Consider the following 57,051-nt stretch of genomic DNA (forward strand, 5'->3'; position numbering starts at 1 on the left):
CTACCGTGCAGCGCAAATCATTGCGCGCATCGAGCGAGCACGCCAAGGCCTGCGAGGGCGCAGTGCGTTGATCGACTTCCTGTCGTTCGGCTCATTCAACAAAGCCTTCAAGCCCAACCGCACCAAATTCGACTGGCTCAGCCGCGACCCGGTTGAAGTGGATAACTACATCAACGACCCACTCTGTGGCTTTCGTTGCACCAATCAACTGTGGATCGACCTGCTGGGCGGCTTGCAGCAGATCAGCAAAGTCTCCAACCTGGCGCAGATCGATCCTGGCCTGCCGATCCTGGTGATGGGCGGCGATTGTGATCCGGTGAGTGAAGGCAAGCGTCTCAAGGACCTGGCCCACGCCCTGCGTGAGGCCGGTTGCCAGGACGTGCAATTGACGCTCTACCCGCAGGCGCGCCATGAAGTGTTCAACGAAACCAACCGGGATGAAGTCACCGCTGACCTGCTGACCTGGCTCGACCAGGCGCTGGCGTTGCGCAGGCCCACCCGCTGCGAATAGTTTTTGCTTTAAAATCAGCCGATTAATTACCGTTAAGCCACAGGATGCACCTTCAGATGACCCAGGTAACCAACACCCCGTACGAAGCGCTTGAAGTGGGCCAGACTGCCAGCTTCAGCAAAACCGTCGAAGAGCGCGATATCCAGCTGTTCGCCGCCATGTCGGGTGACCACAACCCGGTGCACCTGGACGCCGAATACGCCAAGGCGACCATGTTCAAGGAGCGCATCGCCCATGGCATGTTCAGCGGTGCGCTGATCAGCGCGGCAGTAGCTTGCGAGCTGCCTGGGCCGGGCACGATTTACATCGGCCAGCAGATGACCTTTCAGAAGCCGGTGAAGATCGGCGACACCCTGACCGTGCGCTTGGAAATCCTCGAGAAATTGCCGAAGTTTCGCGTGCGCATTGCCACTCGAGTGTTCAACCAGCGCGATGAGTTGGTGGTAGATGGCGAGGCGGAGATTCTGGCGCCGCGTAAGCAGCAAGTCGTGACCTTGACCGAATTGCCGCCGATCAGCATCGGCTGACATTCACGCAGTACCAATGTGGGAGGGGGCTTGCCCCCGATAGCGCAAGTCAAGTCACAGCTGCAGTGACTGATACTACGCCATCGGGGGCAAGCCCCCTCCCACATTCTTCAGAACATTTCCAACAAAGGGCTTACGACTGAGCGCGAGCCTGGTTACGCAGGGCTTTTACCTGGTCGTGGTTGCGCTGTACACCGTGGTACTGACGCTCAACCAAGTCACGAATGCCCACCAAGTTATGCTTGTTGATCTTCTCGATGGCTTCCTTGTAAGCCTTCAGTGCGTGGTCTTCACCGCGCTCGGCTTCGTTCAATACCGCCTCTTCGTCCTTGCCAGTGACCATCGACTTTACGTCGACCCAGCCACGGTGCAGGGCGCCGGCCATGCTGCCAGAATCTTCAGGATCGCCACCCAAGGCACGCACAGCGGTTTTCAGTTCAGCGGCGGCAGTCGCGCAATCAGCGGAGCGCTTGGCAAACAGTGCCTTGAGTTCTGGATGCTTGATGTCTTCAGCGCATTCCTTGAAACCCTTTTGGCCGTCGATGCTGGTCTCGATCAGGTCGTTCAGTACGGAGATCGATTCTTTGTTGATATCAGTCATTTTTCAATTCCTTGTACGGGTTAGAAGGTTGCCTTGGTTATTGCAGCGCCCGTGCCAGGTTTTCAAAAATTATTTTTATGTTTAATTTCAATACGTTACGAATTATTGAACCATCTGTATCTTGGTTATTTGCATGATCTGTCATTTGGCCTTCATGCAGAATGCCTGTATTTTCGAAAGCCTGGCCTCAACCCTGCGACGCTCATGAATCCCGAAAAACTCGAACTGCTCATCACTCGCCAAATGCCCTTCGGCAAATACAAAGGCCGGATCATTGCCGACCTGCCTGGGCCTTACCTGAATTGGTTCGCCCGTGAAGGGTTCCCCCACGGGGAACTGGGCGGTTTGCTGGCCTTGATGCAGGAAATCGACCACAACGGCCTGTCCGAATTGCTCGAACCGCTGCGCGCCAAACACGGCAGACCCGCCCCCCGCCACTAAAGAGATTCACCATGCCAAGGAATGCTGATAACGAACCGCACTGGCAAGCCATCGCCCAGCGTTACGAGTGCGAGCCCGGCCCGATCAATCTGGAAAACGGCTACTTCGGGCGCATGAGCCGGGCGGTGCAGGCCCGATACCTTGAGCACATCAGCTTTATCAACCGCAGCAACGCGGTGCATGTGCGCCAGCGCTTTGAGCAGGGTGAAAACAACGAGATACGCCGCCAGTTGGCCGAGTTGATGGATGTCGACCCCGAATCGGTCGCTTTCACCCGTAACGCCACCGAAGCCTTGCAGTCGCTGATCCGCAACTACAACCGCCTGCAACCGGGCGACCAGGTGCTGATCAGCGACCTGGAGTACGACACGGTCAAAGGCGCCATGCGCTGGTTGGCAGCGACTCGCGGCGTGGAAGTGATAGAGGTAGCCCACACCCAACCGGCCAGTTTCGACAGCCTGATACAGACTTATCACGATGCGTTCGTGCAGTACCCGCGCCTGAAGTTAATGGCCCTGACCCATGTGACTCATCGCACCGGCCTGGTCATGCCGGTTGCGGCCATTGCCAAGGCCGCACGCGAACGCGCAATCGACGTGATCCTCGACGGCGCCCACGCCTTGGGCCAGATCGAATTCAACCTGGCCGAACTGGGCATTCAGTTCGCAGGCTTCAACCTGCATAAATGGATCGGCGCACCGCTGACCCTGGGTTTTTTGTACATCGCACCGGAGCGCCTGGCCGATATCGACCCGGACATGGGCGAGTCTCACTACCCAGCCACCGATGTGCGAGCGCGTACGTCCTACAGCACACCGAACTTTCCGGCACTGATGACCTTGCCCCTGGTGTTTGAAGAGCATCGGCAATTGGGTGGCGCTGCGGCCAAGGGCGCACGCGTGAATCACCTGCGCAACCTGTGGGTGAACCAGGTGCGGCCGTTAGCGGGGATTGAAGTGCTGACGTCGGATGATCCGCGAGTGTATTGCGGGATCACCGCCTTCAAGTTCATCGGGCGCGATCAGCAGGTGATGGTGGACCGGTTGCTCAAGGAGCATGGCCTGTTCACCACAACGCGCACGGGGGCAGCGTTTGGCACCTGTATTCGGGTCACACCGGGGTTGGTGACGTCAGCGGCGGACATCAATACGCTAGTCCACGCAATCACCCAACTAAACACCGATTAAAATTGTGGGAGCTGGCTTGCCTGCGATAACGGTGTATCAGCCAAAGATGGGCTAACTGATAAATAGCTATCGCAGGCAAGCCAGCTCCCACCTTCAGAACGGGGATGTGTTTGAGGTTTTTTACAGGCAAAAAAAAGCGGCACACCGACCAAGTGCGCCGCAAAAATGCCGTTAAGCACAGCAACAACGATTCTATAAATCAGTCCAGCAGCGCCAGCGCCTGGGCAGTGACTTCCTGGATACGCGCCCAGTCGCCGTTCTTCACCCACTCCGGATCCAGCATCCAGCTCCCGCCCACGCACATCACGTTCTTCAACGCCATGTAGCTCTTGATGTTGGCCGGGCCAACGCCGCCAGTCGGGCAGAATTTCACTTCCCCGAACGGGCCGCCCAGCGCCTTGATGGCCGCAACGCCACCGCTGACTTCAGCCGGGAACAGTTTGAAGCGGCGATAACCCAGGCCGTAGCCTTCCATGATGCCGGAGGCATTGCTGATGCCCGGCAGCAGCGGGATCGGGCTGTGCACCGAAGCTTCCAGCAAGTCACGAGTGATGCCGGGAGTGACGATAAATTGCGAGCCTGCCACTTCTGCCGCTTCGAGCATGTGACGGTCGAGCACGGTACCGGCACCGGTGCACAGCTCAGGACGTTGCTCGCGCAAGACCTGAATGGCTTTAAGGCCGAACTCGGAACGCAGGGTCACTTCCAGCGCGGTCAAACCGCCGGCTGCCAGGGCGTCGGCCAACGGCAGGATGTCCTGCTCACGGGCGATGGTGATCACCGGCAGGATCCGCGCCTTGGCGCAGAGGCTGTCGATCAAGGCAACTTTATCCGCCATGGACACGGTCGGTTGAGGGCTTTTCATAGCGGCTGATCCTTGGCTCATGGGCACCAGTAAATCTCTAGAGTAGGTTGCAAAAACGCGCGAATCGGCATGGCAGCAACATCGTCGCTGGCCAGGGCGGCGCTCAAGGTCGTCAATTTCGAACTGCCGGAAATCGACAGCACGGTGTAGTCGGCCGTGGCCAGCAACGCACGACTCATGGTCAGGCGCTGGTGCGGCACAGTGGGCGCCAGCATCGGCCAGCAACGGCGGGTACCGTCGGCCTTCAGCGCTTCACTCAGGTTGGGGCTGTTGGGGAACAGCGATGCGGTGTGGCCGTCATCGCCCATGCCCAACACCAGCACATCAATGGCTGGCAACTCGCCCAGCAGGCGATCGGCCTGCTCGGCAGCGTCTTCAAGGTTGGCGGCAGGGCTGTACAGGCTCAAGAACTTCGCCTTGGCCGCCGGGCCTTGCAACAAGTGTTGCTTCAACAGGCCGGCATTGCTGTCGGCGTGTTCGACCGGCACCCAGCGCTCATCGGCCAGGGTGATGGTGACCTTGGACCAGTCCAGGCCCTGCTTGGCCAGGTTCTGGAAAAACGCCACGGGGCTGCGGCCACCGGACACCACCAACGTCGCCTCGCCCCGGGCACTGATGGCGCCGCGCAGTTGTTCGGCCACGTCATTGGCCAAACCATCGGCCAGCAGCGCAGGCGTACGGTACTCATGGGCAGTGACGCCCTGAGGCAGTTTCAATTCAGATATCGCCATACCACGACCTCCCATCCCGCGTGATCAGTGCAATGGAGCTCATCGGCCCCCAGGACCCCGCCGCGTACGGCTTGGGCGCATCACCGGATTTTTTCCACCCGGCGATCAACTGGTCACACCACTTCCACGCGGCTTCGATTTCATCTTTGCGAACAAACAGGTTCTGATTGCCGCGCATCACTTCCAGCAACAACCGCTCGTAGGCATCGGGGATGCGCGCGCTGCGATAAGTGTCGGAAAAATTCAGTTGCAGTGGCCCGCTGCGCAGTTGCATGCCTTTGTCCAGGCCCTGCTCCTTGGTCATCACGCGCAAGGAAATACCTTCGTCCGGCTGCAGGCGGATGATCAGCTTGTTGCTGATCTGCAGGCGCTGCTCGGGGGCGAAGATGTAGTGGGACGGTTCCTTGAAGTGGATGACAATCTGCGACAGCTTTTGCGGCATGCGCTTGCCAGTACGCAGGTAGAACGGCACGCCGGCCCAGCGCCAGTTACGAATATCGGCACGCAGGGCAACGAACGTCTCGGTGTCGCTCTGGGTGTTGGAATTGTCTTCTTCCAGGTAACCCGGCACGGCTTTACCGGCGCTGTAGCCGGCGATGTACTGGCCACGGACTACCTGGGTGGTCAGGCCCTCGGGGCTGATCGGCGCCAGGGCCTTGAGCACCTTGACCTTCTCGTCACGGATGCTGTCGGCGGACAGGTCGGCCGGCGGGTCCATGGCAATCAGGCAAAGCAGTTGCAAGAGGTGGTTCTGGATCATGTCGCGCAGCTGGCCGGCCTTGTCGAAGTAACCCCAACGGCCTTCGATGCCAACCTGCTCGGCCACGGTGATTTCCACGTGGGAAATGTAGTTCTGGTTCCACTGGGTTTCGAACAGGCTGTTGGCAAAACGCAAGGCGATCAGGTTCTGCACCGTCTCTTTGCCCAGATAGTGGTCGATGCGGTAGGTGCGGTTTTCCGGGAAAAACTGCGCCACGGCGTCGTTGACCTTGCGCGACGACTCCAGGTCCGAACCGATGGGTTTTTCCAGCACCACGCGGGTATTTTCCGCCAGGCCGACCTTGGACAGGTTTTCGCAGATCGCGCCGTACACCGCCGCGGGGGTGGCGAAGTAGGCGATCAGGCGTTGATCGCTGCCGACTTTTTCGGCCAGGGCAACATAGTCGTCAGCCTTCATGAAGTCGACATGTACATAAGCCAGGCGCGCGAGGAAACGCTGGGCCACGGCTTCGTCGAGTTCCTTGCCGACGTACTTACGCAATTCTTTTTCGATATGGGCCAGGTGTTGCTGCTCGGAGCCGGCTTCACGGGCCAGGGCCAGGATGCGTGTGTCGTCGTGCAGCAACCCGGCGCCATCGAGTTGATAAAGGGCAGGAAATAACTTGCGCAGCGCCAGATCACCCAAGGCGCCAAACAGGGCAAAGGTGCAGGGTTCCACGGTTATCGAAGGCATGATGTTTGTTCTTTTATCAAGTTAAGCTACAAATACCTTTTTTCAAGGCATCACTCAAGGAAAAATGTAGTAATAACCACAACATTTTCCGGAAATACGCATTGCGAGTGGTGGTGTTCAGCTACCCTCAGTAGGATAGGCCACCGCGAAAAGCCACTCATCGATTGGTTACCGCCTTTTTATTTGCATCGTCGCCCGAAGGAAAGACTGAATGGACCGCGTGCGAAATCTTCTGGAACAGATCCGGAACCGCCTCGAAGAATTGAACAAGGCCGAGCGCAAAGTCGCTGAAGTGATCCTGCTCAACCCGCAGCAGGCCACACGCTTCTCGATCGCCGCCCTCGCCCAGGCCGCCTCGGTCAGTGAACCTACGGTCAACCGTTTCTGCCGTTCGTTCGGTGTCAGCGGTTACCCTGAACTCAAATTGCAGTTGGCGCAAAGCCTGGCCAGTGGCGCCGCGTATGTCAGCCGCGCCGTGGAGGCCGATGATAACCCCGAGGCCTACACCCAGAAGATCTTTGGCAGCGCCATTGCCTCTCTGGACAGTGCCTGCCAGGCCCTGGACCCGGCGCTGATCAGCAAGGCCGTGGACTTGTTGATCCAGGCACGGCAGATCCACTTCTTTGGCCTGGGCGCTTCAGCCCCCGTGGCTATGGATGCGCTGCACAAGTTCTTCCGCTTCAACCTGGCAGTGACCGCCCACGCCGACGTGCTGATGCAACGCATGATCGCCTCGGTGGCGCACACCGGTGAGTTGTTCGTGATCATTTCCTACACCGGCCGTACCCGCGAGTTGGTGGAAGTGGCGCGTATCGCTCGGGAAAACGGTGCGTCAGTGCTGGGCGTCACCGCCGAGAACTCGCCGCTGGCCAAGGCCAGTACGGTGAGCCTGAACATCCCGTTGCCGGAAGACACGGATATCTACATGCCGATGACTTCTCGGATTATCCAATTGACGGTATTGGACGTGTTGGCAACGGGTATGACCCTGCGTCGCGGAGTGGATTTCCAGCCGCATTTGCGCAAGATCAAAGAGAGCTTGAATGACAGCCGGTATCCGGTGGGGGATGAGTTCAACTAGCAGGCGGCTCTACCAGCAGTACCGGCGCTATCGCAGGCAAGCCAGCTCCCACATTTGGAATGCATTCCCCTGTGGGAGCTGGCTTGCCTGCGATAGCGCCATCAGCCACAACGCTAAACCCCTGCCCTGGCCTGCAAACTCAAATGCGCCCTCTCCCCCGGCGCCAGGCTCGCCGCCGCCATCGCCGCCTCCACGCACACAAACCCCGACGCTTCGTTAAAGCTCACGCCCAACAGCGGCCGGCTCCCCGGGTGCCACACCACGGTGTCGGCAGTATCGCCCGTGTCGATGCACAGTTCACGCTGCCAGGCGTGGTCCTTGAGCTGCAGTTCGCCTTCATGCTGGAACACCCGCTGGCACCCACCATCGACCCGCAGTTCACCTTCCTGCTGGCAAACCTGGCGATTGAGCTGGTCGTAACCTTGCGCCCCTTCGAGCCCAGACAGCGCTACCTCATCAACGTGACCGATACGCCAGTAAGCGTGCAATGCATGGCTCAACTGGCATGGCAGCTCGTCATGATGCTCGGTGCTCAGGCGCAGTTCCAGGGTGTCGCCCAGGTGCGCGTGCAAGTCCACCTGCCAGTCGCACAGTTGCAATTGCCAGTGCAGGTGCACGCCGTCGTCATCGGTGCTGCTGTCGAGCAGTTTCCAGTCGATCAAGCGGGCCCAACCGTGGGAAGGCCAGGCGTTTTCGCTGGGATGGCGACCATACCAAGGCCAGCACACCGGCACGCCGCCACGAATGGCGCCGACCTGTGGCCACTTGGCTGCGCACCACAGCCAGGGCTTCTGGCCGGTGGGCTGAAAGTGCAACAGTTGCGCGCCCTGGCGACTGAACACCGCCTGGCACAGCGGGTGGTCGATCACCAACACATCGCGCATCTGAAAGCGCTCCCAGGCGAACACCGGACGCTCGCGCAGGGATTTGAAAAAGCGTTGCAGCGGTTGCTCGTGCATGTGCCCAGGTCCCGAATATCACAGTGCCACGCAAAAAAAAGCGGATAGCCATGGCTACCCGCAAATGCGCACAGAGAGAGGAGCTTATCGCAACAGCGTTAGAACGTAGACTGAATTTTCAGGCCCGCTACCAGCGCGTTGTCGACTTTATCCACGCCGCCAGGCTGGACAACGTACTGCAGGTTCGGACGCACGGTCAGCCAGTTGGTGACGTGGAAACCGTAGTTGAGTTCGACGTTGTACTCAGTCTCACGAATCGGCGTGTACCGCGGATTGTCGTAGTCGCTCACGCCCCTGGCGTCGTTGAGTAGCTCAGAGTTCTTCTTCACATCATTGTTGACATGCAGGCGAGCGACGCCAATGCCGACGTCATCTTTTGGACGCGCGTCGAATGGGCCTTTGTACACCAGCATCAACGACTGGTAGTTGTCGACCAGGTTGGTTTCCTTGTCATGGAACGTCGCGTTGGCAGCGATGTTCAGACCGCGGGAAGCGTCGCCGTTATGGGTGGTGAGTTGCTGTTGCGCAACGAACCAGTAGCCTTTCTTGCTGCTGCGGGTACGGAAGTCGGCGCCGCTGAGGACCGCATCGTTGCCGTTGACGTCTTCACGTACATCCGGAGCATCGGCCGCACTTTTATAGAAGCCCACACGGTATTCGCCCGGCAGGTTATTAACCTTCGGCGACCAGACCAGCTCCACCGGGATCACGGTGCCCTTGGTACCGCTGCCGCTGAGTTTGAAGCCGTTGCCATGCTCCAGCTGCGACGGGTTCTGGTTGTAGGCACCGATTTGCGCATACAGCTCAGGCGTGATGTTGTACTTCACGCGGATAGCGGCCTGGGCGACCGGCCAGTTGTACCAGGTATTGACGTAGTTACCGACCTGGGAGCCGCAGAACGACAGGTTCTGGAAGTCGCAAGGGAAGGTGTTGAAGTCTTCGCCTTCACCGAAGTAACCGAGCTTCACGTCCAACTTGTTGTCGAACATCTGGTGCTGAATCCAGAACTGGGTCAGACGCACCATGTGGCCACGGCCATACACTTCTTGCGAGGAACTCAAGGTGCTGGCACGCGGGTCGCCAATGCGGTCATTGGAGATGTTCTGGCCATTACGGTTGGTCAACTGGATCTTGGCCTGGGTGTTATCCCAGCCCCACAGTTTTTGCAGGTCCAGCGCCACGCCCAGACCGAACTGGTCGGAGTAACGACCGGTCTTGTCGTCGTTGTAGCCGCCGTGGGCGTTGTAGCCCATCTCGCCCACGTAGTCGGCCTTGATATCGATACCTTGCTCGATCAGCTTGGTACGCTCGCCGCCCCAATCGCCGGTCATCCACTTGGAATCGGCGCTGAATGCATCGGCCGCCATCGCATTGGCGGACAATACAAGGGCTGCTGCCGCTGACAGTTGGCAGATCAGCCGGGTGTTGTTGTGTTGCTTTTTCATCCCTACATCCTCGTCTTTATTGTTATTAAACTGTTTTTATCTAACGCGGGTTACATTTTTTATTTAAAACAACAGGTTAAGCATTAATCACAATGCTTCAACGGCCTTTGAACTGGGTCACATTGTCGGCATGCCCCTGTGCCGGCAATGAAGCCGCCGTGCCCAACCGCTCACCGGTCTTGGCGTCAAACAGCAATACCTTGGCCGGGTCGAACTGCAAGGTCAGGGTCTCGCCCACTTGCGGTGCCACGTCCGGCGCCAAACGGCAGCAGACCTTGGTGTCATTGAGCTGCACAAACACCAGGGTGTCCGGGCCGGTTGGCTCGGTTACCTGCACTTCGGCACGAATGCTCGACGAGCCATTACCCTCGCCCGCGGCCAGCACGATCTGCTCCGGGCGCAGGCCCAGGATCACATCGCGGTCTTCCAACCCGGCGTCACTCATGCCCAACGGCAACTCGCAACGGGCCTGGCCGCTGTCGAGCACCGCCACCAGATCACCGTTCTGGCGTTTTAGGCGCATGGGAACGAAGTTCATCGGTGGTGAACCGATAAAGCTTGCCACAAACAGGTTGGCAGGGTCGTTGTAAATTTCCTTCGGCGTGCCGAATTGCTGGATGATCCCGTCCTTCATCACCGCCACTTTGTCGCCCAGGGTCATCGCTTCGATCTGGTCGTGAGTCACGTAGACGGTGGTGGTTTTCAGACGCTGGTGCATCAGCTTCATTTCGGTACGCATCTCGACGCGCAGCTTGGCGTCGAGGTTGGACAGCGGTTCGTCGAACAGGTAGATCTTCGGCCGGCGCGCCAAGGCACGGCCCATGGCCACGCGCTGTTGCTGGCCGCCGGACAACTGGCCCGGCTTGCGGTTGAGCAGGTGTTCGATCTGCAGCAACTTGGCCACGCGCGCCACTTCGGCGTCGATGTCGGCTTGGGGCATCTTGCGGATCTTGAGGCCGAACTCGATGTTCTCGCGCACGCTCATGGTCGGGTACAACGCGTAGGACTGGAACACCATGGCGATGTCACGGTCCTTGGGGCTCATGCCACTCACGTCTTGATCACCGATCATGATCGCGCCGCCGGTGATGGTCTCAAGGCCAGCGATGCAGTTCATCAGCGTGGATTTACCACAACCCGACGGGCCAACCAGAATGAGGAACTCGCCTTCCTTGATCGACAGTTCGATGTTCTTCAAGGTGTCGGGCAGGCCGGCGCCATAGGTCTTGTTTACATTGCGAAGTTCAAGCGTAGCCATGATTACCCCTTGACCGCGCCGGCCGTGAGGCCGCGCACGAAATACTTGCCTGCGATCACATAGACCAGCAGGGTCGGCAGCCCGGCGATCATCGCCGCCGCCATATCCACGTTATATTCCTTGGCCCCGGTGCTGGTGTTGACCAGGTTGTTCAGCGCCACCGTGATGGGCTGGGAGTCGCCGCTGGAGAACACCACACCGAACAGGAAGTCGTTCCAGATCTGGGTGAACTGCCAGATCAGGCAGACCATGATGATCGGCGTCGACATCGGCAGGATGATCCGACGGAAGATGGTGAAGAACCCCGCTCCGTCCAGGCGTGCGGCCTTGATCAACGCATCCGGGATGCTCACGTAGTAGTTACGGAAGAACAGCGTGGTGAACGCCAGGCCGTAGACCACATGGATGAACACCAGGCCGGTGGTGGTGCTGGCCAGGCCCATCTTGCCGAGGGTGAACGACGCGGGCAGCAGCACGGTCTGGAACGGCAAAAAGCAACCGAACAGCAGCAAACCGAAGAACAACTGCGAACCGCGAAAGCGCCAGAACGACAACACGTAGCCGTTCAAGGCGCCGATGGCGGTAGAGATCAGCACAGCAGGAACGGTGATCTTGATCGAGTTCCAGAAGTAGCCATCCACAGTGGCCCAGGCCTTGACCCAGCCGATGCCGCTGACCACGGTGGGCCAGCTCAGCAGGTTACCGGTGCTGATGTCTTCCGGGGTCTTGAAGCTGGTGAGCAACATCACCACCAGCGGCACCAGGTACAGCAGCACCGCCAGGATCAGCACCGCGTAGATCGCGATGCGGCTCAGGCTGATGGCAGGTTTGGCGGCGAGACTAGTCATTGCGCTTGGTCCTCAGCTCGGAATACAGGTACGGCACGATGATCGCGAGGATCGCACCGAGCATCAGGATTGCACTGGCCGAGCCCATGCCCATCTGGCCGCGACTGAAGGTGAACGAGTACATGAACATCGCCGGCAGGTCGGACGAGTAGCCCGGGCCGCCTGCGGTCATTGCCGCCACCAGGTCGAAGCTCTTGATCGCAATGTGCGCCAGGATCATCACCGCACTGAAGAACACCGGACGCAGGCTGGGCAGCACCACGCTCCAGTAGATACGCGGCAGGCTCGCGCCATCGATCTGCGCAGCACGAATGATCGACTGATCAACGCCGCGCAGGCCAGCGAGGAACATCGCCATGATAAAGCCGGAGGCTTGCCACACAGCGGCAATCACCAGGCAATAGACCACGCGGTCCGGGTCGATCAGCCAGTCGAGACGGAAGCCTTCCCAGCCCCAGTCCCGCAGGAGTTTGTCCAGGCCCATGCCCGGGTTGAGCAGCCATTTCCAGGCGGTACCGGTGACGATCATGGAGAGCGCCATCGGGTACAGGTAAATGGTGCGGATAAAGCCTTCGCGGCGGATTTTCTGGTCGAGGAAAATCGCCAGCAGCACACCGATCACCAGGGTGATGCCGATGAACATGCCGCCGAAAACGGCCAGGTTCTTGCTCGCCACCCACCAGCGGTCGTTATCGAACAGCCGCTGATACTGCGCCAGGCCCGCCCATTTGTAGCTGGGCAGGAACGTCGAGGTGGTGAACGACAGCACGAACGTCCACAGGATGTAGCCATAAAAGCCCACCAGCACGATGAACATGCTCGGCGCCAGCACCAGTTTAGGAAGCCAGCGCTGCAGCACATCGAATGGCGAGGCCTTGCTGAACACAGCAACAGAACTCATGGGAAAATCCAGTACAGGGAAAAAGGACTAGCAGCTGAACCGAACCCTGTAGGAGCGAGCTTGCTCGCGAAGGACTTCAACGATAACGCGTGCATACAGGATGAACGCGGTGACCTTGAGTTTTTCGCGAGCAAGCTCGCTCCTACAGATGGCTGTGTTACTTGGCCGACTTGATCGCCGCGCCAAGCTTCTTGGCCGTGTCGGCCGGGTCGGCTTTCGGGTCGTTGATGAAGTTGGTCACGACATCAAAGAACGCACCCTGCACTGCCAGGGTCGTGGCCATGTTGTGGGCCATGCTTGGCTGCAGGCCACCGGTCTTGGCGTCGGCCAAAAAGTCCTTGGCGGCGGTCTGGGCGCAGGAGTCAAAGCCGTAGGACTCCATCTTGGTCAGCATGTCGTTACGCACAGGGATAGAACCCTTGTTGATGCTGAACACCTTCTGGAAGTTTTCACCCAGCACGACTTTGGCGATGTCCTGCTGGCCCGCGGCAGTGCCTTTGTCTTTCTGCTTGAACACCGCCAGGGAGTCGATGTTGTAGGTGAAGGCTTTGTCGGTGCCCGGGAACGCTACGCACTCATAATCCTTGCCGGCGACTTTCTTGGCTGCGGTCCATTCGGACTTGGCCCAGTCACCCATGATCTGCATGCCGGCCTTGCCGTTGATGACCTTGCCAGCTTCCAGGTTCCAGTCCTGGCCCTTGCCGTCGACGTCCATGTAGGTCGCGACTTTCTTCAGCTCGGTGAGGGCCTTGACCATTTCCGGGCCGGTCAATGCGCCGTTATCCAGGTCGACCAGGGCTTTCTTGTAGCCATCGGCGCCCATGACCGAAAGCACCACCGCTTCGAATACGGTGCTGTCCTGCCAAGGCTGGCCGCCGTGGGCGAGCGCAATGAAGCCTGCGGCCTTGAGCTTGTCGCCCGCTGCGTAGAATTCTTCGAGGGTGGTTGGGTTCTTGGTGATGCCGGCTTTCTTGAAGACTTCCGGGTTGATCCACAGCCAGTTCACGCGGTGGATGTTCACCGGCACGGCGACGTAGTCACCGTCGTATTTCACGGTGTCGGAGACTTTCTTGTCGAGCAGCGAGTCCCACTTTTCTTCTTTGGCGACGTCTTTGAGCACGTCGGTGTCGAGCAGGCCAGTCGACGCCCATTCCTGGATGTCGGGGCCTTTGATCTGGGCAACGCCTGGCGGGTTGCCAGCGACCGCGCGGCTTTTGAGCACGGTCATGGCAGTGGCGCCACCGCCGCCTGCTACAGCACCGTCTTTCCAGGTGAAGCCGTCTTTCTCAACTTGGGCCTTCAGGACATCCACAGCCGCTTTTTCACCGCCGGAGGTCCACCAATGCACCACTTCCACCGTACCTTTAGAGTCGGCGGCAAATGCACTGAGGGGGAACAACGAGGCAATGGAAATAGCGACGGCGAGGCGATTAATCGCGTTCATCTGAGTACCTTTTCTTGTTGTTATGCATGCAAGTCTAGAGCTTGCGCTGCACGGAGTTTAAACATGGATTTTCAGGGCGCAGGTAACAAAGGGACGCACAAATGTCACCACTTGGTGACATAGCATCCGCTGCCCAATGCGCTGGCCAAACTGGGTGCCAAGGGCAGTGCAGGCAGCACAACCGCTTGCCAGGCATGGTACAGGTCCGGTTTGCCGCCCCAGATTTTACTGCTGGGTTGGTTGTGCGGGCTGAGTTCGTGGTGCCAACTGCCCTGGAGCCGGTCGATGAAGTGGGTTTCGCAAAATTCCCAGAAGCGTCGGTACCAGGTTTCGTAATGCAACTCGCCGGTACGTTTGAGCAGCGCCTGAGCGGCGGCGCTGGCTTCGGCATGGGTCCAGTGCAGACGCTCGCGTACCACCGGGCGCTGGTTCCAATCCAAAGTGTAGACAAGGCCCGGCGCACCATCCACCGCCCAGGCGTACTCGCAGGCACTGGCGAACAGGCCTTTGGCGTCGCTCACCAGCCAGTCTGGCGTGGCCAGCTTGGCCTTGAGGCGCGCAGCTTCCAGGTGCAGCAGCAACCGCGCCCATTCAAAACCATGGCCGGGTGTAATGCCGTAAGGGCGAAAGCCATCGGCGGGGTTGTCTTGGTTGTAACCGAGCAAGGGCTTCCACTGCGCGTCGAAATGCTCGATCACCATGAACTGGTTGTCGGCGGCATGGGTGTGGATCACTCGCTCGACAATGCGTAGCGCGCGGTCCAGCCAGCGTGTATCGCCGCTGACATCGGCCAGCGCCAGGAAGGCTTCGGTGGCGTGCATGTTGCTGTTGGCGCCACGATAGGCTTCGACGCCGCTCCAGTCCCGGGCAAAAGATTCGAGCATGACGCCCTCCTCTTCGCTCCAGAAGAACTGGTCGATGATATGGATGGCGTCGTTCATTAATGTGTGCGCACCCGGCGCGCCGGCCACTACGGCAGAGCTGGCGGCAAGGGCCACGAAGGCATGCAGGTAGGCGGCCTTGCCGGTGTTGCCATCAACCGCATGGGGCGCGGCGAACCAGCCACCGTGCTCACTGTCGCGCAGCGGGCCGCTGAGCGCCGCCACACCGTGCGCCACCAACTCGGCATAACCCGGCAACCCCATGGCATGGGCCATGGCAAAGCTGTGGGTCATGCGCGCGGTGTTCATGGTCTCGGCGCGGGCGTTGGCCGGAAATTGGCCTTTATCGTCGAGGTTGCCGAAACCGTCCGGCAGGCGCGATGCCTTGGCGAACGCCAGCAGGCGCTGGCCTTCTGCAGCGAGCCAAGCGTGATGGGCAGGTGCATTCAGCCAACTGCTGGCAGGCAGTGGATGGGTGGTCATGGGTGGCCCTTATTGTTTTTTTGGGATGACCGGAGTCTAAACAAGGGCGTGGGATGGGCAAGTAACGAAAGGGATGGTAAATGTCACCAAATGGTGACAATCACCACCCTAATCCTAATGTAGGAGCGAGCTTGCTCGCGAAAAGCCAACAAGCGCCGCGCTTATCCAGGAAACCCGCGTGATCGTTAACGTTTTTCGCGAGCAAGCTCGCTCCTACAGAGAACGCCACGCGGAGCGTGGGAGCGAGCCTGTCCGGCCTACATCATTGGCCCAGCGGTGTAATCGCCGCCGGCGCATTAAGGCGCTGATTCAAGTTCTGCACCTGGCTTTGCAAGGTGGTGATATTGCGCGTGGTCTGGATGCGGAACACGTCGAATTCCTTGTTGGTCGGTGCGTCGACGTTGGCCGGTTGGTTTTCCTGGGCGCTCTTGAGCACCAGCAGGTCCTGCTCGAGACGGGCGATGGCCGCGCTGGGGTTGCCTTGTTTTTTCAAGGCAGCCACATCGGTGGCCAGGCCCTTGACCTCGGCCTGCGCTGCCGTGAGGCTGGCGACCGCATCAGTGAGGGCCTGCACCTGGCCTTGCAGCTTGGTATTGGCCGCTGTCAGTTCGGTGGTGCTGGCACTCATCTGGGCCAGGCGGCTGTCCAGTTCGGTGGCCTGCCCCGCGACACCCAACTGTTGCTTGCCCTGCTCCTGCAACTGGGCTTCCAGCTGCTTGATCTGCAGTTTCAAGGCTTCGCTGCCGTTGTTCACATTGGCTTCGCTGGCCACAACCTTGCCGGAGATCGCCTGCAGGCGCCCCGCCGCTTCTTCGCTGATGCGGGCAAAACTCTCCTGAGTGGCGACCAACTGCTGGCCCATCAGGGAGATCTGCTGAAAGCTCCACCAGGCCAGGCCCGCGAAGGCGATCAACAGCGCGCCAACCAATGCCCACAACGGGCCGGTGCTGGCGCTCTTGACCTTGACCACGGGCGTCGTTCGCGAACGCACCGACGTCGCGGGGGTCGGCACGAAATCATCGTCATCCCCAAGATCGGCCCGCAGGCTGGGAACGTTGTCGAAGTCGTCTTTAGCATCGTTACGCATGAATCTACCCTGAATCAATGAGATGGCTGGCTGCAAGGCCGAGCGGCAGGAGTATAAACCGCACTCCCGGCGCATGGATCGACTCGGAACCTGGAATTGGGTTCCCGAAGTGTTGCTGCGTATGAGCTTATTGGCGGCCCGGGTCCAGGGCTTTCCACCAGCTGCAGAACTCGTCGAGCGCGGCCCACAGGCTGACCTTGGGCTCGTAGTCGAGATAATGCCTGGCGCGGCTGATGTCGAGGGTGAAATCTTTGTTCATTACCTGCATGCCCAGGCGCGATAACCCCGGTTCCGGCCGCCCCGGCCACATCGCGCAGAAGGCTTCATTCAAGGCTGCCACGCTGTAAGACACACCGTAGGAGCGGTAACGGGTCACCTGGGGCAACTCCATTTGCCGCATTACATAGTTCACCACATCCCAGATCGGCACCGGTGCGCCGTTGCTGATGTTATAGGCTTTGCCCAGGGCCGAGCCGGTGGCGAGCAAACTGCTGAGCAGCGCCTCGTTAAGGTTATGCACGCTGGTGAAGTCGACTTTGTTCAAGCCGTCGCCGACGATCGCCAGGCGGTTCTTGCGCTGCATTTTCAGCAGGCGCGGGAAGATGCTCATATCGCCGGCCCCGGTGACAAAGCGCGGGCGCAGGGCTATCACTTCCAGGCCGAACTCCTGGGCGCCGAACACCTTCTGCTCGGCCAGGTACTTAGTGGCGGCATAGGGATGCTTGAAACGCTTGGGCACTTGTTCTTCGGTGAGCCCCAGATGGTCGCGACCGTCAAAGTAGATCGACGGCGACGACAGGTGCACCAGGCGCCCGACGCGCTGTTTCAGGCAGGCTTCGACGACGTTTTCGGTAACCAGCACATTGTTCTGGTGGAAGTCCTGGTACTTGCCCCACAGCCCGACGGCGCCGGCGCAATGCACCACGGCTTCGACATCGCGGCACAGGTCGCGCACCAGGTCGGCGTCATTCAAGTCACCCTGGATAAACTCGGCACCACGCCGTACCAGGTGCTCCACACCCTCGGCGCGCCGCCCGTTGACCCGCACGTCCAGGCCCTGCTCAAGGGCGAAGCGCGCAAAGCGCCCGCCAATGAAGCCGCTTGCGCCGGTGACCAGAATTTTCATGTAGTACTCCGTGTTCTTTCGTTTTTCATCGCTTTGCCTTGACGCGCGCCATCACTCCAACGGCACCAACCAATGGCCACACACATCGGCCAGATGGTCGGTCAATAAGCCCAACAGTTGCCCGCCACTGCGCCAATGATGCCAGTACAGCGGCACATCGATGGGCTTATCTGGCAATAACTCGACCAATACGCCGGTTTCCAACTGGTCGCGCACCTGTAATTCAGGCACCAGGCCCCAACCCAGACCGGCTTCCGTCAGGCGGATAAAGCCTTCGGATGACGGGCATAGATGGTGTTCGAAACCACCGTCTACCCCCAAGGACGCTAGGTAGCGGTGCTGCAGGAAATCATCCGGGCCGAACACCAGCGCAGGCGTGCGCGCCAATTGGTCGGCCCGCACGCCCCCAGGAAAATGCCGCGCCAGAAAGGCCGGGCTGGCCAGCGCCCGATAGCGCATGGCGCCCAGCAACAGGCTGCGGGCACCGGCCACGGGGCGCTCGCTGGCACAAATGCAGGCCGCCACTTCACCGGCGCGCATGCGTTTGAGGCCCACGGTCTGGTCTTCGACCACCAGGTCCAGCAGCAAATGCTGTTCGGCGCAGAAGTCGCTGACCGCCTCGGCCCACCAGGTGGCGAGGCTGTCGGCATTCAGGGCAATGCGCAGACGCTCGGGCATACCCTCCTCGTCCAGGGCCGGCACCTGGCTTTGCAGGTCACGCTCCAACAAACGCACCTGCTGCACATGGTTGAGCAGGCGCCGGCCGATATCGGTGGGCGTCGGCGGCGAGGCGCGGATCAACACCGGCTGGCCGATGCGCGCCTCCAATAGCTTGATGCGTTGGGAGATGGCGGACTGCGACAGCCCCAACACCTGGGCACCGCGTTCGAAGCCGGCTTGTTCCACCACCGCCGCCAGGGCGGAAAGCAATTTATAGTCGAACATCAGTTTCTCTAATGAGCGATCAGCAATATTGGTTTTTCTTATACAGCGCCGACCCGCACCATAGCCAGCATCGTTTGAGCATCAACAAGGATCTCCCTCTATGTGGCAAAGCTATATGAACGGTTTGCTGGTGGCCCTCGGGTTGATCATGGCAATCGGCAGCCAAAATGCATTCGTACTCGCGCAGAGCCTGCGCCGCGAACATCACTTACCCGTGGCGGCGCTGTGTGTGATCTGCGACGCCCTGTTAGTGGCCGCCGGGGTATTCGGGCTGGCCACCGTGCTGGCGCAAAGCCCGATACTGCTGGCGGTGGCACGCTGGGGCGGCGCAGCGTTTTTGCTCTGGTACGGCGCATGCGCGTTGCGCAGGGCCTGCTCGAAACAGAGCCTGGACCAAAGCGACAGCCTCAAGACGCGCTCATTGCGCGCCGTATTGCTGAGCGCCCTGGCGGTGACCTTGCTCAACCCCCACGTCTACCTGGACACCGTCCTGCTGATCGGCTCCCTGGGCGCGCAACAAACCGAACCGGGTGCCTACGTAGCCGGTGCGGCCAGTGCTTCATTCCTGTGGTTCGCCACCCTGGCGCTGGGCGCGGCATGGCTGGCACCCTGGCTGGCACGCCCGGCCACCTGGCGCCTGCTGGACCTGCTGGTGGCCGCGATGATGTTCTCGGTGGCCTATCAACTGATCAGCGCGTGAGCAATATTCCAAAACGCGCTGGAACCTCTATCCCACACAGTTGTTGCGTGGTTATGCCGCACCCCCGGTGCTATGATCGGACCCCTGCGCCGCAAAGAGTACAAACTCCCCGGCGCATGTTTGGCCGCCCGTGATCGGCCTTGCGCTCACCGCAACTGACCTGATTAGGAGAATCATCATGGCTTTCGAATTGCCGCCGCTGCCCTACGCACACGATGCCCTGCAGCCGCACATCTCCAAGGAAACCTTGGAATACCACCACGACAAGCACCACAACACCTATGTCGTGAACCTGAACAACCTGGTGCCTGGCACCGAGTTCGAAGGCAAGACCCTGGAAGAGATCGTCAAGTCTTCCTCGGGCGGCATCTTCAACAACGCCGCTCAGGTCTGGAACCACACTTTCTATTGGAACTGCCTGGCGCCAAACGCCGGCGGCCAACCCACCGGCGCGCTGGCTGAAGCCATCAACGCTGCGTTCGGTTCGTTCGACAAGTTCAAAGAAGAGTTCACCAAGACTTCGGTCGGCACCTTCGGTTCCGGCTGGGGCTGGTTGGTGAAAAAGGCTGACGGTTCCCTGGCCCTGGCCAGCACCATCGGCGCCGGCAACCCGCTGACCAACGGCGACACCCCGCTGCTGACCTGCGATGTCTGGGAACACGCCTACTACATCGACTACCGCAACGTGCGTCCAAAGTATGTGGAAGCGTTCTGGAACCTGGTCAACTGGAAGTTCGTGGCTGAGCAGTTCGAAGGCAAGACCTTCACTGCCTAAGCAACGCTTGCAGTAGAAAGAGCCCGGCAATCGCCGGGCTTTTTTATGCGCGCCAGGCAGACAGCCCAGAGATACCGGAACTCAACCGTAACAATTGACCACACAAACGTCAGGAGGAATAACCCTCCTGAATCAATGTGGAGCATGACGATGGATCCTATTTCGATGGCAGCAGGGGTTGCAGGTGCAATCCCAATGGTAGCGGGCGTTGTTGATAAAGGGCTGGACCTGGCAAACGGCGTAGTGGGCGCGGGAAATAAAATCCTGGACATGGCAAACAAAGTCCTGGACATAGCCAGTGAAGGCTCCAAGATCGGTGGGGAACAGCAACAGCCCCAGGGCAAGATCGATTATTCTTAAATCGTCGCCTACTCGAAGGCGGATCGCCCCCGCCTTCTCTACTGCCGGGCTTGCAGCCCCTCCCCTTTCCTGTTTATGACAAGCCCGAACCTCAGTGGGCGCGTGCCTGCGTTTATCCGGCCCAAACCGCAATTAAGCCAAGGCCCCAATGTCCCTTTGACTGCCATCACCAGATTGCCAATACTCATGGCATATTGACGGCCACCCGCATGAGACAAGGAATGCCCCTTTGAAGCTGGAACTCAAGAACAGCTTGTCGGTGAAGTTGCTACGGGTTGTGCTGCTGTCGGCCTTGATCGTGGGTGTGGTGCTGAGCGCAGCACAGATCGTTTTTGATGCCTACAAGACGCGCCAGGCCGTGGCGGGCGATGCCCAGCGCATCCTCGACATGTTTCGCGACCCCTCGACCCAGGCCGTGTACAGCCTGGATCGCGAGATGGGCATGCAGGTGATCGAAGGTCTGTTCCAGGACGACGCTGTGCGCATGGCCTCTATCGGCCACCCCAACGAGACCATGCTGGCGGAAAAAAGCCGCCCTTTACAGCAGTCCCCCAGCCGCTGGCTGACCGACCTGATTCTGGGCCAGGAACGCTCCTTTACCACTGCGTTGGTGGGCAAGGGCCCCTACAGCGAATATTACGGCGACCTGAGTATCACCCTCGACACCGCCACCTATGGCCGAAGTTTCCTGGTCAGCTCGGTCATCATCTTTATCTCGGGCGTATTGCGCGCCTTGGCCATGGGGCTGGTGCTGTACCTGGTGTATCACTGGATGCTGACCAAACCGTTGTCGCGGATGATCGAACACCTGACCTCGATCAACCCGGACCGCCCCAGCGAGCACAAGATCCCTCAGCTCAAGGGCCACGAACGCAACGAACTGGGGCAGTGGATAAACACCGCCAACCAATTGCTCGAATCCATCGAGCGCAATACCCACCTGCGCCACGAGGCCGAATCGAGCCTATTGCGCATGGCCCAATACGACTTCCTGACCGGCCTGCCGAACCGCCAGAAGTTGCAGGCGCAACTGGACAAGATCCTCACGGACGCTGGCCGCCGGCAGCGCCGTGTCGCGGTGTTGTGCGTGGGCCTGGATGACTTCAAGAGCGTCAACGAGCAGTTCACCTACCAGGCCGGCGACAAACTGCTGCTGGCCCTGGCCGACCGCCTGCGCGCCCACAGCGGCCGCCTGGGTACGCTCGCCCGCCTGGGCGGCGACCAGTTCGCCCTGGTGCAAGCCGATATCGATCAGCCCTACGAAGCCGCCGAACTGGCGCAAAGCATCCTCGATGACCTGGAGGCTGAATTTGCGCTCGACCATGACCTGATCCGCCTGCGCGCCACCATCGGCATCACGCTGTTCCCGGAGGATGGCGACAGCACCGAAAAGTTGCTGCAAAAAGCCGAGCAGACCATGACCCTGGCCAAGAGCCGCTCGCGCAACCGTTACCAGTTTTATATCGCCAGCGTCGACAGCGAAATGCGCCGGCGCCGTGAATTGGAGAAAGACCTGCGCGATGCGCTGAGCCGTGAGCAGTTGCACCTGGTGTACCAACCGCAAATCAGCTACCGCGACCATCAGGTGGTGGGCGTGGAAGCCTTGCTACGCTGGCAGCACCCGGAACACGGGCTGGTACCGCCCGACTTGTTTATCCCGCTGGCGGAACAGAACGGCACCATCATTCCCATTGGCGAATGGGTGTTGGACCAGGCGTGCCGGCAATTGCGCGAATGGCATGACCAGGGCTTCACGGCGCTGCGCATGGCCGTCAACCTGTCCACCGTGCAACTGCACCACACCGAGTTGCCACGGGTGGTCAACAACCTGATGCAGATCTATCGCCTGCCGCCGCGCAGCCTGGAGCTGGAAGTGACCGAGACCGGCCTGATGGAAGACATCAGCACCGCCGCCCAGCACCTGTTGAGCCTGCGCCGCTCCGGGGCGCTGATCGCCATTGATGACTTCGGCACTGGCTACTCATCCCTGAGTTACCTCAAGAGCCTGCCCCTGGACAAGATCAAGATCGACAAGAGCTTCGTCCAGGACCTGCAGGACGACGACGATGACGCAACCATCGTGCGCGCCATTATCCAACTGGGCAAAAGCCTGGGCATGCAGGTGATTGCCGAAGGGGTGGAGACTGCCGAACAGGAGGCCTACGTCATCTCCGAGGGGTGCCATGAGGGGCAGGGTTATCACTACAGCAAACCGTTGCAGGCCCGGGAGTTGACGGCTTATTTGAAGCAGGCCGAGCGCAATAACGCCGTGAGTCTTTGAATTTACACTTCGATACTCAATATTTCCCGCGTATAAGCCTTTACACAAAATGCAAATCTTTCGCATTATGTCGCAGCGTTTGCGCTCCCCGCGCGCCCTTTCAACAACCGAAGCAGGATGTTCGCCATGATTCGTATGCCCCTGGCCACCGCCAGTCTGCTGGCAATTGCCATTTCTCTCGCCGGTTGCGGCGAAGGTAAAGACAAGGCCGCCGCGCCCCAGGCACCCGCTGCCGCCAGCACTACCGCACCGGCGGCTGCCCCGGCAGGCCAGGTCGACGAAGCGGCCGCCAAGGCCGTGGTCGCGCACTACGCAGACATGGTGTTTGCGGTGTACAGCGATGCCGAATCCACCGCAAAAACCCTGCAGACCGCAATCGACACCTTCCTCGCCAACCCGAACGACGAAACCCTGAAAGCGGCCCGTACGGCCTGGATCGCCGCACGCGTACCTTACCTGCAGAGCGAAGTATTCCGCTTCGGCAACACCATCATTGACGACTGGGAAGGCCAGGTTAACGCCTGGCCCCTGGACGAAGGCCTGATCGACTACGTCGACAAGTCCTACGAGCACGCGCTGGGCAACCCAGGTGCCAACGCCAACATCATCGCCAATAACGAGATCCAGGTGGGCGAAGACAAGGTCGACGTCAAGGACATCACCCCGGAAAAACTCGCCAGCCTCAATGAGCTGGGCGGTTCCGAAGCGAACGTCGCCACCGGCTACCACGCCATCGAATTCCTGCTGTGGGGCCAGGACCTCAACGGCACCGGCCCAGGCGCGGGCAACCGTCCGGCGTCGGACTACATGACCGGTGACGGTGCAACCGGCGGCCACAACGAGCGTCGTCGCACTTACCTGCGTGCGGTCACCCAACTGCTGGTCAGCGACCTGCAGGAAATGGTCGACAACTGGAAGCCCAACGTCGAAGACAACTACCGCGCCACCCTGGAGTCGGAACCGGGCACCGACGGCCTGCGTAAAATGCTGTTCGGCATGGGCAGCCTGTCTTTGGGCGAGCTCGCCGGGGAGCGCATGAAAGTGTCCCTGGAAGCCAACTCGCCGGAAGACGAGCAAGACTGCTTCAGCGACAACACCCATTACTCGCACTTCTACGACGCCAAGGGCATCCGTAACGTTTACCTGGGCGAATACACCCGCGTTGACGGTACCAAGCTGACCGGCGCCAGCCTGTCGTCCCTGGTGGCCAAGGCCGACCCGGCAGCCGATGCAGCCCTCAAGGCTGACCTGGCGGCCACCGAAGCGAAGATCCAGGTGATGGTTGACCACGCCAACAACGGCGAGCATTACGACCAGTTGATCGCCGCGGACAATGAAAAGGGCAACCAGATCGTGCGTGACTCGATCGCCGCCCTGGTCAAGCAGACCGGTTCGATCGAAGCCGCTGCCGGCAAGCTGGGCATCAGCGACCTGAACCCGGACAGCGCTGATCACGAGTTCTGATCAAACGCAGTTGAAAAAGGCGACCTGCGGGTCGCCTTTTTCATGCGCGCAATAACTGCCGCCGTTATACCTGTGGGAGCTGGCTTGCCTGCGATGGCGGTGATTCAGTCGACTGATCTGTAACTGACACACCGCCATCGCAGGCAAGCCAGCTCCCACATTGGATTGCGGGGCGTCAGGTGAATATCCGCCGGCTGGCAAGCCAGCTCCCACAGAGGTTCTCCATCAACCGGCAGCCCTTGGTTTACAAGACCTGCACCGCAGGTAGAATGGCGCCTCTGCCCAATCACCCGAGCGAACTTCATGGCGTTGCCGACCCTGCGCATCATCGGTTTCATCATCGGCATCTTCCTGATCACCCTTGCGGTCGCCATGGTGATCCCGATGGCGACCCTGGTGATCTTCGAACGCACCAGCGACCTGCCCTCGTTCCTGTGGGCCAGCCTGATCACCTTTATCGCCGGGTTGGCGCTGGTCATCCCAGGTCGCCCCGAGCATGTGCACCTGCGCCCCAGGGACATGTACCTGCTGACGGTCAGCAGCTGGGTGGTGGTGTGCATCTTCGCCGCCCTGCCCTTTTTGTTGACCCAGCACATCAGCTACACCGACTCGTTCTTTGAAAGCATGTCCGGCATCACCGCCACCGGCTCCACCGTGTTGAGCGGCCTGGACAGCATGTCGCCAGGCATTTTGATGTGGCGTTCGCTGCTGCACTGGCTCGGCGGTATCGGCTTTATCGGCATGGCGGTGGCGATCCTGCCGCTGCTGCGCATTGGTGGCATGCGCCTGTTCCAGACCGAATCTTCGGACCGCTCGGAAAAGGTCATGCCTCGCTCGCATATGGTGGCGCGCTTGATCGTGGCGGCGTATGTGGGCATCACCATCTTCGGCAGCCTGGCATTCTGGTGGGCCGGGATGGGCGTGTTCGATGCGATCAACCATGCTATGTCGGCGATCTCCACCGGCGGGTTTTCCACCTCGGACGAGTCCCTGGCCCATTGGAAACAACCAGCGGTGCACTGGGTCGCGGTGGTGGTGATGATCCTCGGCAGCTTGCCGTTCGCCCTGTACGTGGCCACCTTGCGCGGCAACCGTCGGGCGCTGATCAAGGACCAGCAAGTGCAAGGCTTGCTCGGCCTGTTGCTGGTGACCTGGCTGGTACTCGGCACCTGGTACTGGTGGACCACCAACCTGCATTGGCTCGATGCCTTGCGCCATGTGGCGCTGAACGTGACATCGGTGGTGACCACCACCGGCTTCGCACTGGGGGATTACAGCCTGTGGGGCAACTTCTCACTGATGTTGTTCTTCTACCTGGGCTTTATCGGCGGCTGCTCGGGCTCCACCGCAGGCGGTATCAAAATCTTCCGTTTCCAGGTGGCCTATATCCTGCTCAAGGCCAACTTGAATCAGTTGAGCCACCCGCGCGCGGTGATCAAGCAGAAGTACAACGGCCATCGCCTCGATGAAGAAATCGTGCGCTCGATTCTGACTTTTTCGTTTTTCTTCGCCATCACCATCTGCATGATCGCCCTGGCCTTGTCACTGCTGGGCGTGGACTGGATGACCGCATTGACCGGCGCCGCCAGTACCGTATCCGGCGTGGGCCCCGGCCTGGGCGAAACCATCGGCCCGGCCGGCAATTTCGCCACCCTGCCGGATGCCGCCAAGTGGATCCTGTCCCTGGGCATGTTGCTGGGACGCCTGGAGATCATCACCGTGTTTGTGTTGTGCATTCCGGCGTTCTGGCGTCACTGACGGTCGACATTTGCTGCAACCGCGCCCGGTATTCGCCGGGCGTGGCATCGAACCAGCGGCGAAAGGCGCGGAAAAAATTACTCGGGTCGGCAAAGCCCAACAGGTAGGCGATTTCCAGCAGGGTCATGTTGGGTTGTGCCAGGTACTGCTCGGCCAGTTCGCGCCGGGTGTCATCGAGCAAGGCCTGGAAGCTGGTGCCCTCCTCCTGCAGCCGCCGCTGCAAGGTGCGCTGAGACAGATGCAACGTCTGGGCCACCGCTTCGCGCTTGGGTTCGCCCTGGGGCAGCAGGCGGCACAGCACCTGACGCGCCTTGTGGGTCACGCGGCTTTCGGAAAAACGCGCCAGGTATTCACCGGCAAAGCGATCATGCAACAGCGCCATGGCTTCATTGGCTGTGGGCAGCGGCGCCTCCATGTCGGCCTGCTCGAAAATCAGTGCGTCATAAGGTGCATTGAATTGCAAAGGCGCGTGGAAGGCGTGTTGGTAGGGCGCGAGGTCCGCCGGCTGGTCGCCTTGCAGCAGCACTTTGCGCGGTTGCAGAGTGCGCCCGGTAAGCCAGCCGCACAGGGCCAAAGCGCTGGCCAGCGAGGCCTCGGCGCTTTGACGGGTGGGCGGCAGGTGATCGCCATGCACTGTCAGAATCAACGCATAGCCTTCGGGTAAAAGTCGGAAACTCAAGTCAGCGCTTTCGGCGATGATGCGCTGGTAACGCACCAAGCGCATAAAGCCTTCGGCCAGGGTGTTGCTGGACATCAACGCATAACCGGCAACATGAAACGAGGCAGGCCGCACCACCTTGCCCATGTTCAAGCCAATCGCCGGGTTGCCCGACACCTCTACCGCACGCTGCCACAGGCGGGTCATGGCGTCTTGCGGGAAGCGCGCATCGGGGTCAGTGAGGGACGCATAATCCAGGCCCAGCTGCTTGAACAAGGCCCTGCAATCCAGGCCATCCATTTCCAGCGCCTTGACGATGCCCATCGCCCAGCTTGCAGAAGTTGTTCGTTCGCTCATGGCGTCTTCTTATTGAAAGCAGGCTCAAACGGCAGCCAGGAAGCCAAGGATACTAAAGTGGCATCTATTGTCACTGGCTGTTAGCACTGTTCACTCTAGACTCAAATAAGCTCCCCGCCGCGCACCCGTTGGCGGCACAACAACCAGAGGGCCGGTGACCGTGGAAAACATCAAGAAATTCAACAGTTTTGCCGAGTTCTACCCGTACTACCTGGCCGAGCATGGCAACAGCACCTGTCGACGCCTGCACTTTATCGGCACCACCCTGGTGATCGGCATTCTCGCCTATGCCATCGGCAGAGGCTCATTGATCCTGCTGCTGGCCTTGCCGCTCGCGGGCTACAGCTTTGCCTGGATAGGCCACTTCTTCTTCGAAAAGAACCGCCCCGCCACCTTTCAGCACCCGTTTTACAGCTTGCTGGGGGACTTTGTGATGTACCGCGACATGATCCTGGGCAAGGTGCCGTTCTAGGGGTGTGACCTCATGTCACTTGCGCCTGAACCATTAAAAATTGTGCATCTGCGCAGATAAAAGTCTTTTTGTCATTTACGGTGCTGTATCCTGCCAAGGCTTTTTGAGAGCGCGGAATCACCTGCGATTGAAAAAACAGACCTTGCGAGGAGCGACCACGATGCACGAGATACCTAATCTCCCCTTCCCAAGCCTGCACCCAACTGAGCAGCCAACACCGCAGCAGGCCAGCGACAAGCAGCCTGAGGCCAAAGAAGCAAAACCAGTCGAGCGCGAAAGCCGGGACTGAAGCCGTACCAGACCGTGTGGAAAGCGCGCCTTTGAGCGCTTTCCACACTGCCTGAATCATCCGAGACCTTCCTTATGACCACTTCCCCTTCCGACACGCCGGATGCCGCTGTACTCGACGCTGCCTTGCAGATGGTCGAAGTCTGGAACCGTCTCAGTGCCGACAAGCAAGCGGCACTGCTCAAGCGCTTTGGCACTCAGGAAAACGCCCTGGCGGCCCTGGTGACCACCCAATTGCTGGCCCCCGCCCAAGCTTGATCGGCTTTAGATCTGACGTTTTGCATTTTTGCCGCCCTGCCCGGCCTGCGCGCCGGTATCATTAGCAGCCTATCTTTACCTGCTGCGACAGTGGATCTCTCCCATGCCAGATACCCAGCGCCCCATGGCGGTCACGCTGCAAGTTGTTTCCATCGTGCTGTTTACCTTCATCGGCTACCTGAATATCGGCATCCCCCTGGCCGTATTGCCCGGTTATGTACATAGCCAACTGGGCTATGGCGCCGTCATCGCCGGGCTGGTAATCAGCGTGCAATACCTGGCAACCCTGCTGAGCCGCCCCTATGCCGGCAAGATCATCGACAACCTGGGCAGCAAGCGCGCCGTGCTGATCGGCCTGGTGGGCTGCGGTTTGAGCGGCGTGTTCATGTTGCTGGCAGCGTGGTTTTCCAGCCTGCCGGCCTTCAGCCTCGGCTGCCTGCTGATCGGGCGGCTGGTGCTGGGCAGCGCTGAAAGCCTGGTGGGTTCGGGCGCGATTGGCTGGGGCATTGGCCGCGTCGGCGCAGCGAACACGGCCAAGGTCATTTCCTGGAACGGCATCGCCAGCTACGGCGCGCTGGCGGTCGGCGCGCCGTTGGGGGTGCTGCTGGTCAGCCAGTTGGGACTGTGGAGCATGGGCGTCAGCATCATTCTGTTGGCCGTACTGGGTGTGTTGTTGGCCTGGAAAAAACAAGCCGCGCCGATTGTCCCCGGCATCCGTTTGCCGTTCATGAATGTGCTGGGCCGCGTACTCCCCCATGGTTGCGCGCTGGCATTGGGCTCTATCGGCTTTGGCACCATCGCCACCTTTATCACGCTGTATTACAGCACCCAGCACTGGGATAACGCGGTGTGGGCCTTGAGCCTGTTCGGTGCCAGCTTTATCGGCGCGCGCTTGCTGTTTGGTAATTTGATCAACCGCATTGGCGGGTTTCGCGTCGCCATCGCCTGCCTGTCGGTGGAAGTGCTGGGCCTGCTGTTGCTGTGGCTGGCGCCGGATGCCCAGCTGGCGTTAGCGGGTGCGGCGTTGAGCGGTTTCGGCTTTTCCCTGGTGTTCCCAGCGTTGGGGGTAGAGGCGGTCAACCTGGTGCCGGCTTCCAGCCGTGGCTCGGCGGTAGGCGCCTATTCGCTGTTTATCGACTTGTCCCTGGGCATCACCGGGCCACTGGCGGGCGCCGTGGCGGCAGGTTTTGGCTTTGCCTCGATCTTCCTGTTCGCCGCCCTCGCCGCTTTCGCCGGTTTGCTGCTGAGCGTCTACTTGTACCGCCAGGCGCCCAAGGCCCGCGAAACACGCGACGCCTAGAAGTCGACCTTGCCGCGCCCGGCCTTGATGCTGCCACGCTTGGTCTTGGACTCCAGGCGGCGTTTCTTCGAGCCCAGGGTAGGCTTGGTCGGACGGCGCTTTTTCTCGACCTTGGTGGCGCTCTGGATCAACTCCACCAGGCGCTCCAGTGCATCGGCGCGGTTCTGTTCCTGGGTTCGATATTGCTGAGCCTTGAGCACCAGCACGCCTTCGCTGGTGATCCGGCTGTCACGCAGCGCCAGCAGGCGCTCCTTGTAAAACTCCGGCAACGACGACGCCGGGATATCAAACCGCAGGTGCACCGCACTCGACACTTTATTGACGTTCTGCCCACCGGCACCTTGGGCACGAATGGCGGTCAGCTCGATCTCGGCATCGGGCAAATGTACGTTGTTGGAAATCACCAGCATGGAAAGCGCGAGCCTTGTTAGGAGAGTTAGAGATACGCCCCCTCAAGCCGAGCGCGGTCAAACATGTGGGAGCGGGCTTGTGTGGGAGTCGGGCTTGCCCGCGATGCAGGCACCGAGGTGTAACAGGTACTCCGCGGTGATGCTATCGCAGGCAAGCCAGCTCCCACACAAGCCCGCTCCCACATTTAGCGCAGTATATGGCCTTACTTCACCGTCAAGGCTTGGACTGCGACGGACTGCTGCGCCCGCTTGTTCTTGACCCAATAACAAACGCCCATGAACGCCACCCACACCGGGATCGCGTACACCGAGCGGTCAATGCCCGGAATCATCAACATGGTGCCCAGGATAAACACCACGAACGCTACACAGATGATGTTGCCATACGGGTACCACAGCGCCTTGAACAGCGGCACCTGGCCGATGCGGTTCATGTGCTGGCGGAACTTGAAGTGAGAGAAGCTGATCATCGCCCAGTTGATCACCAACGTGGCCACCACCAGCGACATCAGCAGTTCCAGCGCGTCATGGGGCATCAGGTAGTTCATCAACACCGCCACCAGGGTGATCGCCGCCGAGGCCAGGATCGAACGCACCGGTACGCCGCGCTTGTCGATCTTCGCCAGCGCCTTGGGCGCGTCGCCCTGCTCGGCCATGCCCAAGAGCATGCGGCTGTTGCAGTAGGTGCCGCTGTTGTACACCGACAGCGCGGCCGTCAGCACCACGAAGTTGAGGATATGCGCGGCCGTGTTACTGCCGAGCATCGAGAACACCTGCACGAACGGGCTACCGCTGTAGGCATCGCCGGAGGCGTTGAGGGTCGCCAAGAGGCTGTCCCATGGGGTGAGCGACAGCAGTACCACCAAGGCACCGATGTAGAAAATCAGGATGCGGTAGATCACCTGATTGATCGCCTTGGGGATCACGGTACGTGGCTGGTCGGCTTCGGCAGCGGTAAAGCCGAGCATTTCCAGGCCGCCGAAGGAGAACATGATGATCGCCATGGCCATCACCAAGCCGCCGACGCCATGGGGGAAGAAACCACCATGCTCCCACAGGTTGCTGACCGAGGCTTGCGGGCCGCCGCTGCCGCTGACCAGCAGATAGCTGCCCAGGGCAATCATGCCGACGATCGCCACCACCTTGATGATGGCAAACCAGAACTCGGCCTCACCGAAGACTTTGACGTTGGCCAGGTTGATCGCGTTGATCAGCACGAAGAACGCCGCCGCCGAGACCCAGGTCGGAATCTCCGGCCACCAGTAGTGCACGTATTTGCCGACGGCCGTCAGCTCCGACATACCCACCAGGATGTACAGAATCCAGCAGTTCCAGCCCGACAGGAAGCCGGCGAAACCGCCCCAGTACTTGTGGGCAAAGTGGCTGAAAGAGCCGGCAACCGGCTCCTCGACAATCATTTCGCCAAGCTGGCGCATGATCATGAAGGCGATAAAGCCGCAGATGGCATAGCCCAGGATCATCGACGGGCCGGCGGATTTGAGCACCCCGGCCGAGCCCAGGAACAGGCCGGTGCCGATGGCGCCACCGAGGGCGATCAACTGGATATGCCGGTTTTTCAGGCCGCGTTTCAGCTCGCCTGAAGAAGAATGGGGTCCACTCATGAAAAGGGTCTCACGCAAGGTTTGAAGAGTTGAATGCAGGTTGCTGCCGTGAATTACCGACTCAAGCAGCGCCGCTCAAACCCCAGCGCAGGCACCAGGAGTACAGCGTCTTTCTAATGGTCATGCGTCACCTGTTTGTTTTTATCTGTGACGAAATCGAACCCGTCCGGCTCGTGGCCAGGCGGAGTGATCAGGGGGATCAAACCCTGAGGTCTTGGCCTTTTGCGTGGGTACGCAAGGGGCGTCACAGTAAAACGCGGCGCATTGTACACCGCTCGACAGCTTCGGCACGCACCGGGAAAGTGCACAGGCGATTCTGTCAGCTAATGCTTACATCAGCGCAACCCCCAACAAAGCCAGGACATTTGCGTAAAGCTGTCGTTACACCCCGGAAAATCTGCGTTACAACCAGACTTCGGCAGCCCTCAACGGAATTCTGTCGGTAGGCAACCTCTGAAGAATCGCTTCAGCCAATTCACTGTTTTGCCTGAATAAAAAAATCCGCCAAAAAACAGAAGAAAAAATCCAAATGAAACCGTGTCAATAAATTTTTTGCATTTCGAAACACTCTCTTCTAGGTTCTTTGCACTTGCCCGCGAAGCCCGTGGGTGAGCCGTTCTCAATCAACGTCCTCTAGGAGATACACCATGCAAGCACTGGAAAACGACCTGGAAACCGAACTGCAACTCGACGATTGGTTTGAAGCGCCGACCCATGAGGCCGCCGTTGAAATGATGCAAGCCGATGCCGTTGTGCCTTTTGGCACCGCGATGTGGCCTTTCTAAAAACCGGCAGGCATCCGGCAGGCGCTGTGCACGGCGCCTGCCCCCTTACCCAAGGCACAGAAGGACACCCGTCATGGACAAGGCCCGCGCCGTCGAACACTTTCTCTACTACCTTGCGCACCACCCGGCCCTCAACGGCCTGAGCCGCCCCACCGTGTTGCTGGGCCATACCGCGCGCTATGACGCCATCGCCCAGGCGATCACCCACGGCAGCGCCGCCCGCTTCAACTTCCAACTGCAACGCCTGGACCTGGCGCCCAGCGACACCCTGGCCCAGGCCATTCAAACCTGCGACCTGTACCTGTTTCTCTACGACTCCTCCACGCTGCCCAACCCACGCGCCGAAGGCCCGGACTTTATCCGCGCCCTGCAAGGCGTGATGGCCGAGCATTGGAAAAAATCCCTGCTGTTCAAGGATTACGGCGACTATTTCTACGACACCTTCAGCGTCGAGCCCCAACGCATCGCCGACCTCAACGCCACGCTGATCCGGCGCATGGCCCAGGCCCACGTGCTGAGCTTTACCGACAAACACGGTTCGCGCCTGGAAGCGCCGATGAGCAGCATCAAGAAGTGGACCAATATCAACGGCGTCGGCAACCACGACCTGGCCCCCGGCGAAATCGCCACCCACAGCGAAGCCATCAACGGCCAGGTGCGGTTTGTCGGCACCTTCCTCAGCACCATCCCCTTTGCGCGCAAATACGGCGTGCTGCAATCGCCGCTGGAGTTATGGATCGAAAACTCCACCGTTTGCAGCGTGGCCAGTGATGTGCCGGGGCTGGCGGATGACTTCAACAAATACCTGAATGCCAACCCGTCCAACCGTCGCGTAGAGGAATTGGGGATTGGCACCAATGAAGGGGTCAAGGACCTGTATGCGCGCAATGCCGGGTTTGAAGAGCGCCATTGCGGGTTGCACCTGGGCTTGGGTGGCGGGCAGAAGGGCAGCCATCACCTGGACCTGATCTTCGCCAGTGGGGTGTTGGCGCTGGATGACAAGCCGGTGTTTGATGGCGCCTTTGCCTTTTAAAAGACCGTCAGACGTGTAGAGCCCCCTGTGGGAGCCGGGCTTGCCCGCGATAGCGGTGGGTCAGTTAGCATAAAGGTGACTGACCCACCGCTATCGCAGGCAAGCCAGCTCCCACAGTGGGTTGCATTTCAAATTCAGGTCGAAAAAAACGCCAACCCTAGGGTTGGCGTTTTTGTGCAGCGCTTAACGCATCACTGCGGCTTCTTGCGACCAAAACCAGGGCGCTGGCCGGAACCGGCCGGTGCGCCACGGCGCTTGCCCGACGGCTCGTCCGCGACCAGTTTCGGGCCAGGGCGCTTGTTCGCCGCTGGCTTGGCTGGACGCTTGGTGCTGGCGTTGTCGGCCGGGCGATCCGATTCACCACGGTTGCTGCGACCACCCGCCGGGGCAGGACGCGGCGTACGTGGCGCACGCTCACCTTCTTGACGCGCTGGCGCCGTGGGGCGGCGCTCGCCTTCAATGTGCGGTTGACGCGAGATACGACCGCCGGTGGCCGGTGCATCCAGCGCAGGGCGCAGGGTGCGGGCAACACGTTCGGTACGTGGCACCGGGCGCGACGATTTACGCTGCATACGCTCAAGCTTGTCTTTGCTCTTGGCGTTCATCTGCGGCATGGCAACCGGCGTCAGGCCCACTTCGGCGCTGAGGATATCGACTTCGTACTGGCTCATTTCGCGCCAGCGGCCCATCGGCAGGTCGGAGTTCAGGAACACCGGGCCAAAACGCACGCGCTTGAGGCGGCTGACCACCAGGCCCTGGGACTCCCACAGGCGACGCACTTCACGGTTACGGCCTTCCATCACCACGCAGTGGTACCAGTGGTTGAAACCTTCGCCACCTGGCGCCTGCTTGATGTCGGTGAACTTGGCCGGGCCGTCTTCGAGCACCACGCCCGCCTTGAGGCGTTCGATCATCTCGTCATCGACTTCACCACGTACACGCACGGCGTATTCACGGTCCATCTCGTAGGACGGATGCATCAGGCGGTTGGCCAACTCACCGTCAGTGGTGAACATCAGCAAGCCGGTGGTGTTGATGTCCAGGCGGCCGATGTTGATCCAGCGGCCTTCTTTAGGCTTGGGCATCTTGTCGAACACGGTCGGACGGCCTTCCGGGTCGTCACGGGTGCAGATCTCGCCGTCGGGCTTGTTGTACATGATCACGCGGCGCACCGATTCGGCGGCCTCTTCACGCTTGATGACCTTGCCATCAATGGTGATCGCATCGTGCAGGTCGACGCGCTGGCCGAGGGTGGCCTCGACGCCGTTGACCTTGATGCGCTTCTGGGTGATCCAGGCTTCGACGTCGCGGCGCGAGCCCACGCCGATACGCGCCAGCACCTTTTGCAGTTTCTCGCCTGCTGGGCCGATTTCCTGGTCTTTCTGGTCTTGGTCATTCATCGTAAGCACCTCCCGGTGGGTCGATTCAGGCGTGGCCTGAGGGTATTGAAAGCGGGGCCTTGGCCGAATAGGTCGGCAAGGGGTCGCGAATCATACGCGCATGGCGCGTGTTGCGCATCACAGACTAGCCGATAACGCCCAGCTCATTTACTTTTCCGCCGACCGGTGGCCCCCAGGGCCAGCAATCGCAGCTCGGCTTCGGCCAGAACCGTGCGCTTGTCGGCTTTGTCGAGTTTCTTCCAGGCACGGATTTCACGCTTGCTGCGGCCACAGCCGACGCAGATGTCGTCGTTGAATTTGCAGATGCTGATGCACGGGTCTTTCATGGCACTCATGGTCGATCCTTTGTGGGAGCTGGCTTGCCTGCGATGGCATCACCTCCTTGCATCTGAAAGACCGAGGCGTCTGCATCGCAGGCAAGCCAGCTCCCACATGGGTTGCGCGGTGAACGTCAGAGCCGGTCAGTCTTCGAATTGGCGGCGTTCGTTTTCGATGGCTTCAGCCAGCGCCCGAGCTTCGTCTTCTTCGTCGCTCAGGGGCGGCTGTTCAAGAGCAGCAACAGCGGCCAGGAGTTTTTCCCGGGCCTCGGCCACGCCGAGAATATCTTCCTCGGTTTGGACCTCAGGCTCGGATTCAACGTTCACCTGGGTTTGCGGCTCTGCCGCACCATCACGCAGCAAATCATCGAAGTCGGTCTTGATGCCCTGCTCCATGTCGTCCAGTTCCAGCAACAGCGTATGGAAACTGGTCTCGTCCTTGGGCTCCTCCGGCTCGGCGCTGGCGTCGGCCAGTTCCTGCAGGCTTTGCGGCACCGGCGCGTCGTCGAAGTCGAGCACCGGCTCGGCTTCCATTTCCCGCAGCTCGGCGAGGGGTGGCAAATCGTCGAGGTTTTTCAGGTTGAAATGATCGAGGAACACCTTGGTGGTGGCGAACATCGCCGGTTTGCCCGGCACGTCGCGGTAGCCGACGATACGGATCCACTCGCGCTCCAGCAGGGTCTTGACGATATGGCTGTTGACCGCCACGCCACGCACGTCTTCGATCTCGCCGCGGGTGATGGGCTGGCGATAGGCGATCAGCGCCATGGTCTCCAGCATCGCCCGGGAATAGCGCTGCGGGCGCTCTTCCCACAACCGCCCGACCCACGGCGAAAACTTCTCACGGATCTGCAGGCGGTAACCCGACGCCACTTCGCGCAGTTCAAAGGCACGGCCCTCGCAGGACTTGCGCAGGATCTCCAAGGCCTTCTTGAAGACCGGTGGCTCCGGGCGTTCGGCTTCTTCAAAAAGCTCGAACAGGCGCTCCAAAGATTGCGGTTTACCCGAGGCCAGGAGAAAGGCCTCCAGCAAAGGGGCCAGTTCGCGGGGTTCAGTCAGATTCATCAATTCAGCTCGTTATTCGGCTCGCGCCCGCACGTGGATAGCCGCAAAAGGCTCATTCTGCACCAGCTCGACCAAGGACTCCTTGACCAGCTCAAGGATCGCCATAAAGGTCACCACCACGCCCAGGCGCCCTTCTTCGGCGGTGAACAACTCGACAAAGGGCACAAACCCACCGCCCTTGAGGCGCTCCAGCACATCGCTCATGCGCTCGCGGGTAGACAGCGCTTCACGGCTGACCTGGTGGCTCTCAAACATATCGCCACGGCGTAGCACCTCGGCCATGGACATCAGCAATTCTTCCAGGCTCACGTCTGGCAGCAACTTGCGCGCGCGCGCCTCGGGGGCGTCGAGCTTGGGCACCACCACATCACGGCCCACACGGCTCAGGCCGTCGATGCCTTCGGCGGCAGCCTTGAAGCGTTCGTACTCTTGCAGGCGGCGGATCAGCTCAGCGCGTGGGTCATCCTCTTCGGCTTCCACCGTCTCCGAGCGCGGCAGCAGCATGCGCGACTTGATCTCGGCAAGCATGGCCGCCATCACCAGGTACTCGGCAGCCAGCTCCAGGCGCACCGACTGCATCAGCTCGACATAGCCCATGTACTGGCGGGTGATTTCCGCCACCGGGATGTCGAGGATGTTGATGTTCTGCTTGCGGATCAGGTACAGCAGCAAGTCCAGCGGGCCTTCGAAGGCTTCAAGGAATACCTCCAGGGCGTCCGGCGGGATGTACAGGTCCAGGGGCATTTCCATGACCGCCTGGCCGTACACCATAGCAAACGGCAGTTCCTGCTGGGCGCCGGCCTGGGGATCAGCGGTTTCCACGGCCGACATTCAGGCCTCGACCATGAACGGAGCCGGGTCGCCACAACCCACACGCACTACTTCTGGCTCGCCGTCGGCCAGGTTGATCACCGTGGAGGCCTTGTTGCCGCCGTAGCCGCCGTCGATGATCAGGTCGACGTGTTTTTCCAGCAAACGGCGCATTTCGTAAGGGTCGTACAACGGCTCGGTTTCGCCGGGCAGGATCAACGACACGCTCATCAGCGGTTCGCCCAACTCGGCCAGCAGCGCCAGGGCGATCGGGTGTTCCGGCACGCGCAGGCCGATGGTGCGCTTCTTGGGGTGCAGCAACAGACGCGGCACTTCGCGGGTGGCGTTGAGGATGAACGTGTAGGGCCCTGGCGTGTGGGCCTTGAGCAGGCGGAAGGTGCCGGTGTCGACCTTGGCGAACAGCCCGAGCTGGGACAAGTCGCTGCAGATCAGCGCAAAGTTGTGCTTGTCGTCCAGCTGGCGCAAGCGTCTTACGCGCTCGACCGCGCCCTTGTCGCCGATCTGGCAGCCAATGGCATAGGAAGAATCCGTCGGGTAGATGACTACCCCACCGGCACGGATGATTTCCACGGCCTGCTTGATCAGGCGCGCCTGAGGGTTTTCCGGATGAATCTGGAAGAATTGGCTCACGTACTCTACCTGTTCAGACGGTGGCAATAATGGGGTCATGCTTGAATCGCCCCCACAACAGCGGCAGATCTTCCGGGACCTGGCGATACTCGCCAATCTCGGACCAGCCGCCTGGGCCATGAAAATCACTGCCGGCACTGACCAGCAGACCAAATTCGCGGGCAAGGATCGCCAGGCTGCCGACCTGTTCGGCGGGTTGATGCCCGTTGACCACCTCGATGGCGTGGCCACCCGCTCCAATATAGTCGCTGATCAGCTTGCGGCGCTTGCTGCGGGTGAAATCGTAATGCCAGGGGTGCGCCAGGCTGACCCAGGCCCCGGAGTCCCGCAGGGTCTGGACGGTGTCTTCCAGGGTCGGCCAGTGCAGCTTCACATCGCCCAACTTGCCGGCGCCCAGCCATTTGCGAAAGGCTTCGGCGCGATCCTTCACATAGCCTTCACGCACCATCCAGTCGGCAAAGTGCGGACGGGCCGGTGCGTTGCCGCTGTCGCCCAGCTCTTGCTGGATTGCCCGGGCGCCGTCTAGGGCACCCGGCATGCCTTTAAGGCTGAGCTTGCGGCTTATTTCTTCGGACCGCAGCCAGCGGCCATCGTGCAATTGGGCAATCGCCGCCACCAAGGGTGGGGCCTTTTGATCAAAACCGTAGCCCAGCACATGGATGGTGGCGCCGCCCCAGGTGCAGGACAATTCCACGCCATTGACCAGCTGCATGCCCAGGGAATGCGCGGCCTGGCGGGCTTCATCGAGGCCTTCGAGGGTGTCGTGGTCGGTCAATGCCAAAACTCGCACGCCTTTTTCAAACGCACGCGCAACCAGTACCGCGGGCGCCAGGGCGCCGTCGGAGGCCGTGCTGTGGCAGTGCAAATCAACATTCACGGGAGTGTGTAACCTCAAGTCAGCTGGCGCTATCGCAACCAAGGATGTTTGTTATTATGCCGCCACATCCAGCTTCTGGCTCTTACTGTGAAACAATTCATCGACTTCATCCCGCTGTTGCTGTTTTTCATCGTTACCAAACTCGACCCCAGGGTCATCGAAATAGCCGGCCACGAGCTATCGTTCGGGGGCATCTACAGCGCCACGGCCGTACTGATCGTCAGCTCCATCGTGGTCTACGGCGCCATCTTCATCTCCCAGCGCAAGCTGGAAAAAAGCCAGTGGCTCACCCTTATCGCCTGCCTGGTCTTCGGTGGCCTGACCCTGGCCTTCCACAGCGAAACCTTCCTTAAATGGAAAGCCCCGGTGGTGAACTGGCTGTTCGCCCTGGTGTTCATCGGCAGCCACTTCATTGGTGACCGCCTGCTGATCAAGCGGATCATGGGCCATGCGCTGACCTTGCCGGAGCCGGTGTGGGTACGCCTGAACGTGGCCTGGATCGTGTTTTTCCTGTTCTGCGGCGCCGCCAACCTGTTCGTGGCGTTTACCTTCCAGGACTACTGGGTCGACTTCAAAGTGTTCGGCAGCCTGGGCATGACCGTGTTGTTTTTGATCGGCCAAGGTATCTACCTGTCGCGCCATTTGCATGACACCGCTGCTACCACACCAAAAACCGAGGACTGACATGCTCTACGCCATCATTGCCACCGACGTTGCCAACTCGCTGGAAAAACGCCTGAGCGTACGCCCGGCCCACGTTGAACGCCTCAAACAGCTGCAGGCCGAAGGCCGCATCGTACTGGCCGGCCCGCACCCTGCCGTCGACAGCAACGACCCGGGCGACGCCGGTTTCACCGGCAGCCTGATCGTGGCCGAGTTCGCCTCCCTGGCCGACGCCGAGGCCTGGGCCAAGGCAGACCCTTACGTTGCAGCAGGCGTCTACACCGATGTGGTGATCAAGCCGTTCAAGCAAGTCTTGCCTTGAGCCCGGCTGCGTCGAACCTAATCGTATCGGCGTACTCCTAATGGCTCACGGCGTCACCGGTGGGGCCTTCGCCGCCGACAATGGCTAAATTGAGTGAGTCATGAGCGAGCTGTTACTGATAGATGATGACCAGGAGCTCTGTGAGCTGCTGACCAGTTGGCTGAGCCAGGAAGGTTTCCAGGTGCGCGCCTGCCACGACGGCTTGAGCGCCCGTAAAGCCTTGGCCGACACTGCGCCTGCGGCCGTCGTGCTCGACGTGATGCTGCCCGACGGCAGCGGCCTGGAGCTGCTCAAGCAATTGCGCAACGACCACCCGGAGCTGCCGGTGCTGATGCTCTCGGCCCGGGGCGAACCCCTGGACCGCATCCTCGGCCTGGAACTGGGCGCCGACGACTACCTGGCCAAGCCCTGTGACCCCCGCGAGCTGACGGCGCGCCTACGCGCCGTATTACGCCGCAGTCACCCGGCCGCGGTATCTACGCAGCTGGAACTGGGCGACCTGTGCTTCAGCCCGGTGCGCGGCGTGGTCAGCATCGATGAACAGGAGTTCGCCCTCACCGTCTCCGAAAGCCGCCTGCTTGAAGCGCTGCTGCGTCAACCCGGCGAGCCCCTGGACAAACAGGAACTGGCGCAGATCGCCCTGGGCCGCAAGCTGACCCTGTATGACCGCAGCCTGGACATGCACGTCAGCAACCTGCGCAAAAAGATCGGCCCGCATCCTGATGGCCGACCACGGATTGTGGCGTTGCGTAGTCGTGGTTACTACTACAGCCTCTAAACATCACGCTTAACCCTGTGGGAGCTGGCTTGCCTGCGATAGCGGTGGGCCAGTTAGCATAAGGTGACTGACACACCGCTATCGCAGGCAAGCCAGCTCCCACCATTGATTTCATCACCTTCAAGGGTTTTGTCAGTGCTTATCAAACCCGTCTTTACCGAAGCTTTACCCTCCCCTGACCGCCGCTGACCTTGCTCTGCGTAACCTACTCACATCCGGACTCACCGGAATAGAGACAGGAGATACACCATGCGCAAGACCCTTATCGCTTTGATGTTCGCCACCGCCCTGCCCACCGTTGCCATGGCAATGCCAGAAGGCCCAGGCCCGATGGGTGGGCCTGAAAGCCGCATGATGGGTGGCCCAGGCCACGGTGAACACGGCCCGCGTGGCAAAGGCGGCCCGTTCAGCCAGCTGGACTTGAGCAAGGAACAGCGCGAGCAGATCCGCAAGCTGATGGGTGACCAATGGCACGCCCGCAAAGACCTGACCCAAAAGTACCTGGACAAACTCCCGGCCGCTGACCAGAAGGCCATGCAGGACGAAATCGCCGCCGGCAAGCAGAAAACCCAGGCCGATATTCGCGCCGTGCTCAAGCCCGACCAGCAGAAGAAGTACGACGATATCGTCAAGAAGCAAGCCGAGCGCCGCGCCGAATGGAAAGAGTTCCAGGCCTGGAAAGCCCAGCAAGCGCAAAAAGCGCAATAATGGCCTAGCTTCACCCCCAGCCCAGTGGTTCACGCCGCTGGGCTTTTCCTGTTTGAGGGTTTCCTGTGCGTTCATTGTTCTGGCGTATCCTGGCGAGTTTCTGGCTGGCCATCGCCCTGGTTGCCGGGTTATCGATCCTGCTTGGGCACATGCTCAACCAGGACGCCTGGATTCTCAGCCGCCACCCTGGCCTCAACAACCTGGCCCAGGAGTGGACGCAGCTCTACGAAACCCAGGGCGAAGACGCCGCCCAGGACTTGTTGCAGCAGCGCAAACGCCAGTACCACATCGACGTGCAAGTGCTTAACGAAAGCGGCGACCCGGTGGTACGCGGCACCTTCCCGCGCCGCGCCGCCGCCTTCGAAGCCCGGCAGAACGACAGCCAGGACGGCCACCTGCCCTGGCGACGCCTGACCGCCGAGTACACCAGCGCCAAAACCGGCGATACCTACCTGCTGATCTACCGTATTCCTCACCCCGAGCTGGACGCCTGGCACCGCAGCAGCCTGCTGTGGCCCCTCAGTGCATTGGCGATTACCCTGGTGGTGCTGACCCTGTTCAGCCTGCTGGTGACCCTGTCCATCACCCGCCCGCTCAGCCGTCTGCGCGGCGCGGTGCATGACCTGGGGCAAACCACCTATCAACAGAACAGCCTGGCGCAACTGGCCAACAGGCGTGATGAATTCGGCGTGCTGGCCAACGACTTCAACCGCATGGGCGCGCGCCTGCAAAGCCTGATCGGCAGCCAGCGCCAGTTGCTGCGCGACGTCTCCCACGAACTGCGCTCACCCCTGGCGCGCTTGCGTATCGCCCTGGCCCTGGCCGAACGCGCCAGCCCCGAAGAACGGGAAAAACTCTGGCCACGCCTGACCCGCGAATGCGATCGCCTGGAAGCCTTGATCAGCGAAATTTTGGTATTGGCACGGGTCGACGCCGACAACGCCAGCGCCGAAGACATCGACCTCAACCCGTTGCTTAAAACGCTGCAAAAGGACGCCCAACTCAGTGCCCCCGAGCAAGTGGTGCAACTGACGACGGCCAATGATTTGCAGCTCAAAGGCTGGCCGACCATGATCGAACGCGCCGTGGATAACCTGCTGCGCAATGCCCAGCGCTTCAACCCGGCTGGCCAACCGATTGAATTGCAGGCCCAGCATCAAGGCGGGCGCATTCTGATCAGCGTACGCGACCATGGCCCCGGCGTTGAAGCCGAGCACCTGAGCCAATTGGGCGAGCCGTTCTACCGTGCGCCCGGCCAAACCGCCCAAGGCCATGGCCTGGGCCTGGCCATCGCCCGTCGCGCCGCCGAGCGCCATGGCGGCAACCTGATCCTGGCCAACCATCCCGAGGGCGGTTTTATCGCCAGCATCGAACTGCCCTTGATCCCTGGGGTTGCCACACCGGTGGGATGATCTTCTATAGTGGCCCTTCTCTTACGGAGGGCCTTTGATGACTGACCTGCTGACTCCCATCCAAGCCGCGCTCGCTTTACCGCACGCCCCACTGCCCCAGACCCAGGCCGGTGCCCTGCCCTCGACCTTCGCCGTCACTGACCTGGCAGCCGCCAGCATCGGCGCCGCCGGCCAGGCCGTCGCCCAGTTGATTGAGCAACAAACCGGGCGCCTGCCCAGCGTCAGTGTGGATCGGCGCCTGGCCTCGTTGTGGTTCTCCTCGTCGATTCGCCCCGTGGGTTGGCAAGTGCCGCCTTTGTGGGACCCGGTAGCGGGTGATTACGCCAGCGTCGATGGCTGGATCCGCTTGCACACCAACGCGCCCCATCATCGTGCAGCGGCCGAGCGGGTATTGGGACCTGCCGCTGATCGCGCAGCCATGGCGAGCAAAGTCGCAACCTGGAAAGCCGCCGAACTGGAACAGGCGGTGGTCGATGCGGGCGGTTGTGCGGCGCAGATGCGTAGCTGGCAAGCCTGGCAGCAGCATCCCCAAGGCTTGGCAGTAAACGCCGAGGCGTTGATCCAGCGCCAGGTCTTCGAACCCGGCATCGACAAACCCTGGCTCGGTTCCGCGGCGCGCCCACTGGCCGGCATCAAGGTGCTGGATTTGACCCGCGTACTGGCCGGCCCGGTGGCCAGTCGTTTCCTCGCCGGCTTAGGTGCCGACGTACTGCGCATCGACTCGCCCACTTGGAACGAACCTGGGGTGGTGCCGGAAATGACCCTCGGCAAACGCTGCGCCCGCCTTGATTTAAAGAGCCGGGAAGGCCGACAGGTGTTCGAAGCGTTGCTCAAGGACGCCGACATCCTGTTCCACGGCTACCGCGCCGATGCCCTGGAGCAACTGGGTTACACCCTTGGCGAGCGGCAACACATCGCCCCCGGCCTGATCGATGTCAGCCTCAACGCCTACGGCTGGAGCGGCCCTTGGCGTAATCGTCGTGGCTTTGACAGCCTGGTGCAGATGAGCAGCGGGATTGCCGAGGCCGGCATGGCCTGGAAACAGATGGATAAACCAATGCCGCTACCGGTGCAGGCGCTGGATCACGCCACCGGCTATTTGATGGCCGCCAGTGCGATCCGGGCGTTGGCCGAGCGGCTGAAATCCGGACGCGGCGGATCGGCGCGCTTGTCGTTGGCGCGTACGGCGAAGTTGCTGGTGGAGGCCGGGCCAGTGGCACAGCAAGCGGCATTGCGCGAGGAAGACATTAATGACCAAGGCCTGGTGGTGGAGCAAACAGCCTGGGGCCAGGCCCATCGGCTACTGGCGCCACTGAGCATCAGTGGCACGCCGTTACAGTGGGATTTGCCGGCGGTGGAACTGGGCTCGCACCGGCCTCAATGGTGATCCGGGCACCGCTATCGCAGGCAAGCCAGCTCCCACAGGATCAGACAACGCGGTCCACTGTGGGAGCCGGGCTTGCCCGCGATGGGGCCATCACCGTCGCCATCAATCCCCGCGGTTCAACGACGTCCACAAATGCTGCGCCGCATACGCCCTCAACGGTCGCCACGCCTCGGCCCGCGCCAATAACTGCCGCGCCGACACCGGCCCACCCTCCAAGGCCGCCAAAGCGTTGATCAGCCCGATATCCCCCGGCGCAAACGCATCCGCCTCGCGCAACTGGCGCATGGCGATGTACTGCGCGGTCCACTCTCCGATCCCCTGCAACGCCACTAACCGTGCAACGCCCTCCTTGAGACTGGCCTTGGGTTCGAAAAGCTGAGGATCATCCAACAGCGCCTGGGCCACACCAGACAAGGTACGCCCCCGCGCCTTGGGCATGCCCAGGGTGGCCAGGTCCGCCGCCGCCAGCACTTCAGGTGTCGGAAACAGGTGGGTGATACCAGCATGCGGGGTTTGCACCGCCTGGCCATACTGCGCCACCAACTTGCCCGCCAGACGAATCGCCGCCACCACGGTGATCTGCTGGCCCAGCACTGCACGCATCGCCAGTTCCAACCCATCCCAGGTGCCAGGCAACCGCAGGCCAGGGCGGGCCGCAACCAGTTGCGCCATCAGGGGGTCCTGCGCCAATTGCGCGTTGATTAACAAAGGCACGGCATCCAGATCAAACATCCTGCGCAAGCGCCGCTCGATCTCAGGCATGGCGCCAGGCTCGGGAAAGTCGACCGTCACCTCCAGCCAATCCCCCGCCCCCCGTTCGACGCTGATCCAGCCATGTATCCCCGCCACACTGATGCTGCGTCGATACACGCCGGCGACCACGGTTTCCAAGCCGGTAATCGCTCGCACCGATAAGAACCCCAGCATCGCCGCCCAATCGTAGGGCGGTTGATACGCCAATCTCACAGTGACAATACCCCGCTGTACAGCCCATACGCGGCCAACCCGGCGCCCGCGATCACGCCGCTGAAAATGCCTTTTTCCACGGTGGTAAACAAGGGCTGGCCCTGCTCGCGCTTGGCCAGGGCAAACAGGATCACGCCCGGTGCGTACAGCAACGCCGACAGCAGCAAGTACTTCAAGCCCCCCGCGTACAGCAGCCAGATCGCGTAGCCGAGAGCAACCAGCCCCACCAGCAGGTCTTTCATGCGCCGGCGCTGCCAGCCGGTATAGGTTTCGCCGCGCGCGCTCAATAGCACCGCATAGGCCGCCGACCACAAATAAGGCACCAGGATCATCGACGACGCCAGGTAGATCAGGGTGGTGTAGGTGCTGGCTGAAAACAGCGTGATCACCAGGAATGCCTGGATCATCACGTTGGTCAGCCATAAGGCATTGACCGGCACCTGATTGGCGTTTTCCTTCTTCAGGAAGGCCGGCATGGTCTTGTCCTGGGCGGTGGCATAGAGGATTTCCGCGCACAGCAAGGCCCAGGAGAGCAACGCCCCGAGCAGCGAAACCGCCAGGCCGAGGCTGATCAATACCGCGCCCCAAGGCCCGACGATATGCTCCAACACCCCCGCCAGGGACGGGTTCTGCAACTGCGCCAGTTCCGGCTGGCTCATGATGCCCAGTGACAGCACGTTCACCAGCACCAGCAAGGCCAGCACGCCCACGAAGCCAATCACCGTGGCGCGCCCCACGTCCGAGCGTTTCTGTGCCCGTGCCGAGTACACACTGGCGCCTTCGATGCCGATAAAGACAAACACCGTGACCAGCATCATGTGACGCACCTGCTCGACCACGCTGCCCATCTGCGGGTTACCCAGGCCCCAGATATCGCGGGTGAAGATATCCGCCTTGAATGCAACCGCAGCGATCACGATAAACATCAGCAGCGGCACGATCTTCGCCACCGTCGTTACCTGATTGATGAACGCGGCCTCTTTGATCCCGCGCATCACCAGAAAATGCACCGCCCACAGCAACAGCGACGCGCAGCCGATGGCCAGCGGGGTATTGCCCTGGCCGAACGCCGGAAAAAAGTAGCCCAGGGTGCTGAACAGCAAGACGAAATAACCGACGTTGCCCATCCACGCACTGATCCAGTAACCCCAGGCGGATGAAAAGCCCATGTAGTCGCCGAAACCCGCCTTGGCGTAGGCATACACCCCGGAATCCAGTTCGGGCTTACGGTTCGCCAACGTCTGAAACACAAAGGCCAAGGTCAGCATGCCGATAGCGGTGATTGCCCAGCCGATCAGTATGGCGCCCACCTCGGCACGGGCGGCCATGTTCTGCGGCAATGAAAAGATGCCGCCGCCAATCATCGAGCCCACCACCAGGGCGATCAGGGCACTGAGCCGAAGTTTCTGGGCGGGTTGGGACATGCAGGTTCCTCAAAATAAACGGTTGGGCGACAACTGCGCACACAAGTAATTCAAATTAATGACGTTGTCATAACATAAGGATATGTAAAGGCCGGAAGTTTAGGCTTATTTAGAATTTAAATACGTCAATTATGAAGCGATAGTCAAACAACGTACAAAAAATTTGCACATTCGCAAATAAGAACTAGCGTCAACACCCATGCCCTCGACCAAATGATTAACCACAAAGCAGATAGCGCTCTAGCAAGCGCCTTTGCGGGATTTCTTCGCCCACAAAATCTCACCCTAAGTCGTTAATTCACAATGGAATGTGCCAATGAAGTGATCTGAGTCAGCTGTTTGATTAGCGCACGGAATTATTCTGTGGTCTCTCTTCTCCTGCATTGGAGTCATGCAATGTCTGAAACTCCCGGAAAACTTCGATTAGGCGCCCTGGTCGCACTTGTCGTCGGCTCGATGATTGGCGGCGGCATCTTTTCATTGCCGCAAAACATGGCCGCCAGCGCCGATGTCGGTGCGGTGTTGATTGGCTGGGTGATTACCGCCATCGGCATGTTGACCCTCGCCTTCGTGTTCCAGACCCTCGCCAACCGCAAACCCGACCTCGACGGCGGGGTATACGCCTACGCCAAGGCCGGTTTCGGCGACTACATGGGCTTTTCATCCGCCTGGGGTTATTGGATCAGCGCCTGGCTGGGCAACGTCGGCTACTTCGTATTGCTGTTCAGCACCCTGGGCTACTTTTTCCCAGTCTTTGGCGAAGGCAACACGCCGACGGCGGTGATCGCTGCGTCAGTGCTGTTGTGGGCCGTGCATTTCCTGGTGCTGCGCGGAATCAAGGAAGCCGCGTTCATCAACCTGGTGACCACCGTCGCCAAGGTGGTGCCGCTGCTGCTGTTCGTGCTCATCGCCCTGTTCGCGTTCAAGCTGGACATCTTCACCGCTGACATCTGGGGCGTGAAAAACCCTGACCTGGGCAGTGTGATGAACCAGGTGCGCAACATGATGCTGGTCACCGTGTGGGTGTTTATCGGCATCGAAGGCGCGAGCATCTTCTCGTCCCGGGCCGAAAAACGCAGCGACGTGGGCAAGGCCACCGTGATCGGCTTTATCACCGTGCTGCTGTTCCTGATGCTGGTGAACGTGCTGTCCCTGGGAATCATGACCCAACCGGAACTGGCCAAGCTGCAGAACCCGTCGATGGCCGCCGTGCTGGAGCATGTGGTGGGCCACTGGGGCGCGGTGCTGATCAGCGTGGGCTTGATCATCTCGCTGCTTGGCGCGCTGCTGTCTTGGGTGCTGCTATGTGCGGAGATCATGTTCGCCGCCGCCAAAGACCACACCATGCCGGAGTTCCTGCGCAAGGAAAACGCCAACCATGTGCCGGTCAACGCGCTGTGGCTGACCAACGCAATGGTGCAGATATTCCTGGTGATCACGCTGTTTTCCGCCAGCACTTACCTGTCGCTGATCTACCTCGCCACCTCGATGATCCTGGTGCCTTACCTGTGGTCGGCGGCCTACGCCCTGCTGCTGGCGGTACGCGGCGAGACCTACGAGAACGCCCTCAAAGAGCGCAAGAAAGACCTGTTCATCGGCGCCATCGCCCTGATCTATGCGATCTGGCTGCTGTATGCCGGCGGCACCAAATACCTGCTGCTCTCCGCCCTGCTCTACGCCCCCGGCGCGATCCTGTTCGCCAAGGCCAAGCGTGAACTGGGCAAACCGATTTTCACCCCCGTCGAGAAGCTGATTTTCGCCGCAGTGGTCATTGGCGCCCTGGTGGCGGCCTATGGGCTCTACGACGGCTTCCTGACCCTGTAATTGTTGTTCACTGGAGGATCTGTAATGACCACGGAAAAAGTGAAGTACGGCGTACATTCCGAAGCCGGCAAACTGCGCAAAGTCATGGTGTGCTCCCCAGGCTTGGCCCACCAGCGGCTGACCCCCAACAACTGCGACGAACTGCTGTTCGATGACGTGCTGTGGGTGGCCCAGGCCAAGCGCGACCACTTCGACTTCGTCACCAAGATGCGCGAGCGGGACATTGATGTGCTGGAAATGCACAACCTGCTCACCGACATCGTCGCCAACCCCGAAGCGCTGGACTGGATCCTGGAGCGCAAGATCACCGCCAACACCGTAGGCCTGGGCCTGGTCGACGAAGTCGGCTCGTGGCTGCGCAGCCTGGAGCCGCGCAAAATCAGCGAGTACCTGATAGGCGGCGTGTCGGCCGACGACCTGCCGAGCAGCTTCGGTGGCAAGACCATCGAGATGTTCCGCGATTTTCTCGGCCACGCCAGTTTCATCCTGCCGCCGCTGCCCAACACCCAGTTCACCCGCGACACCACCTGCTGGATCTACGGCGGCGTGACGCTCAACCCGATGTACTGGCCGGCGCGACGTCAGGAAACCCTGCTGACCAGCGCCATCTATAAATTCCACCCTGAGTTCACCAACGCGGACTTCCAGATCTGGTACGGCGATCCCGACCAGGAACATGGCGCCGCGACGCTGGAAGGCGGCGACGTGATGCCGATTGGCAACGGCGTGGTGTTGATCGGCATGGGCGAACGCTCGTCCCACCAGGCCATCGGCCAACTGGCGCGCAACCTGTTCCAGAACAAAGCCGTGGAACGCGTCATCGTTGCCGGCCTGCCCAAATCCCGCGCGGCGATGCACCTGGACACCGTGTTCAGCTTCTGCGACCGCGACCTGGTCACCGTCTTCCCCGAAGTGGTCAACCAGATCGTGCCGTTCACCCTGCGCCCTGACGAGAGCAAGCCTCACGGCATCGACATCCAGCGCGAGAAAACCAACTTCCTCGAAACCGTGGCCGCAGCCCTCAACCTCAAGGCCCTGCGCGTGGTCGAGACCGGCGGCAACAGCTTCGCCGCCGAACGCGAACAATGGGATGACGGCAACAACGTGGTGGCCGTAGAGCCGGGCGTGGTGATTGGCTACGACCGCAATACCTACACCAACACCTTGCTGCGCAAGGCCGGTGTGGAAGTGATCACCATCAGCGCCGGTGAACTCGGCCGTGGCCGTGGCGGCGGCCACTGCATGACCTGCCCGATCATCCGCGACCCTATCGACTACTAAGGAGATTCCATCATGGCTTTCAATATGCGCAACCGCAGCCTGCTGTCGCTGATGCACCACACCACCCGCGAGCTGCATTACCTGCTGGACCTGTCCCGCGACCTCAAGCGTGCCAAATACACCGGCACCGAGCGTCCGCACCTGAAGGGCAAGAACATCGCGCTGATCTTCGAAAAGACCTCGACCCGCACCCGTTGTGCCTTCGAAGTCGCGGCCCACGACCAAGGCGCCCACGTCACCTATATCGACCCGGTGTCGTCGCAGATCGGCCACAAAGAAAGCATGAAAGACACCGCCCGCGTACTGGGCCGGATGTTCGATGCCATTGAATACCGTGGCTTTGAACAGGAAATCGTCGAAGAACTGGCCAAGTTCGCCGGTGTGCCGGTGTTCAACGGCCTCACCGCCGAATTCCACCCAACCCAGATGATCGCCGACACTATGACCATGCGCGAACACAGCGACAAGCCGCTGCATGACATCAGCTACGCCTACCTGGGGGACGCCCGCTACAACATGGGCAACTCGCTGCTGATGATCGGCGCAAAGCTCGGCATGGACGTGCGCATCGGCGCGCCGAAAGCGCTGTGGCCCCATGAAGATTTCATCAAGCAGTGCCAGGCCTTTGCCGAGGAAAGCGGCGCACGCATCACCATCACCGAAGACCCGAAAGAAGCCGTGAAGGGCGTGGACTTCATCCACACCGATATCTGGGTGTCCATGGGCGAACCGGTGGAAGCGTGGGACGAGCGCATCGAGCAACTGCTGCCCTACCAAGTCAACGCCAAGATGATGAAAGCCTCGGGCAACCCTCGGGTGAAATTCATGCATTGCCTGCCGGCGTTCCACAACAGTGAAACCAAGGTCGGCAAGGACATCGCAGCGCGCTATCCGCACCTGGCCAATGGCGTGGAAGTGACCGAAGAGGTGTTCGAGTCGCCGGCCAATATCGCCTTCGAGCAGGCGGAAAACCGCATGCATACCATCAAGGCGATTCTGGTGTCGGCGTTGGCAGATATCTAACCCCACTCTGATCGTTCCCACGCTCCGCGTGGGAATGCAGCCAGTGGCGCTCTGCGCCACAAGAGCGGACGCAGAGCGTCCGGTGAGGCATTCCCACGCAGAGCGTGGGAACGATCATTCTAGAAGGACATTCTGTATGCGCATCGTCGTAGCCCTGGGCGGCAACGCCCTCCTGCGTCGTGGTGAACCCATGACCGCAGACAATCAACGGGCCAACATCCGTATCGCCACCGAACAGATCGCCAAGATCCACCCCGGCAACGAGCTGGTGATCGCCCACGGCAATGGCCCGCAAGTGGGCCTGCTGTCATTGCAGGCAGCGGCCTACACCAGCGTCTCGCCTTACCCGCTGGACGTGCTGGGCGCCGAGACCGAGGGCATGATCGGCTACATCATCGAACAGGAACTGGGCAACCTGCTGGACTTTGAAGTGCCGTTCGCCACCCTGCTCACCCAAGTGGAAGTGGACGCCAAGGACCCGGCCTTCCAGAACCCCACCAAACCCATCGGCCCGGTGTACGCCAAAGCCGAAGCCGAGAAACTCGCCGCCGAGAAAGGCTGGGCCATCGCGCCCGACGGCGACAAATACCGCCGCGTGGTCGCCAGCCCGCGCCCCAAACGCATCTTTGAAATCCGCCCGATCAAATGGCTGCTGGAGAAAAAAGCCATCGTGATCTGCGCCGGCGGTGGCGGCATCCCCACCATGTATGGCGAAGACGGCAAGCTGCGCGGCATTGAAGCCGTGATCGACAAAGACCTGTGCTCCTCCTTGCTGGCCACGCAACTGGAAGCCGATTTACTGGTGATCGCCACCGACGTCAACGCCGCCTTTATCGACTTCGGCAAGCCCACCCAGAAGGCCATCGGCCAGGCCCACCCGGACGACATGGAAAAACTCGGCTTCGCCGCCGGCTCCATGGGGCCCAAGGTCCAAGCCGCCTGCGAGTTCGCCCGCCAGACTGGCAAAACCGCGGTGATCGGTTCACTCTCGGACATCGAAGCCATCGTCCAGGGCAGCGCCGGCACGCGCATCAGCACGGCAACACCTGGCATCACCTACCTGTGAAGTTGAGGAGAAACGCCTATGGCTATCTTTGAACCCGGCCACCTGCATATCGAGCGACACGCGCTGAACAAGGACGATGTCAGCTACGACCTGAGCCTGGACTATCAAGTCGTCACGGATGAGCGCGAAGGCAAAGGCATGCAGTTCACGCTGCATGGCAGCATCCAGGGCAAGGCCATGAAAGAGACCTTTTTCCTGCCCAAGGACCAGGCCTACAACTTCGCCAGCAATGTGACCAAGATTGTCGAAAAATACGGCATTCCCAAGACCCATAGCAGCGTCGGCTCGCAGCACAAGCACTACGATCTGATGTTCGAGGATGTGCGCCAGCAGTTGGGTATGAAATCCGGCGACCCAGTCAAACCCGAACACCTGGAATAACCTGCCCCCCCAATCGAATGTGGGAGCTGGCTTGCCTGCGATAGCGACCTGTCAGACGATATTTTCGGTGACTGACCCACCGCCATCGCAGGCAAGCCAGCTCCCACATTTTGATCTCTACCGGCTCCAAGGCATACTGGCCACCCTCAGCACTCCAGAATCAAGATCCGCCCCATGCGTATCCACGTCAGCTTCATCGACCGCGTCGGCATCACCCAGGAAGTCCTGGCCTTGCTCGGTGGGCGCAATCTCAATCTGGATGCGGTGGAGATGGTGCCGCCCAACGTCTATATCGACGCGCCGACCCTCAGCCCCGAAGTGCTCGAAGAACTGCGCGACGCGTTGTTCAGCGTGCACGGCGTGCAGGCGGTAAAGGTCGTCGACATTCTTCCGGGCCAGCGCCGCCACTTGCAACTCGACGCCCTGCTGGCGGCCATGACCGACCCGGTACTGGCCCTGGACAGCGCCGGTAAGATCCTGCTGGCCAACCCGGCGTTGATCGCCTTGTACGGCCGTGAGCCGGCTGGCGAAAGCATCGCCGAGCTGTTCGATGACGCGGCATTGCTGGAGACCCTGCTGGAGCAAGGCTTTCGCTTGCCGCTGCGCGAGATCAGCGTGAATGGCCAGACCTTGCTACTGGGCGCCACGCCAATCACCGACGCGGGCGCCCTTCTCACCCTTTACCAACCCAACCGCATCGGCGAACAACTGTCGGCGCTGCACCATGACCATGCAGAAGGGTTTGATGCGCTGTTGGGCGAGTCCCCGGCGATCCGCACGCTCAAGGCCCGGGCGCAACGGGTGGCGGCGCTGGATGCACCGCTGCTGATCCAGGGCGAAACCGGCACCGGCAAAGAGCTGGTGGCCCGCGCCTGCCATGCCATCAGTACGCGTCACAGTGCGCCGTTTCTGGCGCTGAACTGCGCGGCGCTGCCGGAAAACCTCGCCGAAAGCGAATTGTTCGGCTATGCGCCTGGCGCCTTTACCGGCGCGCAACGCGGTGGCAAACCGGGGCTGATGGAGCTGGCCAACCAGGGCACGGTGTTCCTCGATGAGATCGGTGAAATGTCGCCGTACCTGCAAGCCAAACTGCTGCGCTTTCTCAATGACGGCAGCTTTCGTCGCGTGGGTGGCGACCGCGAAGTGAAGGTCAATGTGCGCATCCTCAGCGCCACCCACCGCGACCTGGAAAAGATGGTCAGCGAAGGCACCTTTCGCGAAGACTTGTTCTACCGCCTCAACGTGCTCAATGTCGCCGTACCGCCCTTGCGTGAACGCGGCCAGGACATCCTGCTGCTGGCGCGCTACTTCATGCAGCAAGCCTGCGCGCAGATCCAGCGCCCGGTCTGCCGCCTCGCGCCGGGTACCTATCCAGCCCTGCTGGGCAACCACTGGCCGGGCAACGTGCGGCAGTTGCAAAACGTGATCTTCCGCGCTGCCGCCATCTGCGAAAGCAGCCTGGTGGACATTGGCGACCTGGACATCGCCGGCACCTCCGTGGCGCGCCAGAACGATGGTGAAGTCGACAGCCTGGAACAGGCCGTGGAAGATTTCGAGCGCAGCCTGCTGGAAAGCCTCTACAGCCGCTACCCCTCCACACGCCAACTGGCCAGCCGCTTGCAAACCTCCCACACGGCGATCGCCCACCGCCTGCGCAAGTACGGCATTCCCAACAAACCCTGACGGAATAAACGCGGTTCAAATGTGGGAGCTGGCTTGCCTGCGATAGCGGTGGGTCATCCAACGCCTTAGTGACGGGTAGACCGCCATCGCAGGCAAGCCAGCTCCCACAGAGACCCAAACCAGATTTGGTCTGAGAACGACATTCAGTGTACTGAAAGCGCTACAGCGTAACGATATCGCTACAACCCTGTTTTTTGCGCGCCATGCAAGGCTTTGATCCACATAGGCTTTTTTTCATGCGCCCGACTGTAGCGAAATCGCTACAGCTCGTTACGCCCACCTTGTTGCTGAATTCGATAAGTAATTGATATACAACGACTTAATAACATTGGCCGCAATATTGCTAAGCAACTCCCCATTATTCCAATCCCGTCCACCAGACGATTCTGGCCCTGAGGAGTTTCCATGAGCGAGTTGCGTTTCACTGAAGATCACGAATGGCTGCGCGCCGAAGCCGATGGCAGCGTCACCGTGGGTATCACCGCGTTTGCGCAGAACGCGCTGGGTGATGTGGTTTTCGTGCAACTGCCAGAGTTGCAGGCTTACGACAAGGGCGCTGAAGCCTCCACCGTTGAGTCGGTAAAAGCCGCCAGCGGTGTGTACATGCCGTTGGACGGTGAAGTGCTGGAAGTCAACGACAAGCTCGATGGCAGCCCGGAACTGGTCAACGAAGACCCGATGGGCGAAGGCTGGTTCTTCCGCTTTAAACCCGCCGATGCCGATGCAGTGGCTAAGCTGTTGGATCAGGATGCGTACGACCGTCTGATCAAAGCCAACGCTGAAGCCTGAGGAGCGCGCCATGACCGTTAATCTGACCACCGCCAACGAATTCATCGCCCGCCACATCGGCCCGCGCCAGGAAGATGAGCAGCAAATGCTCGCCAGCCTGGGGTTTGATTCCCTCGAAGGCCTGAGCGCCAGCGTGATCCCGGAAAGCATCAAGGGCACCAGCGTGCTCGGCCTCGAAGACGGCCTGAGCGAAGCCGAGGCCTTGGCCAAGATCAAGGCCATTGCCAGCCAGAACCAACTGTTCAAGACCTACATCGGCCAGGGCTACTACAACTGCCACACGCCGTCGCCGATCCTGCGCAACCTGTTGGAAAACCCGGCCTGGTACACCGCCTACACGCCCTACCAGCCGGAGATTTCCCAAGGCCGCCTGGAAGCGCTGCTGAACTTCCAGACCCTGATCAGCGACCTCACCGGCCTGCCGATCGCCAACGCCTCCCTGCTCGACGAAGCTACCGCCGCCGCCGAGGCCATGACCTTCTGCAAGCGCCTGAGCAAGAACAAAAGCAGCAACGCGTTCTTCGCATCGGTGCACAGCCACCCGCAAACCCTCGACGTGCTGCGCACCCGTGCCGAACCGTTGGGCATCGATGTAGTGGTGGGCGATGAGCGCGAACTGACCGATGTCAGCCCGTTCTTCGGCGCGCTGCTGCAATACCCGGCCAGCAACGGCGACGTGTTCGACTATCGCGAACTGACCGAACGCTTCCACGCCGCCAACGCACTGGTCGCCGTGGCCGCCGACCTGCTGGCCCTGACCCTGCTGACGCCGCCGGGCGAATTCGGCGCCGACGTCGCCATTGGCAGCGCACAACGCTTTGGCGTGCCACTGGGCTTTGGTGGCCCGCACGCGGCATACTTCTCCACCAAGGATGCGTTCAAGCGCGACATGCCTGGCCGTCTGGTCGGCGTTTCCGTCGACCGCTTCGGCAAGCCGGCCCTGCGCCTGGCCATGCAGACCCGCGAGCAACATATCCGCCGCGAGAAAGCCACCAGCAACATCTGCACCGCCCAAGTGCTGCTGGCCAACATCGCCAGCATGTACGCCGTGTACCACGGCCCCAAAGGCCTGACCCAGATCGCCCAGCGCATTCACCAGTTGACCGCGATCCTGGCCAAGGGCTTGACGGCCCTGGGCCAGAACGTCGAGCAGGCGCACTTCTTCGACACCCTGACAATCCACACCGGCGCCCACACCGCCGCCCTGCACGACAAGGCCCGCGCCCAGCGCATCAACCTGCGTGTGGTAGATGGCGAGCGCGTGGGCCTGTCGGTCGACGAAACCACCACCCAGGCCGATATCCAGGCCTTGTGGGCGATCTTCGCCGACGGCAAAACCCTGCCGGCCTTTGCTGCCACCGACAGCACCCTGCCGAGCGCATTGCTGCGTCAGTCGCCGATCCTCAGCCACCCGGTCTTCAATCGCTACCACTCGGAAACCGAGCTGATGCGCTACCTGCGCAAGCTGGCCGACAAGGACCTGGCCCTGGACCGCACCATGATCCCGCTGGGCTCGTGCACCATGAAGCTCAACGCCGCCAGCGAAATGATCCCGGTGACCTGGGCCGAATTCGGTGCCCTGCACCCGTTCGCCCCCGCTGCGCAAAGCGCCGGCTACCAGCAACTGACCAGCGAACTGGAAGCCATGCTCTGCGCGGCCACCGGTTACGACGCGATCTCCCTGCAACCAAACGCCGGCTCCCAGGGTGAATACGCAGGCCTCTTGGCCATCCGCGCCTATCACCAGAGCCGTGGCGAAGAACGTCGCGACATCTGCCTGATCCCGTCGTCAGCCCACGGCACCAACCCGGCCACCGCCAACATGGCCGGCATGCGCGTGGTGGTCACCGCTTGCGATGCACGCGGCAACGTCGACATCGAAGACCTGCGCGCCAAGGCCATCGAGCACCGCGAGCACCTCGCCGCGCTGATGATCACCTACCCGTCCACCCACGGTGTGTTCGAGGAAGGTATCCGCGAAATCTGCGGGATCATCCACGACAACGGCGGCCAGGTGTACATCGACGGCGCCAACATGAACGCCATGGTCGGCCTGTGCGCACCGGGCAAGTTCGGCGGCGATGTGTCCCACCTGAACCTGCACAAAACCTTCTGCATCCCCCACGGCGGTGGCGGCCCGGGCGTTGGCCCGATTGGCGTCAAGTCGCACCTCACGCCGTTCCTGCCCGGCCACGCGGCCATGGAGCGCAAGGAAGGCGCCGTGTGCGCCGCACCGTTCGGCAGTGCGAGCATTTTGCCGATTACCTGGATGTACATCAGCATGATGGGCGGCGCCGGCCTCAAGCGCGCGTCGCAGTTGGCGATCCTGAATGCCAACTACATTTCCCGCCGCCTGGAAGAGCACTACCCAGTGCTGTACACCGGCAGCAACGGCCTGGTGGCCCACGAATGCATCCTGGACCTGCGCCCGTTGAAAGACAGCAGCGGCATCAGCGTGGACGACGTGGCCAAGCGCCTGATCGACTTTGGTTTCCACGCGCCGACCATGTCGTTCCCGGTGGCCGGCACCTTGATGATCGAGCCGACCGAAAGTGAATCCAAGGAAGAACTGGACCGCTTCTGCGACGCCATGATCGCCATCCGCGAAGAGATTCGCGCAGTGGAAAACGGCACCCTGGACAAAGACGACAACCCCCTCAAGAACGCGCCGCACACGGCTGCGGAACTGGTGGGCGAATGGAGCCACCCTTACAGCCGTGAACAAGCGGTGTACCCGGTAGCATCGTTGATCGAAGGCAAGTACTGGCCGCCGGTTGGCCGGGTCGACAACGTGTTTGGCGATCGCAACCTGGTGTGTGCGTGCCCTTCGATCGAGAGCTACGCCTGATCTCACTGGAGATACGCGGCCAGTGTGGGAGCTGGCTTGCCTGCGATAGCGGTGTATCAGCCGACAGTGATGTCGCCTGAC

At 60.8% G+C, this 57,051-nt stretch carries 56 protein-coding genes (1 of these 56 cut by a window edge); 30 read left to right on the top strand and 26 right to left on the bottom strand.

Annotation, left to right across the window (positions count from 1 at the left end):
- Positions 1-511 carry the 3' portion of an alpha/beta hydrolase gene (locus tag V8689_RS22250; protein WP_056791484.1) on the top strand. The gene continues 434 nt to the left of window position 1, outside the view, so 511 of the gene's 945 nt are visible here — the last part of the coding sequence; its start codon lies beyond the left edge, outside the window; its stop codon occupies positions 509-511.
- Positions 512-567: 56 nt separating this feature from the next.
- The gene (locus tag V8689_RS22255) at positions 568-1,038 is read left to right on the top strand and encodes a MaoC family dehydratase (protein WP_003193747.1); all 471 of its coding nucleotides are present in this window, start codon (positions 568-570) and stop codon (positions 1,036-1,038) included.
- A gap of 133 nt (positions 1,039-1,171) precedes the next feature.
- Here V8689_RS22255 and V8689_RS22260 read toward each other — a convergent pair whose 3' ends face one another.
- Positions 1,172-1,639, bottom strand: a complete 468-nt coding sequence (locus V8689_RS22260; protein WP_003193748.1) for a ferritin-like domain-containing protein — start codon at positions 1,637-1,639, stop codon at positions 1,172-1,174.
- A gap of 204 nt (positions 1,640-1,843) precedes the next feature.
- Here V8689_RS22260 and V8689_RS22265 point away from each other — a divergent pair, with 204 nt between their 5' ends.
- Together V8689_RS22265 and V8689_RS22270 are read left to right on the top strand one after the other, a co-directional pair.
- On the top strand, positions 1,844-2,080 hold the full coding sequence (locus V8689_RS22265; RefSeq protein ID WP_003193750.1) for a DUF3820 family protein: 237 nt from the start codon (positions 1,844-1,846) through the stop codon (positions 2,078-2,080).
- Between the two features lie 11 nt (positions 2,081-2,091).
- Positions 2,092-3,267, top strand: a complete 1,176-nt coding sequence (locus tag V8689_RS22270) for an aminotransferase class V-fold PLP-dependent enzyme (protein WP_056791480.1) — start codon at positions 2,092-2,094, stop codon at positions 3,265-3,267.
- A gap of 199 nt (positions 3,268-3,466) precedes the next feature.
- On the opposite strand, the gene V8689_RS22275 is transcribed toward V8689_RS22270, so the two are convergent.
- The 3 genes from V8689_RS22275 to zwf are packed head-to-tail and all read right to left on the bottom strand — an operon-like array spanning position 3,467 to position 6,316.
- On the bottom strand, positions 3,467-4,132 hold the full coding sequence (locus V8689_RS22275) for a bifunctional 4-hydroxy-2-oxoglutarate aldolase/2-dehydro-3-deoxy-phosphogluconate aldolase (RefSeq protein WP_026067364.1): 666 nt from the start codon (positions 4,130-4,132) through the stop codon (positions 3,467-3,469).
- 17 nt (positions 4,133-4,149) lie between these two features.
- Entirely contained in the window at positions 4,150-4,863 is a 714-nt protein-coding gene (gene pgl / locus V8689_RS22280) for a 6-phosphogluconolactonase (protein ID WP_032895576.1), read from the bottom strand.
- On the bottom strand, positions 4,850-6,316 hold the full coding sequence (zwf, locus tag V8689_RS22285) for a glucose-6-phosphate dehydrogenase (RefSeq protein WP_032895575.1): 1,467 nt from the start codon (positions 6,314-6,316) through the stop codon (positions 4,850-4,852). The genes pgl and zwf overlap by 14 nt, the downstream gene beginning before the upstream one ends.
- Positions 6,317-6,536: 220 nt before the next feature.
- Between zwf and V8689_RS22290 the strand changes: the two genes are divergently transcribed.
- Positions 6,537-7,397, top strand: a complete 861-nt coding sequence (locus V8689_RS22290) for a MurR/RpiR family transcriptional regulator (protein ID WP_169856377.1) — start codon at positions 6,537-6,539, stop codon at positions 7,395-7,397.
- Between the two features lie 113 nt (positions 7,398-7,510).
- Here the strand turns inward: V8689_RS22290 and V8689_RS22295 are convergent, their stop codons facing one another.
- From V8689_RS22295 to V8689_RS22340, 10 genes are all read right to left on the bottom strand, one after another.
- Complete coding sequence (locus V8689_RS22295; protein WP_056791477.1) at positions 7,511-8,356, bottom strand: D-hexose-6-phosphate mutarotase; 846 nt, start codon at positions 8,354-8,356, stop codon at positions 7,511-7,513.
- 98 nt (positions 8,357-8,454) lie between these two features.
- Entirely contained in the window at positions 8,455-9,801 is a 1,347-nt protein-coding gene (locus V8689_RS22300; RefSeq protein WP_056791476.1) for a carbohydrate porin, read from the bottom strand.
- 97 nt (positions 9,802-9,898) lie between these two features.
- The gene (locus tag V8689_RS22305) at positions 9,899-11,059 is read right to left on the bottom strand and encodes an ABC transporter ATP-binding protein (RefSeq protein ID WP_034134354.1); all 1,161 of its coding nucleotides are present in this window, start codon (positions 11,057-11,059) and stop codon (positions 9,899-9,901) included.
- A 2-nt stretch (positions 11,060-11,061) separates the two neighbouring features.
- Complete coding sequence (locus V8689_RS22310; protein WP_003193763.1) at positions 11,062-11,907, bottom strand: carbohydrate ABC transporter permease; 846 nt, start codon at positions 11,905-11,907, stop codon at positions 11,062-11,064.
- A complete protein-coding gene (locus V8689_RS22315) occupies positions 11,900-12,808 on the bottom strand; it encodes a carbohydrate ABC transporter permease (protein ID WP_003193765.1) in 909 nt (302 codons plus the stop codon). The genes V8689_RS22310 and V8689_RS22315 overlap by 8 nt, the downstream gene beginning before the upstream one ends.
- A gap of 157 nt (positions 12,809-12,965) precedes the next feature.
- Complete coding sequence (locus tag V8689_RS22320; protein WP_003193767.1) at positions 12,966-14,252, bottom strand: ABC transporter substrate-binding protein; 1,287 nt, start codon at positions 14,250-14,252, stop codon at positions 12,966-12,968.
- A gap of 104 nt (positions 14,253-14,356) precedes the next feature.
- Positions 14,357-15,616 carry an AGE family epimerase/isomerase gene (locus tag V8689_RS22325; RefSeq protein ID WP_056791472.1) on the bottom strand — a complete coding sequence of 420 codons (1,260 nt, stop codon included), beginning with the start codon at positions 15,614-15,616 and terminating at the stop codon, positions 14,357-14,359.
- A 262-nt stretch (positions 15,617-15,878) separates the two neighbouring features.
- Positions 15,879-16,703, bottom strand: a complete 825-nt coding sequence (locus V8689_RS22330) for a hypothetical protein (protein WP_056791468.1) — start codon at positions 16,701-16,703, stop codon at positions 15,879-15,881.
- A gap of 127 nt (positions 16,704-16,830) precedes the next feature.
- Positions 16,831-17,829 (bottom strand): NAD-dependent epimerase/dehydratase family protein, encoded by a 999-nt coding sequence (locus V8689_RS22335; RefSeq protein WP_056791465.1) that lies wholly within the window; start codon positions 17,827-17,829, stop codon positions 16,831-16,833.
- 51 nt (positions 17,830-17,880) lie between these two features.
- A complete protein-coding gene (locus tag V8689_RS22340) occupies positions 17,881-18,774 on the bottom strand; it encodes a LysR family transcriptional regulator ArgP (protein WP_003193773.1) in 894 nt (297 codons plus the stop codon).
- A gap of 100 nt (positions 18,775-18,874) precedes the next feature.
- Between V8689_RS22340 and V8689_RS22345 the strand changes: the two genes are divergently transcribed.
- The 6 genes from V8689_RS22345 to V8689_RS22370 all read left to right on the top strand — a co-directional run bounded on the left by V8689_RS22345 (position 18,875) and on the right by V8689_RS22370 (position 26,112).
- A complete protein-coding gene (locus V8689_RS22345) occupies positions 18,875-19,474 on the top strand; it encodes a LysE/ArgO family amino acid transporter (protein ID WP_032895568.1) in 600 nt (199 codons plus the stop codon).
- Between the two features lie 178 nt (positions 19,475-19,652).
- Positions 19,653-20,249 carry a superoxide dismutase gene (locus V8689_RS22350; RefSeq protein WP_003175739.1) on the top strand — a complete coding sequence of 199 codons (597 nt, stop codon included), beginning with the start codon at positions 19,653-19,655 and terminating at the stop codon, positions 20,247-20,249.
- Positions 20,250-20,399: 150 nt separating this feature from the next.
- Entirely contained in the window at positions 20,400-20,609 is a 210-nt protein-coding gene (locus V8689_RS22355) for a hypothetical protein (protein ID WP_150072859.1), read from the top strand.
- A 229-nt stretch (positions 20,610-20,838) separates the two neighbouring features.
- The gene (locus V8689_RS22360) at positions 20,839-22,890 is read left to right on the top strand and encodes a putative bifunctional diguanylate cyclase/phosphodiesterase (protein WP_056791459.1); all 2,052 of its coding nucleotides are present in this window, start codon (positions 20,839-20,841) and stop codon (positions 22,888-22,890) included.
- Positions 22,891-23,016: 126 nt separating this feature from the next.
- Entirely contained in the window at positions 23,017-24,354 is a 1,338-nt protein-coding gene (locus tag V8689_RS22365) for an imelysin family protein (RefSeq protein ID WP_032895564.1), read from the top strand.
- Between the two features lie 303 nt (positions 24,355-24,657).
- The gene (locus V8689_RS22370; RefSeq protein WP_434520631.1) at positions 24,658-26,112 is read left to right on the top strand and encodes a TrkH family potassium uptake protein; all 1,455 of its coding nucleotides are present in this window, start codon (positions 24,658-24,660) and stop codon (positions 26,110-26,112) included.
- Here the strand turns inward: V8689_RS22370 and V8689_RS22375 are convergent.
- Positions 26,069-27,127: an AraC family transcriptional regulator gene (locus tag V8689_RS22375; RefSeq protein WP_003193782.1), complete on the bottom strand. Its 1,059-nt coding sequence runs from the start codon at positions 27,125-27,127 to the stop codon at positions 26,069-26,071. The genes V8689_RS22370 and V8689_RS22375 overlap by 44 nt on opposite strands.
- A gap of 160 nt (positions 27,128-27,287) precedes the next feature.
- On the opposite strand from V8689_RS22375, the gene V8689_RS22380 reads away from it, so the two are divergent.
- Complete coding sequence (locus tag V8689_RS22380; protein WP_056791649.1) at positions 27,288-27,599, top strand: DUF962 domain-containing protein; 312 nt, start codon at positions 27,288-27,290, stop codon at positions 27,597-27,599.
- A 10-nt stretch (positions 27,600-27,609) separates the two neighbouring features.
- Here the strand turns inward: V8689_RS22380 and V8689_RS22385 are convergent, their stop codons facing one another.
- Positions 27,610-27,948 carry a hypothetical protein gene (locus tag V8689_RS22385; protein WP_056791456.1) on the bottom strand — a complete coding sequence of 113 codons (339 nt, stop codon included), beginning with the start codon at positions 27,946-27,948 and terminating at the stop codon, positions 27,610-27,612.
- Between the two features lie 14 nt (positions 27,949-27,962).
- Here V8689_RS22385 and V8689_RS22390 point away from each other — a divergent pair, with 14 nt between their 5' ends.
- Complete coding sequence (locus V8689_RS22390; RefSeq protein WP_054918213.1) at positions 27,963-28,145, top strand: hypothetical protein; 183 nt, start codon at positions 27,963-27,965, stop codon at positions 28,143-28,145.
- 103 nt (positions 28,146-28,248) lie between these two features.
- The gene (locus V8689_RS22395) at positions 28,249-29,445 is read left to right on the top strand and encodes an MFS transporter (RefSeq protein ID WP_047711654.1); all 1,197 of its coding nucleotides are present in this window, start codon (positions 28,249-28,251) and stop codon (positions 29,443-29,445) included.
- Here V8689_RS22395 and arfB read toward each other — a convergent pair.
- Together arfB and V8689_RS22405 are read right to left on the bottom strand one after the other, a co-directional pair.
- Complete coding sequence (gene arfB, locus V8689_RS22400) at positions 29,442-29,855, bottom strand: alternative ribosome rescue aminoacyl-tRNA hydrolase ArfB (protein ID WP_032895560.1); 414 nt, start codon at positions 29,853-29,855, stop codon at positions 29,442-29,444. The two genes, V8689_RS22395 and arfB, sit on opposite strands and share 4 nt — an antisense overlap.
- Positions 29,856-30,058: 203 nt before the next feature.
- Complete coding sequence (locus tag V8689_RS22405; protein ID WP_056791451.1) at positions 30,059-31,477, bottom strand: amino acid permease; 1,419 nt, start codon at positions 31,475-31,477, stop codon at positions 30,059-30,061.
- A gap of 647 nt (positions 31,478-32,124) precedes the next feature.
- On the opposite strand from V8689_RS22405, the gene V8689_RS22410 reads away from it, so the two are divergent.
- Both V8689_RS22410 and V8689_RS22415 read left to right on the top strand, forming a co-directional pair.
- Positions 32,125-32,262: a hypothetical protein gene (locus tag V8689_RS22410; RefSeq protein WP_003175756.1), complete on the top strand. Its 138-nt coding sequence runs from the start codon at positions 32,125-32,127 to the stop codon at positions 32,260-32,262.
- Positions 32,263-32,335: 73 nt separating this feature from the next.
- Positions 32,336-33,295 carry a hypothetical protein gene (locus tag V8689_RS22415; RefSeq protein WP_056791448.1) on the top strand — a complete coding sequence of 320 codons (960 nt, stop codon included), beginning with the start codon at positions 32,336-32,338 and terminating at the stop codon, positions 33,293-33,295.
- A 191-nt stretch (positions 33,296-33,486) separates the two neighbouring features.
- On the opposite strand, the gene rluB is transcribed toward V8689_RS22415, so the two are convergent.
- From rluB to V8689_RS22445, 6 genes are all read right to left on the bottom strand, one after another.
- Positions 33,487-34,695, bottom strand: a complete 1,209-nt coding sequence (gene rluB, locus V8689_RS22420; RefSeq protein WP_044267783.1) for a 23S rRNA pseudouridine(2605) synthase RluB — start codon at positions 34,693-34,695, stop codon at positions 33,487-33,489.
- A gap of 143 nt (positions 34,696-34,838) precedes the next feature.
- On the bottom strand, positions 34,839-35,030 hold the full coding sequence (locus tag V8689_RS22425) for a DUF1289 domain-containing protein (protein WP_034128540.1): 192 nt from the start codon (positions 35,028-35,030) through the stop codon (positions 34,839-34,841).
- A 126-nt stretch (positions 35,031-35,156) separates the two neighbouring features.
- A complete protein-coding gene (scpB, locus tag V8689_RS22430; RefSeq protein ID WP_056791445.1) occupies positions 35,157-36,077 on the bottom strand; it encodes an SMC-Scp complex subunit ScpB in 921 nt (306 codons plus the stop codon).
- Between the two features lie 12 nt (positions 36,078-36,089).
- Complete coding sequence (locus V8689_RS22435) at positions 36,090-36,788, bottom strand: segregation and condensation protein A (protein ID WP_164365898.1); 699 nt, start codon at positions 36,786-36,788, stop codon at positions 36,090-36,092.
- Between the two features lie 120 nt (positions 36,789-36,908).
- Positions 36,909-37,538, bottom strand: coding sequence for an L-threonylcarbamoyladenylate synthase (locus tag V8689_RS22440; RefSeq protein ID WP_003193796.1), 630 nt, complete (start codon positions 37,536-37,538; stop codon positions 36,909-36,911).
- Between the two features lie 13 nt (positions 37,539-37,551).
- On the bottom strand, positions 37,552-38,415 hold the full coding sequence (locus V8689_RS22445) for a PHP domain-containing protein (RefSeq protein ID WP_056791434.1): 864 nt from the start codon (positions 38,413-38,415) through the stop codon (positions 37,552-37,554).
- Between the two features lie 87 nt (positions 38,416-38,502).
- On the opposite strand from V8689_RS22445, the gene V8689_RS22450 reads away from it, so the two are divergent.
- The 6 genes from V8689_RS22450 (at position 38,503) to V8689_RS22475 (ending at position 43,685) form a co-directional block, all read left to right on the top strand.
- Positions 38,503-39,099: a septation protein A gene (locus tag V8689_RS22450; protein WP_044267795.1), complete on the top strand. Its 597-nt coding sequence runs from the start codon at positions 38,503-38,505 to the stop codon at positions 39,097-39,099.
- 1 nt (position 39,100) lies between these two features.
- The gene (locus tag V8689_RS22455) at positions 39,101-39,400 is read left to right on the top strand and encodes a YciI family protein (RefSeq protein ID WP_003193801.1); all 300 of its coding nucleotides are present in this window, start codon (positions 39,101-39,103) and stop codon (positions 39,398-39,400) included.
- A gap of 100 nt (positions 39,401-39,500) precedes the next feature.
- A complete protein-coding gene (locus V8689_RS22460; RefSeq protein ID WP_056791432.1) occupies positions 39,501-40,178 on the top strand; it encodes a response regulator transcription factor in 678 nt (225 codons plus the stop codon).
- Positions 40,179-40,427: 249 nt separating this feature from the next.
- Positions 40,428-40,886 (top strand): LTXXQ domain protein, encoded by a 459-nt coding sequence (locus V8689_RS22465; RefSeq protein WP_032895550.1) that lies wholly within the window; start codon positions 40,428-40,430, stop codon positions 40,884-40,886.
- Between the two features lie 65 nt (positions 40,887-40,951).
- Complete coding sequence (locus tag V8689_RS22470; protein WP_056791429.1) at positions 40,952-42,298, top strand: sensor histidine kinase; 1,347 nt, start codon at positions 40,952-40,954, stop codon at positions 42,296-42,298.
- Between the two features lie 37 nt (positions 42,299-42,335).
- Positions 42,336-43,685, top strand: a complete 1,350-nt coding sequence (locus tag V8689_RS22475; protein ID WP_056791426.1) for a CoA transferase — start codon at positions 42,336-42,338, stop codon at positions 43,683-43,685.
- 102 nt (positions 43,686-43,787) lie between these two features.
- Here V8689_RS22475 and V8689_RS22480 read toward each other — a convergent pair whose 3' ends face one another.
- A complete protein-coding gene (locus V8689_RS22480) occupies positions 43,788-44,651 on the bottom strand; it encodes a DNA-3-methyladenine glycosylase family protein (protein ID WP_056791424.1) in 864 nt (287 codons plus the stop codon).
- Positions 44,648-46,075: an arginine-ornithine antiporter gene (gene arcD, locus V8689_RS22485; protein WP_056791422.1), complete on the bottom strand. Its 1,428-nt coding sequence runs from the start codon at positions 46,073-46,075 to the stop codon at positions 44,648-44,650. Before arcD (V8689_RS22485) ends, V8689_RS22480 begins: the two co-directional genes overlap by 4 nt.
- Positions 46,076-46,471: 396 nt before the next feature.
- On the opposite strand from arcD (V8689_RS22485), the gene arcD (V8689_RS22490) reads away from it, so the two are divergent.
- The 8 genes from arcD (V8689_RS22490) to gcvP all read left to right on the top strand — a co-directional run bounded on the left by arcD (V8689_RS22490) (position 46,472) and on the right by gcvP (position 56,970).
- Positions 46,472-47,899, top strand: coding sequence for an arginine-ornithine antiporter (gene arcD / locus V8689_RS22490; protein ID WP_032895542.1), 1,428 nt, complete (start codon positions 46,472-46,474; stop codon positions 47,897-47,899).
- A 24-nt stretch (positions 47,900-47,923) separates the two neighbouring features.
- Complete coding sequence (gene arcA, locus V8689_RS22495; protein ID WP_014719694.1) at positions 47,924-49,180, top strand: arginine deiminase; 1,257 nt, start codon at positions 47,924-47,926, stop codon at positions 49,178-49,180.
- Positions 49,181-49,192: 12 nt separating this feature from the next.
- Positions 49,193-50,203 (top strand): ornithine carbamoyltransferase, encoded by a 1,011-nt coding sequence (locus tag V8689_RS22500; RefSeq protein ID WP_056791419.1) that lies wholly within the window; start codon positions 49,193-49,195, stop codon positions 50,201-50,203.
- 136 nt (positions 50,204-50,339) lie between these two features.
- The gene (gene arcC / locus V8689_RS22505) at positions 50,340-51,269 is read left to right on the top strand and encodes a carbamate kinase (RefSeq protein ID WP_032895541.1); all 930 of its coding nucleotides are present in this window, start codon (positions 50,340-50,342) and stop codon (positions 51,267-51,269) included.
- Positions 51,270-51,287: 18 nt separating this feature from the next.
- A complete protein-coding gene (locus V8689_RS22510; RefSeq protein WP_056791416.1) occupies positions 51,288-51,650 on the top strand; it encodes a DUF5064 family protein in 363 nt (120 codons plus the stop codon).
- 174 nt (positions 51,651-51,824) lie between these two features.
- Positions 51,825-53,333, top strand: a complete 1,509-nt coding sequence (locus tag V8689_RS22515; RefSeq protein WP_056791412.1) for a sigma-54-dependent transcriptional regulator — start codon at positions 51,825-51,827, stop codon at positions 53,331-53,333.
- A 405-nt stretch (positions 53,334-53,738) separates the two neighbouring features.
- On the top strand, positions 53,739-54,122 hold the full coding sequence (gene gcvH, locus V8689_RS22520) for a glycine cleavage system protein GcvH (RefSeq protein ID WP_005790845.1): 384 nt from the start codon (positions 53,739-53,741) through the stop codon (positions 54,120-54,122).
- 10 nt (positions 54,123-54,132) lie between these two features.
- Positions 54,133-56,970: an aminomethyl-transferring glycine dehydrogenase gene (gcvP, locus tag V8689_RS22525; RefSeq protein ID WP_060766099.1), complete on the top strand. Its 2,838-nt coding sequence runs from the start codon at positions 54,133-54,135 to the stop codon at positions 56,968-56,970.
- The last annotated feature ends 81 nt before the right edge of the window (positions 56,971-57,051 follow it).

This window comes from Pseudomonas sp. AK181 (assembly GCF_051122975.1).
GTDB lineage: Bacteria > Pseudomonadota > Gammaproteobacteria > Pseudomonadales > Pseudomonadaceae > Aquipseudomonas > Aquipseudomonas lactis.

Excerpts from the sequence above, each read along its gene's own strand:
- V8689_RS22255 (WP_003193747.1), top strand. The coding sequence starts at position 568 with ATGACCCAGGTAACCAACACCCCGTACGAAGCGCTTGAAGTGGGCCAG.
- V8689_RS22260 (WP_003193748.1), bottom strand. The coding sequence starts at position 1,639 with ATGACTGATATCAACAAAGAATCGATCTCCGTACTGAACGACCTGATC.
- V8689_RS22265 (WP_003193750.1), top strand. The coding sequence starts at position 1,844 with ATGAATCCCGAAAAACTCGAACTGCTCATCACTCGCCAAATGCCCTTC.
- V8689_RS22270 (WP_056791480.1), top strand. The coding sequence starts at position 2,092 with ATGCCAAGGAATGCTGATAACGAACCGCACTGGCAAGCCATCGCCCAG.
- V8689_RS22275 (WP_026067364.1), bottom strand. The coding sequence starts at position 4,132 with ATGAAAAGCCCTCAACCGACCGTGTCCATGGCGGATAAAGTTGCCTTG.
- pgl (WP_032895576.1), bottom strand. The coding sequence starts at position 4,863 with ATGGCGATATCTGAATTGAAACTGCCTCAGGGCGTCACTGCCCATGAG.
- zwf (WP_032895575.1), bottom strand. The coding sequence starts at position 6,316 with ATGCCTTCGATAACCGTGGAACCCTGCACCTTTGCCCTGTTTGGCGCC.
- V8689_RS22295 (WP_056791477.1), bottom strand. The coding sequence starts at position 8,356 with ATGCACGAGCAACCGCTGCAACGCTTTTTCAAATCCCTGCGCGAGCGT.
- V8689_RS22300 (WP_056791476.1), bottom strand. The coding sequence starts at position 9,801 with ATGAAAAAGCAACACAACAACACCCGGCTGATCTGCCAACTGTCAGCG.
- V8689_RS22305 (WP_034134354.1), bottom strand. The coding sequence starts at position 11,059 with ATGGCTACGCTTGAACTTCGCAATGTAAACAAGACCTATGGCGCCGGC.
- V8689_RS22310 (WP_003193763.1), bottom strand. The coding sequence starts at position 11,907 with ATGACTAGTCTCGCCGCCAAACCTGCCATCAGCCTGAGCCGCATCGCG.
- V8689_RS22315 (WP_003193765.1), bottom strand. The coding sequence starts at position 12,808 with ATGAGTTCTGTTGCTGTGTTCAGCAAGGCCTCGCCATTCGATGTGCTG.
- V8689_RS22320 (WP_003193767.1), bottom strand. The coding sequence starts at position 14,252 with ATGAACGCGATTAATCGCCTCGCCGTCGCTATTTCCATTGCCTCGTTG.
- V8689_RS22325 (WP_056791472.1), bottom strand. The coding sequence starts at position 15,616 with ATGACCACCCATCCACTGCCTGCCAGCAGTTGGCTGAATGCACCTGCC.
- V8689_RS22330 (WP_056791468.1), bottom strand. The coding sequence starts at position 16,703 with ATGCGTAACGATGCTAAAGACGACTTCGACAACGTTCCCAGCCTGCGG.
- V8689_RS22335 (WP_056791465.1), bottom strand. The coding sequence starts at position 17,829 with ATGAAAATTCTGGTCACCGGCGCAAGCGGCTTCATTGGCGGGCGCTTT.
- V8689_RS22340 (WP_003193773.1), bottom strand. The coding sequence starts at position 18,774 with ATGTTCGACTATAAATTGCTTTCCGCCCTGGCGGCGGTGGTGGAACAA.
- V8689_RS22345 (WP_032895568.1), top strand. The coding sequence starts at position 18,875 with ATGTGGCAAAGCTATATGAACGGTTTGCTGGTGGCCCTCGGGTTGATC.
- V8689_RS22350 (WP_003175739.1), top strand. The coding sequence starts at position 19,653 with ATGGCTTTCGAATTGCCGCCGCTGCCCTACGCACACGATGCCCTGCAG.
- V8689_RS22355 (WP_150072859.1), top strand. The coding sequence starts at position 20,400 with ATGGATCCTATTTCGATGGCAGCAGGGGTTGCAGGTGCAATCCCAATG.
- V8689_RS22365 (WP_032895564.1), top strand. The coding sequence starts at position 23,017 with ATGATTCGTATGCCCCTGGCCACCGCCAGTCTGCTGGCAATTGCCATT.
- V8689_RS22370 (WP_434520631.1), top strand. The coding sequence starts at position 24,658 with ATGGCGTTGCCGACCCTGCGCATCATCGGTTTCATCATCGGCATCTTC.
- V8689_RS22375 (WP_003193782.1), bottom strand. The coding sequence starts at position 27,127 with ATGAGCGAACGAACAACTTCTGCAAGCTGGGCGATGGGCATCGTCAAG.
- V8689_RS22385 (WP_056791456.1), bottom strand. The coding sequence starts at position 27,948 with ATGATTCAGGCAGTGTGGAAAGCGCTCAAAGGCGCGCTTTCCACACGG.
- V8689_RS22390 (WP_054918213.1), top strand. The coding sequence starts at position 27,963 with ATGACCACTTCCCCTTCCGACACGCCGGATGCCGCTGTACTCGACGCT.
- V8689_RS22395 (WP_047711654.1), top strand. The coding sequence starts at position 28,249 with ATGCCAGATACCCAGCGCCCCATGGCGGTCACGCTGCAAGTTGTTTCC.
- arfB (WP_032895560.1), bottom strand. The coding sequence starts at position 29,855 with ATGCTGGTGATTTCCAACAACGTACATTTGCCCGATGCCGAGATCGAG.
- V8689_RS22405 (WP_056791451.1), bottom strand. The coding sequence starts at position 31,477 with ATGAGTGGACCCCATTCTTCTTCAGGCGAGCTGAAACGCGGCCTGAAA.
- V8689_RS22410 (WP_003175756.1), top strand. The coding sequence starts at position 32,125 with ATGCAAGCACTGGAAAACGACCTGGAAACCGAACTGCAACTCGACGAT.
- V8689_RS22415 (WP_056791448.1), top strand. The coding sequence starts at position 32,336 with ATGGACAAGGCCCGCGCCGTCGAACACTTTCTCTACTACCTTGCGCAC.
- rluB (WP_044267783.1), bottom strand. The coding sequence starts at position 34,695 with ATGAATGACCAAGACCAGAAAGACCAGGAAATCGGCCCAGCAGGCGAG.
- V8689_RS22425 (WP_034128540.1), bottom strand. The coding sequence starts at position 35,030 with ATGAGTGCCATGAAAGACCCGTGCATCAGCATCTGCAAATTCAACGAC.
- scpB (WP_056791445.1), bottom strand. The coding sequence starts at position 36,077 with ATGAATCTGACTGAACCCCGCGAACTGGCCCCTTTGCTGGAGGCCTTT.
- V8689_RS22455 (WP_003193801.1), top strand. The coding sequence starts at position 39,101 with ATGCTCTACGCCATCATTGCCACCGACGTTGCCAACTCGCTGGAAAAA.
- V8689_RS22460 (WP_056791432.1), top strand. The coding sequence starts at position 39,501 with ATGAGCGAGCTGTTACTGATAGATGATGACCAGGAGCTCTGTGAGCTG.
- V8689_RS22465 (WP_032895550.1), top strand. The coding sequence starts at position 40,428 with ATGCGCAAGACCCTTATCGCTTTGATGTTCGCCACCGCCCTGCCCACC.
- V8689_RS22475 (WP_056791426.1), top strand. The coding sequence starts at position 42,336 with ATGACTGACCTGCTGACTCCCATCCAAGCCGCGCTCGCTTTACCGCAC.
- arcD (WP_056791422.1), bottom strand. The coding sequence starts at position 46,075 with ATGTCCCAACCCGCCCAGAAACTTCGGCTCAGTGCCCTGATCGCCCTG.
- arcD (WP_032895542.1), top strand. The coding sequence starts at position 46,472 with ATGTCTGAAACTCCCGGAAAACTTCGATTAGGCGCCCTGGTCGCACTT.
- arcA (WP_014719694.1), top strand. The coding sequence starts at position 47,924 with ATGACCACGGAAAAAGTGAAGTACGGCGTACATTCCGAAGCCGGCAAA.
- V8689_RS22500 (WP_056791419.1), top strand. The coding sequence starts at position 49,193 with ATGGCTTTCAATATGCGCAACCGCAGCCTGCTGTCGCTGATGCACCAC.
- arcC (WP_032895541.1), top strand. The coding sequence starts at position 50,340 with ATGCGCATCGTCGTAGCCCTGGGCGGCAACGCCCTCCTGCGTCGTGGT.
- V8689_RS22510 (WP_056791416.1), top strand. The coding sequence starts at position 51,288 with ATGGCTATCTTTGAACCCGGCCACCTGCATATCGAGCGACACGCGCTG.
- V8689_RS22515 (WP_056791412.1), top strand. The coding sequence starts at position 51,825 with ATGCGTATCCACGTCAGCTTCATCGACCGCGTCGGCATCACCCAGGAA.
- gcvH (WP_005790845.1), top strand. The coding sequence starts at position 53,739 with ATGAGCGAGTTGCGTTTCACTGAAGATCACGAATGGCTGCGCGCCGAA.
- gcvP (WP_060766099.1), top strand. The coding sequence starts at position 54,133 with ATGACCGTTAATCTGACCACCGCCAACGAATTCATCGCCCGCCACATC.